General features: G+C 62.5%; 48 protein-coding genes (1 of these 48 running past the window's edge). 29 read left to right on the top strand and 19 right to left on the bottom strand.

Features of this window, described 5'->3' with window-relative positions; translation table 11 throughout:
- Nucleotides 1-1,504, bottom strand: the 5' portion of a protein-coding gene (locus EYV96_RS11120; RefSeq protein ID WP_131151634.1) for a beta-N-acetylhexosaminidase. 815 nt of this gene lie to the left of the window's left edge; 1,504 of the gene's 2,319 nt are visible here — the first part of the coding sequence; its start codon is at nt 1,502-1,504; its stop codon lies beyond the left edge, outside the window.
- Nucleotides 1,501-2,550, bottom strand: coding sequence for a glucokinase (locus EYV96_RS11115; protein WP_240732461.1), 1,050 nt, complete (start codon nt 2,548-2,550; stop codon nt 1,501-1,503). Before EYV96_RS11115 ends, EYV96_RS11120 begins: the two co-directional genes overlap by 4 nt.
- A gap of 463 nt (nt 2,551-3,013) precedes the next feature.
- Here EYV96_RS11115 and EYV96_RS18790 point away from each other — a divergent pair, with 463 nt between their 5' ends.
- The 3 genes from EYV96_RS18790 (at nt 3,014) to EYV96_RS11085 (ending at nt 10,600) form a co-directional block, all read left to right on the top strand.
- The gene (locus tag EYV96_RS18790) at nt 3,014-9,562 is read left to right on the top strand and encodes an ESPR-type extended signal peptide-containing protein (protein WP_165488666.1); all 6,549 of its coding nucleotides are present in this window, start codon (nt 3,014-3,016) and stop codon (nt 9,560-9,562) included.
- Nucleotides 9,563-9,710: 148 nt separating this feature from the next.
- Nucleotides 9,711-10,148, top strand: a complete 438-nt coding sequence (locus EYV96_RS11090) for a hypothetical protein (RefSeq protein ID WP_131151633.1) — start codon at nt 9,711-9,713, stop codon at nt 10,146-10,148.
- Nucleotides 10,149-10,165: 17 nt separating this feature from the next.
- Nucleotides 10,166-10,600 (top strand): hypothetical protein, encoded by a 435-nt coding sequence (locus EYV96_RS11085; RefSeq protein ID WP_131151632.1) that lies wholly within the window; start codon nt 10,166-10,168, stop codon nt 10,598-10,600.
- Nucleotides 10,601-10,682: 82 nt separating this feature from the next.
- Here the strand turns inward: EYV96_RS11085 and EYV96_RS11080 are convergent, their stop codons facing one another.
- Nucleotides 10,683-11,120: a VOC family protein gene (locus EYV96_RS11080; RefSeq protein ID WP_131151631.1), complete on the bottom strand. Its 438-nt coding sequence runs from the start codon at nt 11,118-11,120 to the stop codon at nt 10,683-10,685.
- A gap of 661 nt (nt 11,121-11,781) precedes the next feature.
- Here EYV96_RS11080 and EYV96_RS11075 point away from each other — a divergent pair.
- On the top strand, nt 11,782-12,459 hold the full coding sequence (locus EYV96_RS11075; RefSeq protein WP_131151630.1) for a hypothetical protein: 678 nt from the start codon (nt 11,782-11,784) through the stop codon (nt 12,457-12,459).
- 3 nt (nt 12,460-12,462) lie between these two features.
- Nucleotides 12,463-13,812, top strand: coding sequence for an XVIPCD domain-containing protein (locus tag EYV96_RS11070; protein ID WP_131151629.1), 1,350 nt, complete (start codon nt 12,463-12,465; stop codon nt 13,810-13,812).
- Nucleotides 13,813-14,681: 869 nt separating this feature from the next.
- On the opposite strand, the gene EYV96_RS11065 is transcribed toward EYV96_RS11070, so the two are convergent.
- The 3 genes from EYV96_RS11065 to EYV96_RS11055 all read right to left on the bottom strand — a co-directional run bounded on the left by EYV96_RS11065 (nt 14,682) and on the right by EYV96_RS11055 (nt 18,557).
- Nucleotides 14,682-16,688, bottom strand: a complete 2,007-nt coding sequence (locus EYV96_RS11065) for an alkyl/aryl-sulfatase (protein ID WP_205746155.1) — start codon at nt 16,686-16,688, stop codon at nt 14,682-14,684.
- Between the two features lie 269 nt (nt 16,689-16,957).
- On the bottom strand, nt 16,958-17,884 hold the full coding sequence (locus EYV96_RS11060; RefSeq protein ID WP_131151628.1) for a SphA family protein: 927 nt from the start codon (nt 17,882-17,884) through the stop codon (nt 16,958-16,960).
- Nucleotides 17,885-18,305: 421 nt separating this feature from the next.
- On the bottom strand, nt 18,306-18,557 hold the full coding sequence (locus EYV96_RS11055) for a hypothetical protein (RefSeq protein WP_131151627.1): 252 nt from the start codon (nt 18,555-18,557) through the stop codon (nt 18,306-18,308).
- A 288-nt stretch (nt 18,558-18,845) separates the two neighbouring features.
- On the opposite strand from EYV96_RS11055, the gene EYV96_RS11050 reads away from it, so the two are divergent.
- The gene (locus tag EYV96_RS11050; protein ID WP_131151626.1) at nt 18,846-20,333 is read left to right on the top strand and encodes a hypothetical protein; all 1,488 of its coding nucleotides are present in this window, start codon (nt 18,846-18,848) and stop codon (nt 20,331-20,333) included.
- An 8-nt stretch (nt 20,334-20,341) separates the two neighbouring features.
- Nucleotides 20,342-21,124, top strand: coding sequence for a C1 family peptidase (locus tag EYV96_RS19090; RefSeq protein WP_131151625.1), 783 nt, complete (start codon nt 20,342-20,344; stop codon nt 21,122-21,124).
- A 173-nt stretch (nt 21,125-21,297) separates the two neighbouring features.
- Here the strand turns inward: EYV96_RS19090 and EYV96_RS11040 are convergent, their stop codons facing one another.
- The 3 genes from EYV96_RS11040 to EYV96_RS11030 all read right to left on the bottom strand — a co-directional run bounded on the left by EYV96_RS11040 (nt 21,298) and on the right by EYV96_RS11030 (nt 24,715).
- Nucleotides 21,298-22,107 (bottom strand): GSU2403 family nucleotidyltransferase fold protein, encoded by an 810-nt coding sequence (locus EYV96_RS11040; protein WP_131151624.1) that lies wholly within the window; start codon nt 22,105-22,107, stop codon nt 21,298-21,300.
- A complete protein-coding gene (locus EYV96_RS11035; RefSeq protein WP_131151623.1) occupies nt 22,104-23,237 on the bottom strand; it encodes a hypothetical protein in 1,134 nt (377 codons plus the stop codon). Before EYV96_RS11035 ends, EYV96_RS11040 begins: the two co-directional genes overlap by 4 nt.
- A 326-nt stretch (nt 23,238-23,563) precedes the next feature.
- Entirely contained in the window at nt 23,564-24,715 is a 1,152-nt protein-coding gene (locus EYV96_RS11030) for a calcium:cation antiporter (RefSeq protein ID WP_131151622.1), read from the bottom strand.
- Nucleotides 24,716-24,932: 217 nt separating this feature from the next.
- Here EYV96_RS11030 and EYV96_RS11025 point away from each other — a divergent pair, with 217 nt between their 5' ends.
- The 9 genes from EYV96_RS11025 to EYV96_RS10985 all read left to right on the top strand — a co-directional run bounded on the left by EYV96_RS11025 (nt 24,933) and on the right by EYV96_RS10985 (nt 34,516).
- Nucleotides 24,933-25,415 (top strand): hypothetical protein, encoded by a 483-nt coding sequence (locus EYV96_RS11025; protein ID WP_131151621.1) that lies wholly within the window; start codon nt 24,933-24,935, stop codon nt 25,413-25,415.
- An 836-nt stretch (nt 25,416-26,251) separates the two neighbouring features.
- The gene (locus EYV96_RS11020; RefSeq protein ID WP_131151620.1) at nt 26,252-27,124 is read left to right on the top strand and encodes a DNA-methyltransferase; all 873 of its coding nucleotides are present in this window, start codon (nt 26,252-26,254) and stop codon (nt 27,122-27,124) included.
- Nucleotides 27,114-27,575 (top strand): BglII/BstYI family type II restriction endonuclease, encoded by a 462-nt coding sequence (locus tag EYV96_RS11015; protein WP_131151619.1) that lies wholly within the window; start codon nt 27,114-27,116, stop codon nt 27,573-27,575. Before EYV96_RS11020 ends, EYV96_RS11015 begins: the two co-directional genes overlap by 11 nt.
- A 239-nt stretch (nt 27,576-27,814) precedes the next feature.
- On the top strand, nt 27,815-28,873 hold the full coding sequence (locus EYV96_RS11010) for a ParB/RepB/Spo0J family partition protein (RefSeq protein WP_165488665.1): 1,059 nt from the start codon (nt 27,815-27,817) through the stop codon (nt 28,871-28,873).
- 8 nt (nt 28,874-28,881) lie between these two features.
- On the top strand, nt 28,882-30,789 hold the full coding sequence (locus EYV96_RS11005; RefSeq protein WP_131151617.1) for an SNF2-related protein: 1,908 nt from the start codon (nt 28,882-28,884) through the stop codon (nt 30,787-30,789).
- Between the two features lie 29 nt (nt 30,790-30,818).
- A complete protein-coding gene (locus EYV96_RS11000; protein WP_131151616.1) occupies nt 30,819-31,670 on the top strand; it encodes a protein NO VEIN domain-containing protein in 852 nt (283 codons plus the stop codon).
- 1,378 nt (nt 31,671-33,048) lie between these two features.
- Nucleotides 33,049-33,330 (top strand): hypothetical protein, encoded by a 282-nt coding sequence (locus EYV96_RS10995; RefSeq protein WP_131151615.1) that lies wholly within the window; start codon nt 33,049-33,051, stop codon nt 33,328-33,330.
- An 18-nt stretch (nt 33,331-33,348) separates the two neighbouring features.
- On the top strand, nt 33,349-33,975 hold the full coding sequence (locus EYV96_RS10990) for a hypothetical protein (RefSeq protein WP_131151614.1): 627 nt from the start codon (nt 33,349-33,351) through the stop codon (nt 33,973-33,975).
- A 94-nt stretch (nt 33,976-34,069) separates the two neighbouring features.
- Complete coding sequence (locus EYV96_RS10985) at nt 34,070-34,516, top strand: SRPBCC family protein (protein ID WP_131151613.1); 447 nt, start codon at nt 34,070-34,072, stop codon at nt 34,514-34,516.
- 1,558 nt (nt 34,517-36,074) lie between these two features.
- On the opposite strand, the gene EYV96_RS10980 is transcribed toward EYV96_RS10985, so the two are convergent.
- Nucleotides 36,075-36,635: a hypothetical protein gene (locus EYV96_RS10980; protein ID WP_131151612.1), complete on the bottom strand. Its 561-nt coding sequence runs from the start codon at nt 36,633-36,635 to the stop codon at nt 36,075-36,077.
- A 144-nt stretch (nt 36,636-36,779) separates the two neighbouring features.
- On the opposite strand from EYV96_RS10980, the gene EYV96_RS10975 reads away from it, so the two are divergent.
- From EYV96_RS10975 to EYV96_RS10965, 3 genes are all read left to right on the top strand, one after another.
- Nucleotides 36,780-38,690: an alpha/beta hydrolase family protein gene (locus EYV96_RS10975; RefSeq protein WP_131151611.1), complete on the top strand. Its 1,911-nt coding sequence runs from the start codon at nt 36,780-36,782 to the stop codon at nt 38,688-38,690.
- Entirely contained in the window at nt 38,687-38,986 is a 300-nt protein-coding gene (locus EYV96_RS10970) for a hypothetical protein (protein WP_131151610.1), read from the top strand. Before EYV96_RS10975 ends, EYV96_RS10970 begins: the two co-directional genes overlap by 4 nt.
- Nucleotides 38,987-39,131: 145 nt before the next feature.
- Entirely contained in the window at nt 39,132-39,938 is an 807-nt protein-coding gene (locus EYV96_RS10965; protein ID WP_425478733.1) for an SPFH domain-containing protein, read from the top strand.
- On the opposite strand, the gene EYV96_RS10960 is transcribed toward EYV96_RS10965, so the two are convergent.
- On the bottom strand, nt 39,935-40,339 hold the full coding sequence (locus tag EYV96_RS10960; RefSeq protein WP_131151608.1) for a DUF6165 family protein: 405 nt from the start codon (nt 40,337-40,339) through the stop codon (nt 39,935-39,937). The two genes, EYV96_RS10965 and EYV96_RS10960, sit on opposite strands and share 4 nt — an antisense overlap.
- Before the next feature lie 122 nt (nt 40,340-40,461).
- Here EYV96_RS10960 and EYV96_RS10955 point away from each other — a divergent pair, with 122 nt between their 5' ends.
- The gene (locus EYV96_RS10955; protein WP_131151607.1) at nt 40,462-40,965 is read left to right on the top strand and encodes a hypothetical protein; all 504 of its coding nucleotides are present in this window, start codon (nt 40,462-40,464) and stop codon (nt 40,963-40,965) included.
- 42 nt (nt 40,966-41,007) lie between these two features.
- On the top strand, nt 41,008-41,349 hold the full coding sequence (locus EYV96_RS10950) for a hypothetical protein (protein ID WP_131151606.1): 342 nt from the start codon (nt 41,008-41,010) through the stop codon (nt 41,347-41,349).
- Between the two features lie 29 nt (nt 41,350-41,378).
- Here the strand turns inward: EYV96_RS10950 and EYV96_RS10945 are convergent, their stop codons facing one another.
- Nucleotides 41,379-42,305, bottom strand: a complete 927-nt coding sequence (locus EYV96_RS10945; protein ID WP_131151605.1) for a Dyp-type peroxidase — start codon at nt 42,303-42,305, stop codon at nt 41,379-41,381.
- Nucleotides 42,306-42,469: 164 nt separating this feature from the next.
- Between EYV96_RS10945 and EYV96_RS10940 the strand changes: the two genes are divergently transcribed.
- The 4 genes from EYV96_RS10940 to EYV96_RS10925 all read left to right on the top strand — a co-directional run bounded on the left by EYV96_RS10940 (nt 42,470) and on the right by EYV96_RS10925 (nt 48,912).
- The gene (locus EYV96_RS10940; RefSeq protein WP_131151604.1) at nt 42,470-44,377 is read left to right on the top strand and encodes a S9 family peptidase; all 1,908 of its coding nucleotides are present in this window, start codon (nt 42,470-42,472) and stop codon (nt 44,375-44,377) included.
- Between the two features lie 305 nt (nt 44,378-44,682).
- Complete coding sequence (locus tag EYV96_RS10935) at nt 44,683-45,195, top strand: hypothetical protein (RefSeq protein WP_131151603.1); 513 nt, start codon at nt 44,683-44,685, stop codon at nt 45,193-45,195.
- Nucleotides 45,192-46,031: a hypothetical protein gene (locus tag EYV96_RS10930; RefSeq protein WP_131151602.1), complete on the top strand. Its 840-nt coding sequence runs from the start codon at nt 45,192-45,194 to the stop codon at nt 46,029-46,031. The genes EYV96_RS10935 and EYV96_RS10930 overlap by 4 nt, the downstream gene beginning before the upstream one ends.
- A 28-nt stretch (nt 46,032-46,059) precedes the next feature.
- Nucleotides 46,060-48,912, top strand: coding sequence for a C1 family peptidase (locus EYV96_RS10925; RefSeq protein ID WP_131151601.1), 2,853 nt, complete (start codon nt 46,060-46,062; stop codon nt 48,910-48,912).
- A gap of 51 nt (nt 48,913-48,963) precedes the next feature.
- Here the strand turns inward: EYV96_RS10925 and EYV96_RS10920 are convergent, their stop codons facing one another.
- On the bottom strand, nt 48,964-49,170 hold the full coding sequence (locus tag EYV96_RS10920; RefSeq protein ID WP_131151600.1) for a hypothetical protein: 207 nt from the start codon (nt 49,168-49,170) through the stop codon (nt 48,964-48,966).
- Nucleotides 49,171-49,281: 111 nt separating this feature from the next.
- On the opposite strand from EYV96_RS10920, the gene EYV96_RS10915 reads away from it, so the two are divergent.
- The 3 genes from EYV96_RS10915 to EYV96_RS10905 all read left to right on the top strand — a co-directional run bounded on the left by EYV96_RS10915 (nt 49,282) and on the right by EYV96_RS10905 (nt 51,888).
- Entirely contained in the window at nt 49,282-50,004 is a 723-nt protein-coding gene (locus EYV96_RS10915; RefSeq protein ID WP_131151599.1) for a hypothetical protein, read from the top strand.
- Nucleotides 50,005-50,207: 203 nt separating this feature from the next.
- Nucleotides 50,208-50,873, top strand: a complete 666-nt coding sequence (locus EYV96_RS10910; RefSeq protein WP_131151598.1) for a hypothetical protein — start codon at nt 50,208-50,210, stop codon at nt 50,871-50,873.
- Nucleotides 50,874-51,117: 244 nt separating this feature from the next.
- On the top strand, nt 51,118-51,888 hold the full coding sequence (locus EYV96_RS10905) for a M48 family metallopeptidase (RefSeq protein ID WP_131152422.1): 771 nt from the start codon (nt 51,118-51,120) through the stop codon (nt 51,886-51,888).
- A gap of 6 nt (nt 51,889-51,894) precedes the next feature.
- Here EYV96_RS10905 and EYV96_RS10900 read toward each other — a convergent pair whose 3' ends face one another.
- From EYV96_RS10900 to EYV96_RS10880, 5 genes are all read right to left on the bottom strand, one after another.
- A complete protein-coding gene (locus tag EYV96_RS10900; protein ID WP_131411399.1) occupies nt 51,895-52,425 on the bottom strand; it encodes a hypothetical protein in 531 nt (176 codons plus the stop codon).
- A gap of 66 nt (nt 52,426-52,491) precedes the next feature.
- Nucleotides 52,492-52,857 (bottom strand): hypothetical protein, encoded by a 366-nt coding sequence (locus tag EYV96_RS10895; RefSeq protein WP_131151596.1) that lies wholly within the window; start codon nt 52,855-52,857, stop codon nt 52,492-52,494.
- Nucleotides 52,858-53,006: 149 nt separating this feature from the next.
- Nucleotides 53,007-53,375, bottom strand: a complete 369-nt coding sequence (locus tag EYV96_RS10890) for a hypothetical protein (protein WP_131151595.1) — start codon at nt 53,373-53,375, stop codon at nt 53,007-53,009.
- Nucleotides 53,376-53,573: 198 nt separating this feature from the next.
- Nucleotides 53,574-54,563, bottom strand: a complete 990-nt coding sequence (locus EYV96_RS10885) for an alpha/beta fold hydrolase (protein ID WP_131151594.1) — start codon at nt 54,561-54,563, stop codon at nt 53,574-53,576.
- An 82-nt stretch (nt 54,564-54,645) separates the two neighbouring features.
- Nucleotides 54,646-56,511 (bottom strand): M1 family metallopeptidase, encoded by a 1,866-nt coding sequence (locus tag EYV96_RS10880; protein WP_131151593.1) that lies wholly within the window; start codon nt 56,509-56,511, stop codon nt 54,646-54,648.
- A gap of 189 nt (nt 56,512-56,700) precedes the next feature.
- Here EYV96_RS10880 and EYV96_RS10875 point away from each other — a divergent pair, with 189 nt between their 5' ends.
- The gene (locus EYV96_RS10875) at nt 56,701-57,396 is read left to right on the top strand and encodes a hypothetical protein (RefSeq protein WP_131151592.1); all 696 of its coding nucleotides are present in this window, start codon (nt 56,701-56,703) and stop codon (nt 57,394-57,396) included.
- A 21-nt stretch (nt 57,397-57,417) separates the two neighbouring features.
- Here EYV96_RS10875 and EYV96_RS18855 read toward each other — a convergent pair.
- On the bottom strand, nt 57,418-57,671 hold a 254-nt coding region (locus EYV96_RS18855), incomplete at its 5' end, for a hypothetical protein (protein ID WP_205746154.1).

The following is a 57,671-nucleotide window of genomic DNA, read 5'->3' as shown; positions in this document are numbered from 1 at the left end:
GGCGTGGGTAAAGCGCGTGCTGCACATGCGCAAACGTAAGCATGTGTTCGGCCCACAGACCGGCCTGCACGCCCACCACGTGCTTCGCTTCGGCCGCTGTCGCGCCGGGCGGAATCACCGCCGTTCCGTACGCCATCTGCAAGGTCACCGCGAGCGGCGGCCCCGGCCATTCATCGGGAAGATCGGACTGCAGGTGATCGAAGTACAGCGTTTCCTGCGGCGTCATCACGACATCGTGGCCCTGGCGAATGGCGGTCAGCGCGATGCGCTCGTCGTCATTGCCATGCCAGGACATCACCCGTTCCGACGCGGGCAGCGCCACGCCCGCCTCGATCGAATCGTCCCAGCCCACCGGCGTGCGCCCGTGCTTCACCAGATGCGCGGCCACCTGCTGCGTGAACCAGCCCTGCAACTGCTCCATGTTGGCCAGGCCCAGCGTGTGCATCTGGGCGCGCACTTCCGGCGACGCATTCCACTGCTGCTTGTCCGCTTCATCGCCACCGATCGAGACATAGCGCGACGGGAAGATCCGCATCACTTCATCGAGCACGTCGTACACGAAGCCCAGCGTCTTCGCGTCCGGCTTGAGCAGCCACGGGCTGACGCCCCAGTCGGTCCACACGTCCGGACGCTTGCCGGTGACGCCCAGCCACGGATATGTCGCCACTGCCGCCTGCGAATGCCCCGGCAGGTCAATGTCCGGCACCACGTCGACGTAACGCTCGGCGGCATAGCGCACGATCTCGCGTGCGTCGTCCTCGGTGTAGAAACCGCAGTACGGCGTGCCGGGCGAACCGGTGAGCTCCGCGTCCAGGCCTGCCGCCCTGCGGCACGCGCCGATCTTCGTGAGCTCGGGATACTTCGGGATAGCGAGGCGCCAGCCCTGGTCCTCGGTGAGATGCCAGACCAGCACGTTCAACTTGCTGAGCGCCATCCCGTCGATCAGCTGCTTGATGTCGGCCACGCTCTGGACATGCCGCCCCGAGTCCAGCAACACGGCGCGCCAGGCGAAGCGCGGGTGATCATCGACGCTGCCGTACGACACCTGCGCCGGCGCGCCATGCACCCAACCCGGCTGCGTGAGCAACTGCCACAACGTGACGCTGCCGTAGAACGCGCCCCGTGCGCTGCGCGACGTCACGACGATGCCCTTGTCGTTCACCGTGATGCGATAGCCCGCGTCGTCGGCGATATCCGCCTTCGCATCAACGTCGAAGGTGATCGTACCGCTCTCGCCCAAATGCAGATGCAAGCCGCGCGTGCTGGCCACGCGTTGAACGAACTGTTCGGCGACGGCCTGCACTTCGTTGGTCTTGGTACCGCGAACCGTTACCACCGCGCCATCGGCGATCTGCACCGCTCCGGACGTCGCCTGCGTGACCTTCGCCGGCTGCGGCATCAGGGACCAGGGTGCATGGGCAGGCACCGCCACGGCCACGCCCGTCGTCACCAGCCACAGCAGGGCCAGTCGACAAAGGCTCGCGGCGGCGGTCAGGGGCTTCATGGCGTTGCCCCGGCCACGCGCGGCACCACGGTTTCCAGCGCGCCATGGCGCAGATACCACCGCGCGGCGCCTTGCACGCCATGCAAGCCGTGCTCGGTCACCCACACCGGCACCTGCGACAACAACGGCCGCGCACTGCGCCCGTGCAGGAACCGCTGCTCGAACGCGCTGCGCTCGAGCAACCCGAAAATCGACGACAGAAAGCCGCCGGCGAGATAGATGCCGCCGGTGGCCATGAACGCCATGGCGAGATTGCCGGTGAAGCTCCCCAGCGATGCGCAGAAAATCTCCACCGCTTCCACGGCGCGCGCATCGGCCAGCGCCATCGCCGCCGTGGTCACCGCTTCAGGCGTCGTCAGCTGCGGCGCTTCACCGCCGAGCGCGCACAACGCGGCGTAGATCGTCAGCAGCCCCGGGCCCGAGACGATGTGCTCGAAGGCCACGTAACCACCTTCCGGCGCGATGTGCGCCAGGATCTCGCGCTCGCGCAGCGAGTTCGGCGCGTAGTCCATCTGCCCCGCCTCGGTGGTCAGCACGAAGCCGCCATCGACGCCCGGCACATGCACCGAGGCACCCAGCCCCGTGCCCGGGCCGATCACCAGCGTCGGGCCGCCCGAGGGCGCCAGCGGCCCGCAAAGATGACGGCCGCCTTCGGCAAGCGGCCCATCCAGCGCATAACCCAGCGCCTCGAAATCGTTCAGCACCGCCACTTCGTCCAGCCCCAGCGCATCGCGCAGCGTGCTCAGGTGGATCGGCCACGGCAGGTTGTCGTTCAACACCTCGTCGCCCAGCACCTGCCCGGCGCAGGCCAGCACGCAGTGCTTCACCGGCACGCGTACCTCGGCATCGACAAAGGCCTCCAGCAATTTGGTGAGCGTCGGGAACGCTGCGCAGGCAAACACGCGATAAGCCAGCGTATCGACATGACCGGCGTCTTTCGCCGACGCGCACATCAGCGCCACGCGCCCATGCGTGCCGCCGATATCGGCCGCAAGAAACGGCGCCGTCGGTAAGCCCTTCAGTCGATCCGAATCGTCGATAGACACGTCCAGCGCGCTCCCCCGCATTGGATTCGCCATCAGCCTGAAACCGAATTGACACCGGTGTCAAGCGGTGGCGCAACACGGCCGGATGAAGGCACCGGCCCGGGCAGCGAGAGGCGAAGGATGGGGGTTTTGCGGCCAGATGCGTGCTGAAGCATCAGTCAAAACAATGCGTTGCACGTACGCAGCGCGCCGCCACTCGGGGGCCCAAACCACGTCGAATCCCCATCACCCATGACCGCTGGCCTATCGATACAGACCGTCGGGTACGGGCGCCGGAAAACGTCGTATGCTGCGCAGGATTTTGTGTCTCAATTCACAAATCCGCTCACCAGATTGGGGAATCCAGGGGCGCCACGAAACACCTCGATGGCCGGCCTCAGGGCGCGGTAACGGTGGCGTGTGCGCATGACGAAACCTTCGACGGCCGGGCGGAGAACCCCGCTACCCATCGAAGGGAATCTGTATGAATCGCATCTACCGCCTTGTCTGGAACCGCGCCTTCGGCGTGGTGCAGGTCGCCTCTGAATTTGCCCGCGGGGCACAAGGCGGCGCTGCCGCAGATACCGGCTCGGTAGCGCGCCCGCAACGCAAACGCCTCGCGATCGCCTGCCTGGCCTTGCTTGGCGTCGCCCTGATGCCGATGTCAGCGCAGGCCTATCCGAGATGGTCGCTCAACATCTTCGGCGGCAGTGGCGGCAGCACCGGGTCCGGCACTTACTACGGCGGCCGAGGCGGCGCAGGTGGCAATGTCAACGACGGTTTGCCCACAGATGGCGATGCCAGCCAGAGCGGCGCCTGGACGGATAGCGTCTCGGGCATCACCTACTACAGCACGGCCGCGATGGGCGGTGCGGCCGGCACGGAGCAGCATCCCGATGGCCTTACCGGTCAGAACGGTTATGTGAGCACCATGCCCGATGGTGCCGGCGTGGTTATTGGCAGCGGTGGCGGTGGCGGCGGCGGCGGTTATTTCGGCCAGTGGTGGCATGCAGCCGGCACGGTCGCCGCAGGCGTCACCATCAATGGCGGCAACGGTGGACACGGTGGCGCCGGTGGCGGCATATCCCTTCCCGATGCGCTTCCCATGGCTGCGGGCGGTGGCGGTGGCGGCGGTGCGGGCGGCATTGGCCTGGGCGTCGACGATCTCTCGCTTGTCACCATCGACGGCACGGTGAGCGCCGGTAACGGTGGCAACGGCGGCGACGCCGGCGCGTCCAACAAATCGCTGCCTGCCCAGGGTGGTGACGGCGGTGACGGCGGCATCGGCGTGGGTACGACGGCCAGCGTCATCGTGGGCGCGTCCGGCGTCATTCGTGGCGGCCACGGCGGCTTCGCCGGCCAGGGCGGCAACATGGCGTGGGTGGACTCGACCGACGCCGCAGGTGTGGGCGGCTACGGCGGCCGGGGTGGCATCGGCCTTGGCGTGGATGGTCAGCGCGACGCCGATGACAACATCCTGACGACGGTGACGAACCATGGCCTGGTCATGGGCGGCAATGGCGGTAATGGCGGCATCGGCGGCTGGAATGAGGGATACGGCCTGACCGCCGGCTCGGGCGGCCAGGCCTCCGAGGCGGGCAACGGCCTCATGGTGCGCAACGTCGCCGTGGACAACGACGGCTACATTTACGGCGGCCAGGGTGGCGCGGGCGGAAACGGTGGCGCGGGGTTGAACGACCTCACCACCGGCGGCTCGGGTGGCTCGGGCAACAGCGGCGGCGCGGGTGTCTCCGGCGACGCGTCGACCATCCACAACGCCGGCACCATCGCAGGCGGCGCGGCCAGCCAGGGCGGACGCGGCGGCAACGCCACGTTGACCGGTGGCAATGGTGGATACGGCGGACGCGGCGGCGCGGGCGTCGAGCTCCTCAACGGCTCCGGCCTGATCAACGACAGCAGCATCGTTGGCGGTGCCGGCGGCCTGGGCGGCACCGGCGGCGATGCGTCCAGCGGCCTTCCGAATGCACGGGCCGGGTACGGCGGCGGCGGCGGTTACGGTGGCTTCGGCGTTACGGCCGGCTACGACACGTCGCTCGTGAACCACGGCAACATCACCGGCGGCGCGGGCGGTGCGGGTGGTGCCGGAGGCGGGACACCGATGGGTGGCGCCAGCAACGGTGGCCACGGCGGCGGTGGCGGTTACGGCATGGGCACCTACGGAAACGTCACCAACACCGGCACCATCACCGGTGGCAACGGCGGCGCAGGCGGTGCGGCAGGGAGTGCTGCCATGGCCGGTTACGGCGGTCGCGGCGGCAACGGCGGCGCAGGCGCGTACGGTGCCGAGGGCATCCTGACCAACACCGGCACCATCCAGGGTGGTAACGGCGGCGTCGGCGGCGCGGGTTCTGGCAGCGGCACCGACGGCGCAGGCGGCTTCGGCGGCAATGGCATCAACGCCTACGGCCACCAGACCGTCATCAACGGCGGCACCATCAGCGGTGGCCTGGGTGCCGACGGCGTGCGCGCAGCGGCCATCGTGTTCTACAACGGCAACAATCGTCTGGAGCTGTGGAACGGCTACCACTTCGACGGCCAGGTCAGAGGCACTTCCGGCACCGACACACTCGCGCTCGGCGGCACGGAAGACGGCACGTTCGATCTCGCGCAGCTGGATAACGACATCGTCGGCTTTGGTCTGTACGAAAAGAGCGGCACCAGCACCTGGACGCTCACCGGCAACAGCACCAGCCGCACCGCGTGGACGGTGACCGAAGGCGGCCTCGCACTGCGCGGCGGCGCCATGCTCAGCGGCGTCGCGCTTGGCGATGGCTCGTCGCTCGACGTCGCCAGCGGCACCGGCGTCATCGGCAGCACCGGCACCGATGGCAACGACGTGATCAACCCGCTGCCGCTGCCCATCGCGATCGCCGGCGCAGGCGAAGCCGGTGCGCATGCCGTCGAGGCAGGCGCCGGCGCGGTCATCACCAACGACGGTGCACTCACCGGCGGCAACGGTGGCAACGGTGGTTCGAGCAACGGCATCACGGGCGTGGACGGCGGGAACGGTGCCAATGGCACGCCCGGTGACCATGGCAGCCCGGGTAGCTTCGGTGGCTCCGGCGGCATGGCCGGCGCGGGTGGCCAGGGCGGTGACGGCGTCCACGGCAGCACCGGATTCCTGCTCACCAACACCGGCACCATCACCGGCGGTAACGGCGGCTTCGGTGGCAACGCCAACGGCGGTAACGGCGGCAACGGCGGCAAGGGTGGCAACGGCAACAATACCGGCACCTACTCCGGCGGCGACGGCGGCAATGGCGGCGCGGGCGGCACCGGCGGCATGGGCGGCATGGCCGGCAGCGGCGGCGCCGGAGGCAACGGCGTATCCGGTGCGAACTTCGCCGTGATCAATCACGGCTCGATCTCCGGCGGCAACGGTGGCCTTGGCGGCGTCGCCACGGGCGGCCTCGCTGGCCTGGGTGGAGCGGGCGGCGAGCCCGGACAGGGTTACATGCCGGGCTATGCGGGTCTCCGCGGCACCGACGGCCCCAATGGTGGTAGCGGCATCAGTGGCGCCGTGGGCATCGGCGGTGCCGGTGGCGCAGGCATCCGCAGCATGGGCGGCAGCTCGGTATTCACCGACGGCATCATTGCTGGCGGCCTCGGTGGCAATGGCACGCGCGCCAACGCCATCGACTTCACGGGCGGCAACAACCTTCTGACCGTCGGGTCCGGCTATAGCTTCATCGGCAACGTGGTCAGCGCCGGCGGCGATACGTTCGCGCTGGGTGGCACGTTGAACGGCACGTTCAACCAGGATGCCCTCGGCGTCAGCATCCTCGGCTTCGACACCTTCGTGAAGTCGGGCAGCAGCAACTGGACGCTCACCCATGGTCAATCGGCGAACCAGCGCTGGACGCTGGCCGAAGGCACGCTGACGATCGATGCCACCGCGCAGGTATCGCGCATCACCATGGCGTCCGACACCACGCTCGACGTGGACTCCGGCGCCGGGATCCAGGGCGACGCAGGTACGAAAGGCACGTCGGCGATTACCGTCATCGTGGCGGGCGGTCACGGTGGACAGGGCATCGATGCGGTCACTGCGCTCACCGGCGGCGCCATCCACAACAGCGGCCTGCTGCTCGGCGGCACCGGCGGCGAGGGTGGTTCTGCCAATGGCGTGAACGGCGGCCTCGGCACGGGTCTCGTGGGCAGCCCCGGCGGCATCGGTGATAACGGCGGCACGGGTGGCGTGGGTGGAACGGGCGGACACGCCGTGGCGGGCACCGGCTTCACCCTCACCAACGATGGCCAGATCTGGGGCGGACATGGTGGCGACGGTGGCACCGCCCGGGGTGGCACCGGTGGCCGGGGCAACGCGGGCAGCATTGGCTCGCTGACCCCCCCCGGAGGGGGAGCGGGTGGCAAGGGTGGCACCGGTGGCGTAGGAGGCCAGGGCGGAAACGGCGGCACGGGCGGCGTGGGGGGCACCGGCGGCTCTGCGGTGCAAGGTTCGGATTTCACGCTCGTCAACACCGGGTCGATTCACGGCGGTACGGGGGGCATGGGCGGCCTCGCGCTGGCGGGCTTCGGCGGCGCCGGTGGCCAGGGTGGTCCGGGTGGCATGGGCACGCCAGCCGGGCCTGCCGGTGACACGGGCGCCGCCGGTGCCATGGGTTCCGACGGCGTGGCAGGTGCCGTCGGTGCCGGTGGCGCGGGCGTGGTGTCGACCGGCAACGCACACATCCTCAACCAGGGTTTGATCGCCGGCGGCATGTCGGGCGACGGCAACGTGCGCGCGGACGCCGTGCAGTTCTCGGGCGGCGGCAACGACCTCACGCTGGCCACCGGTTACAGCTTCGACGGCAACGTCGTCAGCACCAGTGGCAACACCCACGGCGGCGACACGCTGGCGCTCGGCGGCGACACCAGCGCGTCGTTCGATCTCTCGCAGATCGTCGACACCATCGGCACCAGCAGCTCGACGCAATACGCCGGCTTCGCGCATTTCATGAAGTCCGGCAACAGTACCTGGACGGTCACCGGTGCCGTCGGATCCACCGGCGTGTGGAACATCGCGCAGGGCACGCTTGCGCTGTCGGGCGACGGCAGTCTGGCCGCGTCCAGCGGCGTCATCGTTGACGGCACGCTCGATGTCTCCGGCATCAGCGGCGGCGCGACGCAGCTGGCCACGCTGGCCGGCGGCGGCAACGTCGTGCTCGGCACGAAGAACCTCGACATCACCCACGGCCAGGACACCTTCGCCGGCGTGATCTCCGGTGACGGCAGCCTGACCATCAGCGGCGGCGTGCAGACGCTCACCGGCGCCAACACGTACACCGGCAACACCATCATCAACGGTGGCACGCTGGTGCTCACCGCGGGCGGCAGCCTCGCCTCGCAGCACGTGCAGTCGACCGGCACGCTGGAGTTTGATCGCGACGACACGGTGATCTACACCGGCGTGCTCGCCGGCACCGGCGGCGTCGTGCAGAGCGGCGCGGGCATGACCATCCTCAACGGCGCCAGCAACAGCACCGGCGAAGCGCACGTCACCAACGGCACGCTGGAAATCGGCGATGCCGATCACGAAGGCGCAGCCTGGGGTGGCGATGCGTTGGTGGATGCGGGCGGCACGCTGCGCGGCCACGGCACCCTCTTCGGCAACCTGGTCAACAACGGCATCGTGCGTCCGGGCGGCTCGGTCGGCGTGCTGACCGTGAACGGCGACTACATCCAGTCGGCCAACGGCACGCTCGCCATCGACGTCACGCCGACGGCGGCCTCGCAGCTGCACGTGCTGGGCAACGCGAGCCTCGCCGGCACGCTGAACCTGATCTACGCACCGGGCACCTACACCGCCACGAACTACACCATCCTCACCGCCAACAAGGTCACCGGCACCTTCGGCAGCGTGACCTCCACCGGCGCACCGACGGGCATCAACTCGACCGTCAACTACACCGGCACCAACGTGACACTGGGCCTCACCGGCTCGGGTACGGGCACAGGCCCGACGGATCCGGGCACGCCCACCAACCCGACCAACCCGACCGGCCCGACGAACCCCACCGATCCAGTGGTGGTAGCACCGGCCGACGGCGCGCTGTTCGGCAACATGCAGCGTCTCGTTTCACTGCAGGGCCAGCGCAACCTGACCACCGTGCTCGATGCATCGCTGCTCGCCCCGACCGCCGACTGCGGCGCGTCGCCGACCACGACGCAGGGCGTGACGCGCGACGGCTGCAAGCCGGGCCTGTGGGTGCAGGCGAGCGGTTCGGCCTATCAGCTCGATGGCAGCAACCACCTCAACTCGAGTGGCTTCGGCATCAACGGTGGCTTCGATGCCGCCGTGGGTGACGCGGCGCACCTGGGCGTGGAAGCCGGCGTGTCGCGCATCAACGCCACCGACGCCGCACACGGCAAGGGTCGCGTCGATACCGCACACGTGGGCATGTACGGCTTCGCCAACGTCGGCGCCGTGGTGCTCTCGGGCGTGGTCGATGCCTCGTTCGGCGACTACCGCATCCAGCGCGCCACCGGCATCGGCTTCGCCGAATCCAAGCCCGGCGGCGATGCGTACTCCGCCGCACTGCAGGCCGCATGGCCGCTGCAGGCCGGTACGTGGGCAGTCACGCCGAAGCTCGGCGCGCTGTACCAGCACCAGTCGCTCGACAGCTTCCATGAGACGGTAAAGAGCGGCAGCGAACTGGCGTCGGCTTATGGCGTCAGCGGCAAGAGCAGCACGCTCAACACGCTGCAGCCCTACGCCTCCGTCGCCTTCGGACACGCCTTCACCTCCGGCAACGTCACCTACGTGCCGCAGTTCGAAGTCGGCTACCGCTACAACACGCGCAGCGGCACGCCGGCCGTCACCGTGGCCGCCGAAGACGGCACCGTGTTCACCCTGCCGGGCAATCGCCTCGGCAAGGGCACGGCCACGGTCGGCGCTCGCGTCACCGCCACCTCCGGCGCGTCATGGAACCTGTACCTGGATTACCAGGGCCAGTTCTCCGGCGACCTGAAGGACAACGCCTTGACGGTGGGCTTCACCAAGCACTTCTGAGTCATGTGATCGGCACCGGACCCTGCGAAAGCGGGGTCCGGTTTTTTTTGCCCGGGCGGCGGGGCATGGCCAAGCCAACGTGCCTATTTCGCCCGACTGGACAACCGGGCAGGATGGAAGCCTCAAAGGGGGCTCCATGGAAAAATGGATGGGCTCTGTCGCCACTACGCTGCTCGCGATGTCGCTCGGCGTCGCGGCAAGCGATGCGCCCGTTGCATGGAAGGACTACTCGCTTACGCCGGTAGAAACGCTGTCGGCACTACCTGCCACGGTTCGTCAAAGGCTTCGTGGCGACGCCTCGGGCGTAGGCGGCATCGCCGAACGCGGTGCGCCGTTCAATGCAACGGACATCATCATGAGCCGCGACCCCATGCGCCGCTTCATCGTGGCCGGACATGACGGCCATGTGTGGGTCGTCGCTCTGGAACACGGGGGCTTTGCGTACCGGAAGGTCGCGCACGTACTCAAACCGGACGGTACGCATCGTGAGTACCTACTGGCCGGCAAAATTGATTCGCTTAAAGACGTGGTCGACCAGATGAAGGGCGAAGGCGACGCGGCACCATTCGATACGCCTTATCGGTAGACATGGGGAGAGATCGCATGCGCGGATGGCAACTCTGGCTGGCGACCAGCTTGCTGGCAGCCTCCTTCGGACTCTCGGCAGCTGACCCTCAGGTGCCGTGGAGAGGTCTGCAGCTCACACCCGTGGCAACACTCGCCACACTGCCGATCGACATCCAGCACCGGCTTCGCGCCGATGCGCCGGGCACTGGTGGCATTGCGGAGCGCGGCGCAGAGTTCAACAGCACAGACGTCATCGACAAACCCTGGCCGATGCGCCGATTTGTCGTCGCCGGTCATGATGGCGACACCTGGGTGGTCGTGCTGGAACAGGGTGGGCGCGGTTATAACAGGTCGGCACATGTGCTCATGGCGGACGGCAGCCATCGCGAGTACGCCGTCACACGCGATACGCAGACACTCGCCGAGGCAACCGCACAGATGCAGGGCGACGGCAAGCCATCACGCGAGTGACGTTTCAATGGATCGTGTGCCGTGACGCGCGTTGCACTCATCACCACTTCGATCCCGCAACCCACCGAATCCGCATCGCCTGTCAGCCCAGCTCCTGCGCCAGCCCGATAAGAATCCCCTCCGGCCCACGGATGTAGCACAGCCGGTAGATGTCGCGGTAATTGACGATGTCCCCGACCACCTCCGCACCTTGCTTGCTCAACTTCTCAAGCGTCTCGTCGAGGTCATCCACCGCAAACATCACGCGCAGATACCCCAGCGCGTTCACCGGCGCGTTGCGGTGATCGGCGACAACGGCCGGCGAGATGAAACGCGAAATCTCGAGCCTGCTGTGACCATCCGGCGTGCGCATCATCGCGATCTCGACGCACTGATCGGTCAGCCCCGTCACGCGACCGGCCCACTCGCCTTCGATCGTGGCGCGCCCTTCCAGCTCAAGGCCGAGCTCGCTGAAGAAAGTGATCGCCGCCGTCAGGTCCTCGACGACGATACCTACGTTGTCCATGCGTTTGAGTGCCATGGCTGGGGAATCTAGGGGATGGCGACAGGGGGTGGCAAATGCCAAAGCATTGGCTGCCGACCTCAACAACGTCATCAGGCACCAGCAAACGCTCGCGCAGGGAAGAACGTCATGCTTGTGCAGGCAGGCACCCAGTGGCGACCACACCTGGCATCGCATCCCATCCCATGTCGTCATGCCCTCCATAGCGGGGATCCAGCCGCGACTACCTCCACCTATCGCACCACACCCCCACCGTCGTCATGCCTGCGCAGGCAGGCACCCAGTGGCGATCACGACCAGCAATCACATCACACCCCAAGGCGTCATGCCGGCGAACGCCGGCATCCATGCGCGACCACGCCGAGGTAATCGATAGCACCCAGGGACCATCTTGAACACTTCAAGAGCACGACTTGGCGCGGCCTTTGTCACCGCATCGCCAGTGGATGCCGGCGTTCGCCGGCATGACGACGTGGATAGAAAGGCGACAACCATGCGAGGTCGCTACGCGTAAGAGACCGCGATGCATGCGCGCCAAACCAAAATGTTGCCACGTTGCCGCCACCGACTACCACCACACCCTACACTCCCCTACCCCACAGTCAGCCCATCCCGATACCGCTACGCAGACACCTCCACGACGCTAGGCAGTTTTCACAGCGTCACCAAGGAGGAAGTCATGAAACGTTTTTTGGCCGAGAAGGGTTGGTTTGATTGGATTAGAAAGGGGAGGCCTTCGGCCGTCGTTGCGGCCTACGCCGTAGGTACGGCATCGGCTACAGGGACCGCACCTCCACAAAACGTTCCCGCAAATGTTCGCGCACTGATGGAGGAAAACGACACGATTCTTGCGTTCCGAGAACAATCGAACCTCTTCGGCGACGAAGCACTTGGTGCGATTGCAGCGATCCGGCACGGAACAGAACGCGGTCGCTCCTGGGAAGAGAATCCTTGTGACTTGGTAATCCTTCGCCGGCAAGGTGATCATTGGATCGAAACTGCGCGCAGCAACCGAATCGTTGACTGCGTTTACAACCATTACAGCTACCACGCCCCTGAAATGGCCCTCAATGCGCAGCTAACATCGGCGCCACTCACCGTTGAGTTCTATTCTCAGAAGGTTCGTGGTTACGACGCCTATTCGCTGACCTACTTGCCGGAGCGATCGAACTGGCGTCTGGGCTCCGCTACGTCGACGTATCGTGAGTTCGATCGGGATGGCCTACCTAATTTCGTGAAGGAACAAGTCTCCTTCCCTGAAACCCTGCCATTGACCCTGCTGAAAGATATTGACCAGGAGAGCATCTCCGATCTCCTGAGTGAGCACCGGGTCCCGCTCGGCAACGAGGAGACCTGATCGATGCTTAACATCAACGACTCGTCTATTCACCTTCTACGCTCCGCCATTGCATCAGGAATGACGTCACCGGATGAGCTTGCCGCGTTTATGGGAAATGCCTCCGTAGAGACCGGGAGTTTTACGGTTATGCGAGAGAAGCTCATCTACTCGTCCAAGGAGAGATTGCTCGCGTCGGTGAAAAGTATTCCCGATCGGTTTTCCGATAGCGAGATTGATGATGCGATCGCGACCAAGGACCCCGTCAAGATCGCAACCGTCATGTACGACGGTCACGCCGATCTGGGAAACACTGAACCGGGTGACGGCTATCGATATCACGGCCGCGGTTACATGCAACTCACGGGTAGGTACAACTACCAAACTTATGGCGATCGCATTGGCGTCGACCTGATCTCTAACCCCGAGCGCGCCGCGGATCCGGATACGGCCGCGAAACTCGCTTTGGCGTATTGGGAGCACGGCGTGCCAGCCTCGGCCAAATTGGACGCCAGAAAAGCAGGGCGTGCTATTAACGGCGGAGGTAATGGCAAGTCAGATCGGGCAATGGACGCCAGTGCATGGCGATCTGTACTTGATGATGAGTTGATAAAAGCCATTCAACAGGGAGATCCGGGAATTGACGAACTTCGACGGCGAGGAAATTTGGCGAAGCGACCAACCGAGATGGAGAGCTCCCCACTCCGCCTCCGCAGCCAAGGCGACCGCGTCGAACAACTCCAACGCGACCTCACCGAACTCGGTTACACCTCCCCCGAAGGTCACCCGCTAACACCTGACGGCCGCTTCGGCCCTGCTACTCGCCTCGCCGTCCTCCAGTTCCAATCCGACCACTCCCTCACCGCCGACGGCATCGCTGGGGCAGCCACCCAGCGCACACTCACCCAAAGCCTCACCGACTTGCGCGAACACAACCTCAGCCAAACCTGCGAAACCCAACTCGACCACCCCTCCCACCCCGCCTACACCATGTACCTCCAGGCTCGCGACCAGGTTTACCGACTCGACGCCAAGTTCGATCGCGAACCCGACCAGCGCAGCGACAACCTTGCCGCCGCGCTCACGGCCGCATCGATGGAGGCGGGCCTTGTCCGCATTGATCAGGTCATACCCAGCGACAACGCGGCGAAGATGTGGGCGACGCAGCGCAACACGCCGGGCAAGGATCATTTCTACGACCAGCACGCGTGCGTCAACACCGTGGAGGCACTCGATACGCCGATGGCCAGGAGCACCCAGGCGATTGACTGGCTGCAGACGCAGGCCCAATCCATGACCCCGTCACTTACAGAATCCCTCACCAAGGAAATCACTCCCGAGCAAACCCAGCGGCAACCCGCCATGCGCTTGTAGCGAAGCGCACTCCCCGCAGCTCCGTCTCCCTCACCGTCATGCCTGCGCAGGCAGGCACCCAGTGGCGACCACACCGATCAGCACCTCTCCCTCCATGTCGTCATGCCGGCGAAAGCCGGCATCCAGTGGCGACCACACCAATCAGCGCCTCTCCCTCCATGCCGTCATGCCGGCGAAAGCCGGCATCCAGCGGCGACCACACCGATCAGCACCTCTCCATCCATGTCGTCATGCCGGCGAAAGCCGGCATCCAGAGGCGACCACACCGATCAGCACCTCTCCATCCATGTCGTCATGCCGGCGAAAGCCGGCATCCAGGGGCGACCACACCGATCAGCACCTCTCCCTCCATGTCGTCATGGCGGCGAAAGCCGGCATCCAGAGGCGACCACACCGATCACCATCTCTCCCTCCATGTCGTCATGCCGGCGAATGCCGGCATCCAGCGGCGACCACACCGATCAGCACCTCTCCCTCCATGTCGTCATGCCGGCGAAAGCCGGCATCCAGCTGCGACAACATTCATTTCCACCTCACCATCAAACTCCGTCATGCCTGCGCAGGCAGGCACCCAGTGACGACGTGGCCGTATGTACCTCTGCCTGTCCGAACGCGTTCTTGTGTCCACGCATGGGCTCCAGTCGCTGCGCTCCGAATGCCCGTGGTCGCAACTAGATGCCGGCTTTCGCCGGCATGACGACGTGATGGGGTGAGGCGTTGGTGAATGTGGTCGCCACGGGGTGCCTGCCTGCGCAGGCATGACGGATTTTTCCGTTTGATGGGAGCGACAGGTCCGGCCAAAAAACAGGGCCGCCGTGATCACCCACAGCGGCCCTGCCCTTTGAAGCCCATCTACCCCGCAACGCCTTTTACGGCGTCACGATGTTGAACCAGAAGTCGAAGTTATCCGTGTACGACAGCAACTGGTTCAACTTATCCCCACTCCCGGTGACCTTTACCTTTCCGGCCTTCTCGGCGTCGGCGAGCGTCGTCTGCTTGAGAATGATGCTGTTGAGCGTGTCACGCGACAGCGCGATAGACGCATCGGCATGGGCCGACGTTGCGCCAGCCGTGTGATTGAGCACGCCGTTTTCCAGCTCCAGCAGATACTTCCCTTCCTTGCCGCCGAAATCGACATTCAGCGCCATCTTCGCGTCGCCCGCCTTCTGCGCGTTCAGACGCACGGCAAGGAAGTCGAAGAACATCTCCGGCGACATCGCGCGCACCGTGTCGGGACTGGCCGTGTTCGGCGTCGGGCCCTTGGTGACACCCTCGCGAAGTTCCTTGGCGCCGGTCAGGTAGAAGTTGCGCCATGGGCCCGACTCGGCCTGGTAACCCAGCTGCTCCAGTGCATCGGCTTCAAGATTCCGCGCGGCCTTGTTGTTCGGGTCGGCGAACACAACGTGCTTCACCACCTGCGCCACCCAGCGGTACTCGCCCTTGTCGTACGAGTCCTTGGCCTTCTTCAGCACCGCATCCGCGCCGCCCATGTACTCGACGTACTTCTTCGCCGCATCCACCGGCACCAGCTCGTTCAGGGTGGCCGGGTTGCCGTCGAACCAACCCAGGTACAGCACGTAAGTGGCCTTCACGTCATGGCTGATCGAGCCGTAATAGCCGCGGCTCGACCACAGATGCGCCAGGCTGTCCGGCAGCTTGAACTGCTCGGCGATCTCGTCGCGCGTGTAACCCTCGTTCGCCAGCCGCAGCGTTTCATCGTTGATGAAGCGATACAGATCGCGCTGGCTCTTGAGCAGCGCCGTGACGTTGTCATTGCCCCAGGTCGGCCAGTGATGCTGGGCGAAGATCACCTGCGCATCCTTGCCCCACATCTCGATCGCCTGGTTGAGGTACTTCGACCACGGCAGCGGTTCACGGATTTTCGCGCCGCGCAGCGAGTAAGTGTTGTGCAGCGTATGCGTGCAATCCTCCGCCGCCTCGATCGCCTTCTTCTCCTTGATGTACCAGAGCATCTCCGACGGCGCTTCCGAGCCCGGCGCCATCAGGAATTCATAGGTCAAGCCGTCGATGACATGCGTCTCGCCGGTCTTGTGAATGGTCATGGTCGGCGCGATCAGCGTTACCGTGCCGGCCGAGGTGGTGGTGCCCAGGCCCGCGCCCACCTGCCCCTTTGCATCGGGAGGCAACAGGTTGCCGTACATGTACGACGCGCGGCGGCTCATGGCATTGCCCGCCATCACGTTCTCGGCCACGGCCGCTTCCAGGAATCCATCCGGCGCGATGATCTGCACCTTCCCCGCCTTGACGTCCGCCTCGTTGGTGACGCCCTTGACGCCGCCGTAGTGGTCGACATGGCTATGCGTATAGATCACCGCCTTGACCGGCTTCTTGCCGCGATTGGAGTAGTACAGCGCCAGCGCGTTCTTTGCGGTTTCCTCGGAGATCAGCGGGTCGACGATGGTGATGCCGTCCTTGCCCTCGATGATCGTCATGTTCGACAGGTCGTAGTTGCGCACCTGATAAATGCCGTCCGTCACCTCGAACAGACCGCTGATGTTGATCAGCTGCGCATTGCGCCACAGGCTGGGATTAACGGTGTCCGGCGCAGAGTCACCTTCCTTGATGAAGCCGTACTTGTTCGGATCCCAGATCACGTTGCCGGCCTTGCCCTTCACCACCGCCTGCGGCAGCGGCGCGAGGAAGCCCTTGTGCGCGTTCTCGAAGTCCGTCTTGTCGGAGAACGGCAAGGTATTGAGCAGCTCCGCATTGGCGGCCTTGGTGGCTGCGGTTGCGTCATTGCGTTCGACAGGGCCCGCCATGGCCGGCGATGCGCCTGCCGCCAGCGCGATGCAGGTCGCGGTAATGGCGATGGTGAGGGCGCGATGAGTGATGCGATGCAGTGCCTGGACAGCCATGGACGTCTCCCGAATCGTTGCGAGTGCCTGGGGCCGGGCGCGCAAACGACAATCAGCAGCCAGCTGAGGGACGTTCATGGGGGCGGGCGGCCGTTCCCCGATCGGCGAATGGGCAGCCGCGATGCAGCCGCCTTCGTGAGAATTTACGGGGGCCGAGACTTGCGTGAATCCGTAGTTCTGGGCGGAAGTCCTAAGTACTTTTACGGGAAATCGCGTGCGTGAGAACGAAGTCGTGCACGCCATGTGAAACGAAACGTCGTGCGTAGCGATCACAACCGCAACGTCGTCGACACAATCACCACATCCCCATGAAAGTGATTCTTCGCATCAAACTCTTTGTAGTAACGCCCGCCGATCGCCAGCACATGCCCGCCGATCCGCGTCCCGAAATTCACCGCCGGCCCCGCGCCACTCACCCGCCCTTCCAGCCGCCCCAGCGTCGCGCCGCGCCCGGAATCCGACGTCACCTGCCGATACGTATACGCCGCCACGCCAATCACCCAATGCGGCGGCAGGCGCTTGCCCAACGCCAGCTCCAGATGTGCCTCATTGCCGCTCCGATAATGCGTGATCGGGTTGACGCCATTGATCCCGTAACCCACGGCCGCCGACCACTCCAGGCGCGACTTCGTCGCATACGTCATCGCCCACAAGAAGTCGCCCGCCCAGCGGTTATGTCCCAGTGATGCATTGAAGCCTTTGGCGTATTCACCGGTCGGCGCCCACGCGGTTACCGTCACGGCATGGGCGAAGTGATCGCCTACTTTCCACCCGAGCCGGCCAGTGATGGCCGTGTCGCCAAAGTCCTTGTTGCTCACCGTGCGGGAGAACGAACGCACGCCCGTCACCGCGCCACTCAGTTGCAGATAGGCGTATGGCACCGTTATCGCGATTGCAGCTTGCGCCCCGAAGATCTTTGTCTTCGGTGCATAGAGCAGATTAAGTCCGACGCTGTCGACGCGCTTCTTCATGTAAAGCAACGTCACGCCACCCACCGTCGCACTTCCCACCCGCCCGCTGTACTGCGCCACCGCTGCCGTCGCATACCACCCCGGCGCCGGTGAATTGCCCGCCCCCAGCGCCTGACTCCCCAGCAGGTAGAGCCCGCCAGCGCCTTCAGTAGCCTGCGCGGTCACCGCGACGCTGCCGCCAAGCATGGCCAGCACGATGGCGACGGTCCGAGCAGTACAACGCATGCCTGTCCCCCGTTCGTGGATACAGCGGGCATGCCGGGGCGATGAACGCGGTACGAAACACGCGCAGCAAACGACACTCCTGGCGCTTGAGAGGCTACACCGGGGTCGTGTGGCGCCGAATCGGTAGTTTTGGTTAGCGAGCTTAGGTAGTCCTACCTAAGACGAGCGCTGTCGTACGCGAAGGCGCGGGTATCTGGGGACTCCACGTGCTCCCTACAAGACCGCAGCGCGCACTACTGAAACTAATCGGCACCTCGGCGACGCCTCGCCTGGCCTCAAGAAGCCTCTGCCGGAAAATCCCAAACGAAGAGCCCGCTCGATTTCCAGCTGTAGACGCCCGCTTCGGTGCGCGACAGCGGCGCGGGATCATTGACGTCTATCAACTGGATACGGACCGGTTAGATGGGTGCGGCGCATCATCTCAAGCCCCCATCCTTTTAGGCTTACGCGCGGCTTCGCGGCGCCTGGTTTCGGGCTCAAAGAGCCTGGAGAAGAACCACCACATCAGCCCCGCCGCCAGCACCGCGGGCGCATGCTGGATCAACCACCATCCATGCGCTCGCATCAGCAGCGTCAGGCGATATTCCAGGTAGATCACCACCACGGCGACCGGCACAAAGACAAATAGCAACTTTCCGGCCGACCGCAGTCCCTGCCTGGTCTTCTCCTGCATACCGATGGCCCCTGGGTCGCAGCCCCCCGTGGCTGTGAGGCCGAGGATAGCAGTGAGGCTTGTAAGGACAATCCGCGCCGCTGTCGACCGTGTCTGTCCCGTGCAGTGGGCTGACGATGCGTCGCTCGGGAAACTTTGATTCTCAAGTCTAGTGGCTGAAGCCGACTTCCATGCATATTTTGAACGACCAAGCGTGTTTCACCGCCGATACATAGGAATTGTGGCTATTGGACTTTGAAAGTATCGGCCCTATAAGCGCGACAGAATATCGGCGCGAGGCGGCTAGCCATGCAAGCAGCGAATCGATTCAAGTTTCCGTCGATAGTGATCGCGGCTTGCCTGAGCGCGTCATGCAGCGGCATCTCGGTTACGAAATTGAACGACATGGATCCGAAGACCGCGATCGGCGTTCCATACAACCTGCCGAAGACCACCTTCTCCATCGCCGTCACTCGCAGAGTTATAAGTTGTAATGGTCCGTTGAAAGGCCAAGTTGTTGCCGTTGTGAAGGCTGGGACTTCGGTCGATGCAGACGCCAGATACACACTAAGGTCCAATGGCTGGCTAAACACCAGTAGCGTCAAGAGTACCTACGGCACTGATGGCCGCTCGCTCTCGTTATCAACAACTGTGACCAATCAAGCCGGGCCGATGATTGCCGACACTGTTAGCACGGTTGCCTCAATCGCTGCGCTTTTCGCAGCTGGCGCCGGATATTCACCGGCGTGCTCGGGAAAATCCGATAGCGATCCGGATGGAATTCCGTATGCGCTTAGCCAGATCAAGTTGCTGCAAGAGTCTTTGAAAAAGGAGAGCGACCAGCTTGTTGTCGCCACCAGAACGGTAACTTTAATGACCAGCCAACTTACGGTTTGGGGACGCGATGCCGACAAACAGTTCAAGTCGAGGCTAACCGAGGCGATCAAGCAGCAACAAGATATAGCCACCAAAATGTCAGCTGATGAGAAGTCACTTGCCGACTATCTGGAACGGACATCCGACACACAGACTTATGAGTTTCCTTTAGATAGACACATTGCAAGTGGCGCCAAAGAGATTCCCGCCGACTTGGTCTCCGCAACTGGAAGTCCAAAATGGGGTACGGTCAAGGCGGGCGATAAATCGGACCCTCGAGACCAGTTTCGAGTTTATTTTTTGATTGAGCCGTCGGACCTACATGGGATTGTCAGCGCCCCGCTGCCCGAAACGACCGCCTGCGGTACCAATGACTCGCTCGACCATGGTTGCGCACCATCTCTCGATATACAAAGCGGAGTTCCGGTGCGATTCCCACGACAGTCAAAGCTCCTCATGTGTATCGCCAAGCCGTGCGGCACAGGTTCAAATGAGGTCGTGATCTGGGAGGGCCCAGTTCTGCAAATTGGGCGGGTCTATCCAGTACCTGCGAAAGGCGGTCTGTTCAAGTCATCCACCATGGACATGACGGCGGACGGAAACGGCGTGCCCACGATGGTGGCACTCGCAGATACCTCGGCAGCCGCGGCGTCCGTTGCGAGCGGCGCGAAGCAAGTAGCCGCGTCATTGGCGGGTATCCCCGCCGCGATAGACAGCGCCAAATTGGCCGAAGTAACGGCCCAATCCAACCTACTTCAAGCAAAGAACACGCTTGCCACTGCGAAGGCGAATAACGCAAATCAGAATGAGCTTGCGCCGCTTCAGGCTGAAACCACCCTGGCGCAGGCCAAGCTCACAAATTTGCAAGCTGAAGAGGCGCTCCAGAAGGCGCTGTCCGTTCAGAACGGCGCGGGATTTTGAGGCTGGCCATGGAATCGAAAGCCGAGTTGACGGCAAGAATTTCTCGCACCCTGAGTGCACTGCCAAAAGCAACAAGACGAACTACTGATGCGCGGGTATTCGCGCTTCGACGGGACGCCCCTGCGCCACCCCGCGTATCGTCTTTCAGCTGGAGAGATCAACCTGGAGCACTAGGAATCTCAAAAGATCAAGGAAAGTGTGCTGCTTGCTCAGCATTTGCGTTTAGTGCAGCACTCGAAGCGAAACTGCGAATTTCCGGACAGGCAGCGTCAATGGTTGACGCAGGCTTTCTGCATACGTGCGTTGGACACAGAGGAGAATCCGACCCAGACGAAATATGCAGGCAGGGGGTAGACCTTCAAGATCTAATCGATGGCATTCGTTTGAGGGGATATCTCGAAGGAAACCCCGCGCCAATCTATCCTTTCCCCTCGACCTCATGCAGCCTGGGCGGTACGCGAGCGTATTCTGGAGGAGTTGATTTGCCTGGGCCCAACGTTGCCCGGGCTGCCATACTTGAGCACCCGATTGTCGCCGAGATGCTCATTTGGAAAGATTTTAGCGATGCGTCAGCGCAAGCCGTGTACGTACCCGACCCCCGCACCGACGGGCCTTGGGTTCACTCGGTCTGCCTCGTGGGATACACCGAGACGACTTGGATTGTCCAGAACAGCTTTGGGCCAAACTGGCGAGATGATCAAGGCTTCTTCCAAGTTGCCTTGGGATCTTGTGGCATTCTGTCCCGGTGTACCCTCTGTCCCGATTTCCAGGGACAGACGTTCTCCGTTTAGTTTGTACTCACGAGCGACGCCTCAATGGCCTTCACGCTTAGCCTCATTCGCGGACGCAATCGAAGGCGAGTTCTTCTGCAGCTCATCTGGCTCGCTTCGTTTGGTTCGCCTGCTCGACTAATCACCAATACCAAACCCACCACAAACATCGACAGGCGCCCCCACCGCAACTGTCAGGCCAGCACTTCTTTCAGCACCGCATGACACATAGCGCGCATCCGGCCTGGGTCAATCTCGCGGCCCTGGGGGATGGCTGCGGCATCACGAATCCGATCATTGGTCTGACCGAATACGTCGTCCATGGCACGCAACAGGTTCTGGACCCAATTGTCATGCATGGCAACACGCACTTCATCTCTCCAGATGGCGGAAAGGCGATCCATATCGGCGGCAAAGAGTTCCAGCGTGTCGTGGATGTACAGGATGTCCTGTGCTTTCTTGTCGCGAGCCCGATCGTCATGAATAAGCAGTTTCTGGACGATGAAACTGACGGGATTGGGAATGCTTAGTGTCAGCGGGGATGACGTTCCCCAGTCTTCTCCCATGGTGACCCTCCAGGGAGCATTGAGCAGCAGTTCCAGATACCTAAGGCGTTGTGCCGTGATACCAGCAAGACCGAGCGTGGCGATGGGCCTCCCCTCTCGGTCTGTGGCGCGGCCAATCAAGGGTGTGAGGAACTCCGCGTAGAAGCCGGTTGGCGCGTCTTCACCCAGCACGTACTGCGATACTGGAGGCCGATGATTGCCCGTGAGCTGCTCATGGAAACCCGCCTCCTGCAGGCGCGCCTTGATGTTGCCTTCCAGCTTCTCACGCTCGGCAAAGGCGACGTCGGCATCCAACGTTGCCAACGGCTGGTAAGCCGGTATATCCGCGCTGGGATGCAGTCGATACAAGCGGTGCGCCCAACCACCGACGAACACGAACTGGTGTATCCACGGAGACAGGGTGTCGACCAGCTTGGCAAAAGCGAAGCGATCGTTCACTCGCTTCCCTCCAGGACTTGCGATAGAACGCCGTGCTTCAAAAAGTCGGCCTGCTCCATGCCGCGAGCGGGATTAGCCGACGCGTCGAGCCAGATTTGAATCACGTCTGACACCATGACTTCGTCGATACGCACGGCCGCGCGAAACAGTGATTGAGGCGCCGGCGCCTGCTTGAGAATGAGCTGCGCTTCTTCGCCAGGCTTGCTTGGTACCAGGCCCGTCCAGTAACTGGGAGGCGCTTGAAGTCTTTGCATATAAAGCACCGGAGGCGCTCCACTTACGTGGCCGAGTTTCAGCATGTCAGCGGCCGCGAACACACCGACGCAGGCACCAAGACTCTCCGCCGCCTGGTGCAGTTTGCGGATTCCTGCTGGCACCAGAAAGGACATGCGCCACTCGGGCGATGACCGCATCGCCGCCGATTGCCAACGTCGAAAGAGTTCGCGTCGACGGACCAATCGAAAGAGGCCGCCGGATTCGTCGAGAAACCCCTCTTCCCGCAAACGCTGGATGAAGCGCGAAGCACTCATGGCAGACACATCGGCAGCGTCGGCCAGTTCTTTCACCGATCCATAGTCATTACGCGGCGCTCGCAGCAGATGCTCGGGCACTTCAGGGGCCAGCATGACTTTAAGCATCCACTGATTCAGATCCGAGAAGAGCTCGGATGCCCTGCGTGGCTTGATGCCCTTTTCCCTGATCTCGTTACGGGGTGGCTTGCTGTTGAACGCATCCAGGCCGGGCGCGATGAAGTAGCTTCCGTCCGTGTCGGATACCAAGGCGATGGCAGACTGCGATGCATAGTCCCGATGAAACTGTTCCACTTTCTGGCGGAGCAAGGGCGAAAGCTGCTTCACGTGGATAACTGCCAACGGATGTCCATTCCAGTCTTCGGCGTATCGCCTGGATTGAAGAATGGCCTGCGAAAGCAGGGCAATGACCCGATCTGATCGCGCTTCCGGAGCAGACTTGAGTTCCACGACGTAGCGCAGTGCCCCTTTGGCGGCAATGAGGTCCGGCCGAGGGTGTCCATCACCGGGTTCTTCATCAACGGACCAGCCAAACGCCCGGAATTGCTTCGCGAGGTTTTCAACGGCGACGGCACTTGGATGGGAAAGCGATGGGGGCATGGTGGCAATCTATCATGGCCAAGGTAGCTAACGTGGCCATGATAGCTAACATGGCCACGGTACGCCACTGGTCACCCGGTGCAGGACGAACCATCGTAAGCCGCTGATTATAGGTGTATATGGGGTTTCATCCGAAGGTTAGAGGAAACCCCAGCGAGCGATTACACGCCGCGAAAAGCTCAGCCATCGACCCCGATGCAGCCTTCTCGCCCTCCACCGAGGGCGTCAATCCCGGCAAGGCAGAGCAGTGAGCACTAGCTCGCGCTACGTCGCCATCCCTCACGTCTCGCGACCCAGGCGAGTTCACCGCTGGTCATCGGGCTCCCCTACGGGCTAAACACCAACACCAAAAACACCACAAACATCGACAGATGCACCGCCCCCTCCAGCATCGTCGTTCGCCATCCTGAAAACGTCAGCGTGCTCAGCATGAGCGTCGACGCCAGCAACACGATGCTCGCCGCCGGCAAGCCCAGCACCACCGGCTTGCCGGTGATCAAACCAATCAGCAATACCGCCGGCACCGTCAGCCCCACCGTCGACGCCGCCGCGCCCAGGCAGAGATTGATCGCGCGTGTGAGCTCATCGCGACGGATCGCGCTCACCGCAGCAATGCCCTCTGGCGTAAACACCAGCATCGCGATGATCACGCCACCCAGCGCCACCGGCGCACCCGTCGCGGCGATGCCGTAATCGAGCACCTTCGCCAGGCTCTTGGACAGAATCACGATGGGCAGGATGTTCACCAGCAGCAGCACCAGGTGCAGCGCGAACTCGCCCTTCTTTGGCGTGCGCGGGGGCGGCGGGGGTTCGGCGGGGATGTTCTCGTCGGTGTCCGAGCGCAGGGCCACGAAATAGCCCTTGTGGCGCCCCGTCTGCAGCCAGAGGAACAGGCCATACAGCGCTACGGTGAGAATGGAGAACGCCACCGCCTGCACCGCCGTCAGCGTACCGTCCGACGTCGACTCGACAAACTTGGGTAACACCAGCGCAATCGTCGCCAACGGAATGATCACCGCCAGGAAAGCCGATGCCCCGTGCAGATTGAACGCCTGCTCGTGATGGCGCATCCCCCCGATCAACAACCCCAACCCCACCACCCCGTTCAACACGATCATCAACACCGCATACATCGTGTCGCGCGCCAACGTCGCCGTATCCCCCGCCCCCAGCATCACCGCCGAGATCAGCACCACCTCGATGATCACGATGGAGAGCGTCAGCACCAGGGTGCCCAGGGGTTCACCGAGGAGGCTGGCCAGCTCCTCCGCCTCGTGGACAACGCCAAAGGCCACCCAGACGATGATGCAGAACAGCCAGGCGAACAGAGATAGGCCGATCTCGTGGCGGCTCAGCTGGGCCATCCAGTCGGAGCCGAAGATGAGGAAGAGGGTGACGGTCGCCCAGGCGATGGCGGGGCGGATGAGGAGTTTGGGGGTGAAGGTGGGTGGGGTGGGAGCGACGGCTTCGGGGGACATGAGGTTGGGCGTCCCGGGCTGAGGGTTGGAGCCAGTCTGTTGGCTGGCCTGTGGATGGGACGTCACGTGGGACCGGATCGGACGAGATGTGGTGACTCAGTTTTGAGCCAAGTGCCGCCGGGCGGCTGCGGTAGGCCGATGCTCGTTTTGACCGCTCATGGTGCATGGGCCATCCGCAGGGCTACGATGGCTGAAGTTACGCCAGCGGAAGTCGTACATGGGAAAGGACACCATGATCCAATCTCACGCGTTCAAGCCCGCGCTCGTCGCCGCGCTCTTTGCGGTAAGTAGCTCGGCGCTCGCCCAGCAGGCTCCATTGCATCCAAGCCAGATCAATGATCAGCCTTCGCTCTACGAAGGCCGGACCGTGACGGTCATCGGCTATGTCACGCTGGTTCCCGCGGGTCATAACCTCTACGAGTCCAAAGAGCTCAACGACCAGCTACGACGACGCATCAAAGAAAACGATCGCTCGCTGAACATCCGCGACTACTTGAAGTACTGCCTGACAATTGCGAATCCAGAGCTGCTGTATCGAAATCAGAAAGCGATTGCGGGGAAGACGTTGGTCGCCACGGGGAAACTTATTACCGATTGCCGAAAGCCTGGCTTCATCGATCTTGGAGCCTGTCCGTTGTCGACGGCTATTGATATGGGCGAGTTGAAAAGGCGGTATCCGGAGTTGCTGCGCAATAAGTAGTGGATACAAGATAAGCGCCCTTAGAGCGCTCGCACCGGGGCTGAGAGATAGCTGAGCTGGTCCAATCACGGCGGTACTCAGAGCATAGGGTACGCGTCTCGCGTGCGCGAAACTTTGCGTATGAGAAGTGAACCTGCCCCCGTTGTTTGAACCTGCCCCCGTTGTTTGTCCCCGTTGTTCGCGAATGGCATCGCTGAGTGGGTTTGGGTTGTCGATATCCGGGATTGCTGCGGTGGTTTCGATTGTGTCGCCGATTGTGCAGTCGTTTAGGCGGTGAGGTGGTATAGCGGCATGGCTCGCGGAGCCAATTCTCTCCTCGCTTTGGGCGGGGAGGTGTCAATCTCGCTCCCTTCTTGAGCTGGGGCCACGGCAAGTGGGCCTTGATTTGCTCGATCTGCTGAACTCAGGCAACCATGTTATAGGCCCTCTAGTGGCCCAGTTGGTAATATTGAGGAGACAGAACCGCGGTGGAGACACACCGAATCCAGCGGGCTTGAGCATTGCCGGTCCCGAGGAAACAACCTCAGTCCCGCTTCCAAACAGACTTGGCCCATACATACAACTGGCGTTCGCACTCGTCGCGCTGAGGGTCTTCCGATCCCACCGGGTGATACGAGCCGCATCTAATCTGGTAGATGGCTCGCCCTCAGCGCACCACCGCTTTGGCGAATTGCGTAATTATCGGTTTCACAACAATATTCTGTGTATCTCTGGACATTCGAAGCTACATCCCGAACTCCAGGCCAATTCGCATACACTGTGCCGCGCGGCACCAATACTGCGTGATTCTTTACCCCTTGCTGCTTCTACAGAAGTCGCGCACCGGACATTTCTGCATGACTCGACAAACAGCCAAAGTAGTTCCATTTAAGCGACCACTCGTAGCGTCGATTGAATGCCGCGACAACCTTGAATACATGCGCAGCCTTCCGAAGGAGAGCATGCACTTGGTAGTCACGTCGCCGCCATACAACATTGGCAAGAAATACGAAAAGCGCACGTCTCGCGAAACCTATATCGAGGAACAGGCAGCCACGATTGCTGAGGCGGTCCGGCTTTTGCACCCGAATGGATCCATTTGCTGGCAAGTAGGTAATCACGTTGACGATGGAGAGATATTTCCTCTCGACATCATACTTTACGGCATTTTTAAGAACCACGGCCTCAAACTACGGAATCGAATCGTCTGGACATTTGGACACGGACTCCACTGCCAGAAGAGATTTTCTGGTCGCCATGAGACGATTCTCTGGTTTACGAAGGAGGACGAATATACCTTCAACCTCGATCCGGTCAGGATCCCTTCCAAGTATCCCAACAAGAAGCACTTCAAGGGCCCCAATCGAGGCAAAATCTCGAGCAATCCACTAGGAAAGAATCCAACCGACATTTGGGACATACCAAACGTCAAAGCGAACCATGTAGAAAAAACTCTCCATCCGTGCCAGTTTCCCGTGGGCCTGATTGAGCGACTGATACTGGCGCTAACGAATCCTGGAGATTCTGTCCTTGACCCTTATCTCGGGGTTGGATCAAGCGCCATCGCCGCACTGAAAAATGGTCGCCATGCTTACGGGTGTGACGTCATGCGCGAATATGTTGATATTGCATTGGATCGAATTGAGCAGCTTCATGCAGGCTCGCTTCGCGTTCGCCCTATGAACCAGCCAGTTTACGACCCTCAAGGACCTTTCACGGATGAAACTTAACCATATATATTCACACAATAATGGGGACACGGAATGGCGTAAGCGCGGCTTGTATGACTGGGTAACGGGCCTCTTTGATCTACCCGCGATCAGGGTTGCCTCAAGGTGCACAAGCGACATAAGGCAACACGTCTCGAAGGAATTTCAAGCACAAACGTGGGCCATCGACGTCAAGATCGACCAGGAGCTTAACCTGACCACGTTTGCGATGAAGGACGACCTTGCGTTCCAATTGCAGACTGGGAACATCAGCCGTGCGCCGTACGATCTTCTTAAGCTTCAGTACTTGCATCAAAGCAAGAAGATTCGAGCTGCCGCACTTGCCGTCCCTACAAAAGCCGCTGCGGCAAAAATTGGCAGCAATATCGCTAACGCTGAGCGAATCTCAAAAGAGCTGGCGGTATTCGACAGGGTCATAACTGTGCCGATTCTATTGATCGCATTTGATTAGACTAGGAAACGGGGGAAAGTATGTCATACGCAGTTCGACTAACCTCACCGCTCGATCGACAGATTCAGATCGAGAACGCCGTCAAATGCGCTTCTCGCGCGGAGTCGTTCTATGACTTCAGAAATACAAAGATTGAACTTCCCGTAATACGGATACCAATCGACATCCCCGTCTACCGGATGGAGAATTTCCGGACATACACCGATCAGCACGAGTACCTTGCGAGGGAAAGCGTCTCGATGGATTTCTTTTCCTCGGGCCAAGAAGTTGAGAGCGTGCAGCAGATTCAGCATGGCCTGCTGGAGAGACTAGCAAAGAAGGCTGTTTCCGACTCAGTTGTACCCGTGATCAAAGTCCTAGAACGTGACGGCCAACGAGAACCGCTTCTTGTTACCTCCTCTGGCGTTGTTGTAAACGGCAATCGGCGGCTCGCAGCAATGCGGGAGCTGGGCATGCCGTACGTAGATGTAATGGTTCTTCCTGCCGACGCGACTACCGATGAAATCGTCGATATCGAGGCTAGCTTACAAGGCCGCCCTGAAACCAAACTCGATTACGACTGGATAGGTCAAGGCCAGCTCATCAACCGCCTTGTTCAAATGGGTCGCTCGACGAGGGAAGTTGCCATCCGGCTCCATCGATCCGAGAAGGAAATTAAGAATTCACTTCAGGCACTCATCGAGGTGGACCTATACCTGAAGGAATGGGCGAAAGCCGAGGGTCAGTACGGTCGCGTAGCTGATGATGCAGAACAGCTCTTCAAGGATTTGCCAAAGCTACTTGAGGGCAAAGACGCCCACTTAACTCAAGCGAGCCGAGTTATGGCCTGGTCGCTATTTGAGAATCGCGAGAAGCTGGGCGATCGCCTTTACAACATGAATCCGGCCATCGGCAAGTATGCAAGCGATGTCCTGGACAGAGTGGCCGTCGATCTTGGACTACCCACTGACTCCGAATCGAGAGATAACCATGATCAAAGCCAAGACTTTGAAATCGATGTCGAACTTGACGATGAGATTCCGTCTTACGAGTCAATCGTCGATGCACTCACGGACGGAGAAACTCGCGATGAGGCTGTCGAAGCGTTGATCGAGGCAGCTCGCAGCACCATTGAAATGCACAAAGGGCAGAAGTCTGGAGAGGCAGCACTTAAACTTCTGTCGCAAGCACACGGCAAATTGATCTCAGTGGACATGTCACGCGCAGCCCCGGACACATATCCAAAGATTGGGAAGCAGCTGGATGCCATTGAGAATCAATGCGCTAGTATCCGCTCGAAACTTTCAGCTCTCGATTAGTGGATAGCATGACTTCCATTCCCCAAGAGCTCGAAATTGAGTACGACGCAATCCGACTTGTTGGAAAGATCACTCGGCAAGAGGGAGACAACAACTCTCCAATTTGGGAGCGCTTGCACGCTCAGATTGTCGGACGGACTGACATTAGAGTCACTGCGACGACAATCGAGATGTCTTGGCCTGACGTCCTTGGAGTTGTTCGCGACTTTGGTAGCCGATCAATGCAACAGTCGCTTGGATTCAGATTTCGCCCCATGGGAGCTGCAGTGGGGAAGCTATCTGAGTTCGTTCGCGAACTGAAAGCTACTCGAGATTGCCGAAATAGGCTTCAGCTCGAGCTTAGCGAAGGAGAGGTCCAAGGCCGACTCGTAGAATTGGGCTTCGTAAAGAGATCGTTGAAGCCATTTCAGATTCGCGACATTACTCATTTGCTTTCCCTCCCACATGGCGCGAACTTCTCTGTGCCTGGAGCTGGAAAGACAACTGTTACCTTCGCACTTCACTTACTTGCAGCAAAAAGTGGCGAACATCTGATAGTGATCTGCCCGAAATCCGCGTTCTTGGCATGGATGTCTGTCGTAGATGAGTGCATGGCCTCGGACGCACCCGGACTGGGCGCGGAACCATTTGTCAAGCTCGATGGCAGCGAGAGTGATACCGACCGACTTCTGCGCAGTGGCGCAACACGCTTCCTTATGTCGTATGACTTGCTCATACGTCAGCAAGCAACTGTTGCGTCATATTTGTCGAGGCAACCCGTCCATATGGTCCTGGACGAGTCGCATCGCATGAAAGCAGGAACGGCATCTCAGAGGGGAGCGTTTCTGCTTAGCGCGTCCTCGCTTCCCGTGCGCCGCGACATTCTTTCTGGCACCCCAATGCCTCAAGGACCAAATGACATTGCCTCTCAACTTGCATTTCTATGGCCCGGCCAGGGCTTGGACCTTCGCCTAGAGAGAGGGGAGTCTCCTCGTGATGTACTTGGCCGACTCTATGTGAGGACGACCAAGCATGAGCTTGGACTGCCGCGCGCGACCCGACACTTCTACTCGGTGAAGATGAGCGAGGGACAACTTGCTCTCTACTCGATCGTCCGCAGCGAAGCCCTTCGCCAAATGACTAAGGCGGTACGCGAAAGAGGGGGTCCTGATTACGTCAAGGCACGCAAATCCATAATGCGTCTCCTCCAGCTTTCGTCCAATCCCACTCTAGCGCTTCAGTCAATGGTAGCTGATGACGCGAAGTTTGAATCTGGAATTGTTGACAAGGTTATCGAAGAAGGTGCATCCGCGAAGATGCGCGCAGTGGCAGACCACGCCCGAAATCTCGCACGGGACGGGCGAAAATCGGTCATCTGGACAATGTTCACGGGAAACATCCTTGATTTGGAAAGGTTGATTGCCGACCTCAACCCAGTATGCATTTATGGAAGTGTTCCCACAGGCGCCACAACGGATCCGGATTCTAGGGAAGGAAGGCTAACTCGCTTCCACGTGGACCCGGAGTGTAAGGTATTAATTGCTAATCCCGCTGCGGCGGGTGAGGGCATTAGCCTCCATACTGTGTGCCATGATGCGATTTACTTGGATCGCAGCTACGTTTCGACGCACTATTTGCAGTCTATCGATCGAATTCACAGATTGGGTCTCGCCCCGAACACTGAAACAAATATCCATATCTACCAATCAAAGGCGCCAAGGCTGTTGGGTAGCGTTGACCTATCGGTTTCTCGGCGTCTCGCGTCAAAGATTCGGAGCCTTCAGGAACTTCTGGACGATCCCGACCTTCACAGCCTCGCATTAGATGAGGAGACGGCTGACGATCCGATTGATCTGGACGTAGATCTGCAAGATTTGGTGGACTTGATTTCCGAGCTTGAAGGACACGGCGCCCCCGCCGATGCGGAGGACGAGTGACATCTATCCCGTTCTCGCGACGATGCTCAATGCCAGCGTTTGAAGGATTGCGCGTTCTACGCATCCATGTACAACGCTGGCCTGATTCCTCCATCCCTGAGATCGTGAATACGATATGCAGAACTAACCCGAGCGCGGCTAGCTATGACTTTGAGGCTGCGGTCGAGTTGCACGAATTCGTTCCAAGTGATGCACCATCAAGCGGCATGGATTTCTACCGAACGTGCCTTGCCGCGATCCTACTGAGAGAGCTGCCCGAGTGGGCAAAGCTGATCACACTCGGCCGCGGACGATTCATTAAGCGACTGAGCTCAGACGAGTATCGGGATATTAGAAGCATCTTTAGACAAGCACATCTTCTTGACGATCCACCCTCATCGAATGACGTCGATTGGTGGGACGGCGTTCAGACGCACGTGCGTCGAAAGGGAGATGATGAAAGGATGCGCAGGGCCCGCTTGGCAGAGCAGCTATCGATTGCTCACGAGGCCAGCCGTCTTTGCGGATTAGGTATCGACAAGGCACCTCAATGGATGGCCATTGAAGACAATACGGCCGGGTACGACGTTTTATCCTTTAATCCAGGCGAATTCGGTCCGCTGAACCGATTGATCGAGGTCAAGTCAACAGTTGCTTCACCCTTGCGGTTCTATCTCACCAGGAACGAATGGGACAACGCTGTGAAGTTCGGAGATGCGTACATCTTTCATGTTTGGGATCTGCAGCAGGATCCAGCGGTGCTCTACGAGATGAAGGTTGCGGAGGTTGCACCGCACGTACCTCAAGACAAGGAAAGGGGGCAGTGGAAAACCGCACAGATACCTGTGGGAAAGCCGTCAGCTGCAGCAAAAACGTTACCGGCGTTGACAGTCAATCCCTGATCTAACGGTCCGATCACCGCCCTTGTTTCCGACCTCTGTGGCATCCACCTCTTTCGCGCCGCATTTGCTCTCGTAAGGATGGAAAGCAGATGGGGACCCCGGCTATAGCCACTAGATTTGCTGGTCAGGTTCAGATCGAGGAAGCAGATTGAGATCGCCTCAATCGAGCAGACTGTTCAGTTGGCGCTATCGTAATCCTCGATCGAACTTGCTGAAATCTACTCGGATAATTTGGGTGATGGTCAGGCCAAAATCGTCTTGATGACAGGTTCTCAACCTTGGAGCACGGATGGATTGATCGAGGCTATTGGCTCGACCGCGACCTGACGATTGCGTCGAAAGGCAGCACCCTTGCGCGCCATAGGAATGCCCATCCTCGTCGCGCTATTAGTTTCCTGCGCTACAAGCACCATTCCGCCCGCCCCACCTCCATCAGGCGACGTAGCATGGGAGCTGGCGAACAGCGAGACGACAGAGCGATATCAAGCCAAGCCCGGCCAGACTTTTCGTGGGACGAAGAAGTTTTCCAAGGTTGCTCCGGCATATCCAGCCGACCGGCTCCTGGCTTGCGTTCCAACCATCGGCGTATCGGCCTCGCTCATCGTGAACACCAAAGGCGAAGTCACCGAACTTCGCGTCGACGGCGAAAATGCCGATACTGCACCCTTCAACGGTTCAGTCCGCCGAGCCGCCATGCAATGGAAGTTCTACCCACTCCGCTCCAAATCGACGCCTACGGGATCCACAAACGCAAAGACCGCCCCCTTTCAGCATGAAGTACAACTTCACCTTCCAATGCCATGGCGGGATCGGCGAAGCCGTCACGAAGTAGCTGAAATACAGGAAGGCAACTAAGCCATTTCCCAAGCGAACGTCCTAAAGACTTCGCCCTTCACATTTGCTACGTTTCCCCAGCTGCCGACGACTCATCAACACTCACGTCACACCGGCAGCACATTGCTCGTCCCACAAAGCAATGGAAGCGCGGATCTTGGGTGCGGCAAACACCACAAGACCCGCTAACCACCACAACTACACGAGAGTTGAAGATGGCTAAGCCGAATTCTACGGCATTCCCCTACGCGTCGCCCCCACCGAGCGACCACCTCACCGATCCCCGGAACGTCCGCACCCACCGCCGACGCGGTTGAAGACATGCGGCCGCTCGCCGCGCCCGGGTCGTTGAAGTGGCTTCGTGCACATCCGTCCTATTAGCGGAGGACGGGTGGCGGCTGGTCGCATCATCTCGACAACCAAACCTTCCGGTGCCTGGTCGCAGGCAGGCCGGTGAACCTTTGTGGTTCGAGTGATGTTTTTCGCTCATCGCGGTGTGTTTGTGCGCGCATGACGCATCGCGTCTTACAAGGAGTTTGACCCTATGGATAGCAAGAAGGCCCGGACCGGCCGCAAGAAGGTCGAAGCGCCCGTGACGGTGTTTACCGTCGACGAACTGCTGGACGACACGATGGGTTGGCTTTATCGCATCCGCATGTTGGTGACGGATATCAACGCGGGTGCGAAGGGTCGGCGCACGCTCAATGCCATCAACATGCGCGACAAGCTGGACACGTTGCGGATGTTTGCGGACATGGGTTTGGAGTGCGCGAAGACGGCGCGCCTGCAGTTGTCGTCGAAGCCGAAGGTTGCGCTTCGCGACTGAGGCAGGCGCTTCGAGGGAATGGACGTCACGCGCGGCATGTTCGCGCGTGGCGTGCCCGTACTGCACAGGGAGTGCATGGTGTTGTCACTGTTTTGGTTTTTTATGGATGGCGGCCGGATGCCTGGCCGCTCGCATGCACCGTGGCTGGCGGATGCGGTTGAGCTGGGTCTGATCGTGTTGATCTGCGCGCTGGTGCTGGCGATCGCTTACGTCCTGATCCAGCACTACTGGGATAAGCGGGCGTATTGGCCGGAGCATGCCGAGAAGAAAAGCTGGCTGTGGCGGTCGCGCCAGCCGACGGAGGTGATTCGATCGACTCGGGCGCTGTTGTTCCAGGACATGCGCAGGCATTGCCCGGTGTATCTGGTGGAGTGCGAGGACGGGCGGGTGTTGTGCCTGCGCGGCGAGTACCTGATCGACTTTGGTCTGGGCGGGGTGTTTCCCTCGACGGCGTTCAAGCTGGTGCGGTATGTGGGTTGCCAGTCGTGGTTTGTGATTCGGCCGATGGGAAAGGGTTACGAGGCGGAGGTGCTGGAGGTATCGGCGCGGCGGCTGAAGGGTTCGGGGTTGGTGTTGAAGGATGGGATGTTTGTGAAGGGATGGACGTTTGAGGCGGTGCGCCGGGCGTTGGTGGGCGGTGATTGAGCGCATACTCGGATGGGCGTGTGTCGATCCACCCTGCCCTCGTTCGTCGAACCATCAGAGGGCCACTCCTCTGCTCATCCACTGAGGTCACACCATGGGTACCGTCCGCCTGCACCGCGTCATCCGCACCACGCCCGCGAAGATCTACAAAGCCTTCACCGATCCCGACGCCCTGAGCAAATGGCTGCCGCCGCATGGTTTCGTGGGCAAGGTGCATCACATGAACGCGCGCGAGGGCGGGACGTTCAAGATGTCGTTCACCAACTTCTCGACCGGCAAGGTGGAGAGCTTTGGGGGTAAGTACCTGGAGCTGAAGCCGGGCGAGAAGCTGCGGTACACGGACGTGTTCGACGACCCGAATCTGCCCGGCGAGATGGTGACGACGGTGGCGTTGACGAAGGTGGCGTGCGGCACCGAAGTCAGCATCGTGCAGGAAGGCATTCCGGAGATGATCCCGGTGGAGTTTTGCTATCTGGGTTGGCAGGAATCGCTGTCGTTGCTGACGTTGTTGGTGGAACCGGAGATTCCGGATGGGGGTTGAGGGTGGGCCAAACGCGATGTCGTGAGCACCGCAGCAGGTCGGACGGCATCCGCCCCTGGCGCCCATTCAGCCATACGCCGCCGTGCCGGCGATGGCGGCACGCTGGGCGGGGTGCGTGGTGACAACCGAGTGTGCCCCCGGGTTGCCTGCCTGCATCTACGGCCCGGATGACGTCGACGGGAGAGCGTGCGAATCGAAAGAGCGGTGGGGCAGATAGCCAGCAGTCGGACGTTAGTTGGCCTCAGCGGTGATGACTTGAGCCTGCGCGTCCCGTGAGACACGTATCTAACGAAGCGCACCCCGGCTCTCAGGCCATTTTCTTTGGGTTACTTTTATTTTGGGCCAGCAAAAGAAAAGTGACTCGGCCGACGGCAGTCGGTCGAAACGCCCGCTGCGTAAGCGGCCCGGTCGCGGTATCGCACAGATGAGCCTGATCGCCCCTGGATGCCGGCTTTCGCCGGCATGACGACATGGGAGTGTGGGGTGGCAAGCGTGTGAGATCGCCACTGGGTGCCTGCCTGCGCAGGCATGACGGTGGTTTTTGATGTGCGGTGCAATCTGCGCGTGGTCGCCCGTGGATGCCGGCTTTCGCCGGCATGACGACGTGGGAGTGTGGGGCGACAACCGTGTATGGTCGCCCTTGGATTATTCGCTGCGCCCACTCCTTCCGGGCCGAGGTTGGGTCGTTCCCCACCCCGCTTTCGGCGGTGGGGCGGATAGCAAGCAGTCGGACGTTAGTTAGCCTCAGCGGTGATGACTTGAGCCTGCGTGTCCCGTGAGACACGTATCTAACGTGAGCGCGCACCCCGCTCTCAGGCCATTTTCTTTGGGTTACTTTTATTTTGGGCCAGCAAAAGAAAAGTGACTCGGCCGACGGCAGTCGGTCGAAACGCCCGCTGCGTAAGCGGCCCGGTCGCGGTATCGCACAGATGAGCGTGGCCGCCCGTGGATGCCGGCTTTCGCCGGCATGACGATGTGGGAGTGTGGGGCAATAACCATGTGCGGTCGCCACTGGGTGCCTGCCTGCGCAGGCATGACGGTGTTTTTTGATGTGCGGTGCAAACTGCGCGTGGTCGCCCGTGGATGCCGGCTTTCGCCGGCATGACGACGTGAGAGTGTGGGGCGACAACCGTGTGCGGTCGTCACTGGGTGCCTGCCTGCGCAGGCATGACGGTGTTTTTGGGGTGTGGTGTGCGAACCGCGCGTGGTCGCCCATGGATTATTCGCTGCGCTCACCCCTTCGAGGCCGACGTTCGGTCGTTCCCCACCCCGGCGGTGGGGCAGATAGCCAACAGTCGGACGCTAGTTAGCCTCACCCGCGATCACTTGAACCTGCGCGTCCCGTGAGACACGCATCTAACGTAAGCATGCACTCCGGCTCTCAGGCCATTTTCTTTGGGTTACTTTTATTTTGGGCCTCGGCCGGCGGCAGCCAGTTCGAAACGCCCGCTGCGCAAGCGGCCCGATTACAGCGGCGCCCAGACGAGCCTGCGCGCAAGCAACACCTCGTCCGCCACAGCAACACCATCCACCGTCAACGCGACATCGCAGCCCATTCCTAGAAGGCAGACTCCTCCCCCACCGCCTCATACGACACCACCAGCTCCAGCTCATTACTCTCCACCGCGTGCGGTATCCGCGGATCACCAGGCTGCAGGGTCGAGAGGTCCTCCGGATACGCCGCTCGTGGATAGTCACCGAGTCGCTGGATGTACTTCACCCGATACGTCTCGGGCCCGACGACGATGCCGTCGTAGTCGCGGCGCAGGTACACGGTGGCGGTCTGCGATTGGCCCGGCTTGAGGGTGAAAAACATGGTCGGCGTTTCGGGGCCGGGATGAGCCATGCCTCCCGTGAACCGGATCGGTCGGTTCCCGCTGTACACCTCGAAAAGCTTGTTCGCGGTGCGGCCGTTCGCCGGATTCGGCGTATGGAACTTGTGGAAAACAATGTCCGTGTCGCCATCGTTGAGCAAGGTGACCACGACATAGCCACGCATCGTTTTGGATGGCTCGGTGGGATGGGAGAGCGTTACCGTGAGGTGCTCGGTGGCCATGACCGGCGCCACCGACACTGTCAGCGCAGTGAAGCAAAGCAAGCGGGCAAGCGACGTCGACATGGACCACTCCCTGGCGGCACCCGACATGGGTCCCGGGTGTATCGCCGAACCCCCGTCGCCGCCGGGTGAACCCCCACCCGCCGGCCCTTGCGAAAACCCAAACCACGCCTCAAAGTCCCCCCAGCAACACAGGGGAAATCAGGGATGCTGAGTATCGTAATGGGACTGGCCCTCGCGGCCGGTGGCGAAAGCGCGCCTGTCGGCCTGGATGAGGCGTCGAAAGGCATATTGAAGCGGCCGGCGATCGAAGACGTGCGGATTTCGCCCAACGGCGATCTCGTGGCCCTCGCGCACCACTACGAGACCGGAACCATCGTGGAGATCGTGCGCCGCGACGACTGGTCGACGGTCGCCTCCATCGACCCGGGCAAGAACGGTGAAGTGGGCGCCTTGCGCTGGCTGGGCAACGACCGGGTGCTGGTGGCGGCGGCGCGCAGTATCGGGCCGTTCGCGGTGCCGGTGGTCACGCCCTGGCTTTACCTGCTGAAGGTCGGCGACAAACACGCCAAGAACATGCCGGGCAATTTCGTCGCGACCATCGATGGCGACGATACGCATTTCATGGTGCAGGACTCCGCGGACAAAGTGTCGGTGATTCGGAAGCTCGATATCGAGCGCGTCACCGCCACCGGCGAGCTCGTCGCCAAGGGGCCGGCCGACGGCGTGAGCTTTACGCTCGATCGCTTCGGCATGCCGCGGTTTGCCCAGAAGTTCGATGACGAGGCGAACCAGAAGCTCTGGGCACGCGATGCTGCCAATAACTGGAAGCTGATCAACGACAGCAAGGACAGCGGGATCTATATCTCGCCCGAAAGCATCGCGCGCGACGGCTTGTCGGCGATCGTTTCCACCGAGCAGAAGACCGGCCCGGATCTTCTGCAGCGCTACGACTTTGCCACCGGTGCGCGTACGACGCTGCTGGAGGATTCGGTGTCGGACCCGCTGAGCGGCGTCTATGCCCTCGACTCGAAGGAGCAGGTCGGTGCGTGGTTCGGCGCGGGCAAGCCGGAGGCGCGCTACTGGAACCCGGACGACGAGCAGAGCCGTTGGCGCCGCGCGATTGCGGCGAAGTTTCCGGACGCCGCCATCACGATGGTCAGCACCAGCAAGGACGGCCAGTACGTGGTGATGCTGGCGATCAGCGACCGGGACCCGGGCACGTATTACCTCTTCGACCGCCAGAAGCAGAGCCTGCAGAAGATGTTCCAGGCCAGCCCCTGGATCGACGTGTCGAAGCAATTGCCGACCGAGCCGCTGACGTTCAAGGCGCGGGACGGCCTCATCCTGACGGGCTTCATCACCCTGCCCGGCCACACCGATGCACCGCCGCCGATGGTGGTGATGGTGCATGGCGGGCCGTTCTACGTGCGCGACAACTGGCAGTACGACGAGGAGACGCAGTTGCTGGCGCAACGCGGCTATGCCGTGCTGCGCGTGAACTTTCGTGGCTCGACGGGCTTTGGCCGCAGCTTTGTCGAAGCGGGCGCCAGGCAGTGGGGCGCCGCGATGCAGGACGACGTCACCGACGCCACGCGCATGGCCATTGCCAACGGCCTGGCTGACCCCAGGCGCATCTGCATCTACGGCACCAGTTACGGCGGGTATGCGGCATTGATGGGCGCGGCGCGCGAGCCGGAGCTGTATCGCTGCGCGGCGGGCATGGCGGGCGTGTATGACCTCAACCGCATGTATCGCTGGGGTGACATTCGTCGCAGCGATTACGGCCTGAACTACCTGCATCGCATGCTGGGCACGGACAAGGCGACACTGGCCGCGCATTCGCCCAGCGAGCTGGCGGCGCAGATCACCATTCCGGTGCTGTTGGCGCATGGCACGCTGGATGGCCGCGTGCCGATCGAACACGCCAAGCTGATGCGCAGCTCGCTGAAGAAGGCGGGGCATCCGCCCGAGTACGTGGAGTATGACTACGAGGGGCATGGCCTCTCGGGCTACGAGCACCAGGTGGATTTCTATGGGCGCCTGTTGAAGTTCCTGGAGGCGAATATCGGGCCGGGAGCGAAGACGGTGGCGCCGCCGGTGGCGGCTTCGCCATGATGGCCAAGGTCGGCACGTCGGGATTTGCGGTCACGTATGTCAGTTATGTCGACTTTGATTTTCTGGCGGCGGAGATTTCGTTCGGGGAACACACGCTCTGTCTGATCAAGACCGAGCGTCCGGACCGCATGCTGGAGGTCGAATTCTTCTCCATCATGCAAGCGCCAGGGGCGACGGCAGCGGTGCCGCTTCAGGAGCTCCTGGAGTTGCTCGAGGAGCTTGGCGAGGAATTGCAGGAGGCGCGTTTGCGGCTGGAAGCCGATGACGCTGCCGCGGGCGTGCCTGGCGAAGATTGATGGTTCAGGCGTGGTCGTCGGTGGGTGGCGGCAAGTCCGCAGGGCCAAGAGCCCGCTTTACGCCCAACGCAGGAACCTGCCCCATTCCGGCTACACTCCTTCGGGAACGGATTCGATCCACTTATCCCAACCAGGGGGCTGGTACGTGAAGCATGTTACGAAGGTGGCGCTGGCCGCCGCGGTGTGTCTCGGCCTGACGGGCTGCCATTTCATTTCGGTCGATCCGGGCACGGAAACCGTGCTGGTCGATAAGCCTTTCATCTTCGGCCACGGCGGCGTGCAGCCCACGGCGGTGACGCCCGGGCGCGTGATGGCGTGGGCCAGCACCACGGGCATCAGCATCGTGATGACGCCGCAGACGGTGCATGTCGCCTTCGACGATTTCAGCTCGAAGGACAACATCCTGCTCGATTTCGACACGGCCATTCAGTACCGCGTGACCGATTCGGTGAAGCTGGTGCAGAACTACGGCGCGGAGAACTGGTTCAAGAACAACGTGCAGAGCCAGTACGCCAGCATCGTGCGCGAGGCGGTGAAGGGCCAGACGATGGGTGACATGATGTCGAACCCGGCGACGGCCACGACAGTGGACAAGGAAGTGAGCGATGCGATTCGCGCGCTGATCAAGGAGCGCGGCTTGCCGGTGGAGGTGCTGGACGTGACGCTCGGCCGCGCCCGCCCGAATCCCGACGTGCTCAAGCAGATGAACGAAACGGCAGCGCAGCAGCAGCGCCAGAAGACGCTGGCGGCGGCGACGATTGCCGAAGAGCAGCGCGCCAAGGAACAGGATGCGCGCGCGATTGCCGATAACGCTTATCGCAACAAGCTGGGGCTGTCGGTGGAGCAGTATTCGGCCATCACGATTGCCACGATCAATGCGGATGCGTGCAAGGCGGCGAAGGAATGCTATGTGACGCCCGTAGGTGCGAACGTACTCGTGGGTGGACGTTAACCGTCCACCTGGTACTGCTTCACTTCCTGGATGCTTGAGCCGGATCGCTGGTTGATCTGGTTCTTCACCTGCATGCGGTCGCCATTGTGGCGGCCGACGTCGCGGGCCAGCTGGATGAATTGGGCGTCGAAGGTCTGCGCCGACTCCTTGGCCCGCAAGGCGTCCTGCACGTCCCACATGCGCTCGTTGATCACCTTCAGCTCGACGCGAAGGGCATCGAGGTCGGCATGGGTCTTTAGCACGTCCAGCCACAGCGGCTCGAGGCTGGCGATTTCCGTGCGGATGTTGGCGAGCTTGGCCGGCTCGGCGATGCGCTCGGACTTGATCTGCAGGATGGTCAGCTTGTCGGCCAGTTCGCCCACGGAAACCGGGGTGAGGACGTAGGCGGCGTTCTGGGACATGATGGTGGCCGTGGGCGTGGGGGCAGAATTATACAAGGGGGCGCCGGCGTGGGATGGCCACCGCATGGCGCATGGGGGCACGCGATCGCCTGGCGCTCGCCCTGCCGCGATGAGGGAGTTCCATGCAAGGTCATCCCGATCAAGGGCTCCGCTGGACTGAACCGCGGGCGGTGACACGCCTCAAGGCCCGCGCCATGACCCTTAGGCAAAGACTGGGCCTGTTGGCCATCCTGACGGTGGTGTCCGCCGTGTGGCTGGTCTGCGAGATCCTGCCGTCGTCACTCTTCGGCTGGGAGGCTCTGGCGGCGATCGCCCTGGTGATTGGCTGGTTATGGGCTTATCCGGTCATGTGGCTCAATCGGAACATTCACAACATGGTGTCGCTTACACCCGACGCGATCCTTGGCCCACTGGGAAACCATAATTACCTGTTTATCGCCTGGGGCTATGTCGGCACGGTCGAGATTGACGGCAAGCCGTTCCAGGTCATGGTTTACAAGGTTCACCATCTGGATGAGGTGCTGTACGGCATTGGCGAAGAGGTCGACGCGAACGCGGTGGCTGCATTTCTGAAACGCAAGGGCGTGCGCGAGCCCGACGGTGGGACGGCGCCGCCACGGGTGTGATGCGCCGTCGCGTTCATGGATCCAATCACAGGGGGAAAGACCATGGAAGAGGAACAGCTTCAGGCGCGGCGCGAACGCGCTCAACTTCGCGCGACGCTTCACAGCATGCGCCGCAAGCGCGACCTGGCCGGCTTCGGGTTCATGATTGCACTCGCGCTGTTCTGGCTGCCGCTGTTGCTCCCCGAGCTCTCGGGGGTGCGCATGGCAATGAGCGTAATTGCGGCGGTGGTGTTGATCGGGACGGCGCTTCCGTCGCTGCTGGCGCGTTGCCCCAAATGCCTGGGGCGTTACCGCGATGTCAGTCGACTGGTGTCCGACCCGAAGCTGGAAACGCCGTGCAAGTCATGCGGTTTCGACATGGACAAGCACATCGCCATGTATTGACCGGGCGGCGTTCAACTCCGGAACGTGGATCAGTCGCCTTCGAGCATGGCCACGGGCGGCACGAAGAAAAGCGTGCCCGTCACGGCCGTGCTGAAATCCAGCAGTCGGTCATAGTTGCCCTCGGGCAGGCCGACGAACATGTTCGTGAGCATGCGCTCGATGCGCGCCGGTGAGCAGGCGTAGCCGATGAAGTACGTGCCGAACTCGCCCTTGCCGATGTCGCCGAAGGGCATGTTGTCGCGGACGATCTTGAGCTCTTCCCCGTTCTCTTCGATGTTGGTCAGCACGTTGTGCGCGTACGACGCTTTCGCATCGTCGGCGAACTCGACATCGGAGAGTTTCTTGCGCCCGATGATGCGCTCCTGCGTTTCGACCGGGATGGCGTTCCAGGCTTTGAGGTTGTGCAGGTACTTCTGCACGATCACGTAGCTGCCGCCGGTGAAGGCGGGATCTTCCGCGCCGACAATGGCAGCCTTGATGGCGTCGCTGTCGACGGGGTTTTCGGTACCGTCGACAAAGCCAAGCAGATCGCGTTCGTCGAAGTATTTGAAACCATGGACTTCGTCCTGCACCGTGGCGACGTCACCGATCCGTTCCATGACCTGTGCGGCCAGTTCGAAGCACAGGTCCATGTGCGTTGCGCGGATGTGGAACAGCAGGTCACCCGGCGTCGCGGGCGCATGATGCGCGCCCTTGATCTCCTTGAACGGATGCAGCTCCGCCGGACGCGGCGCGCCATAGAGGCGATCCCACGCGCCGGAGCCGAAACCCATCACGCAGGACAGGCGACGGTCCGGATGCCGGAAGCTGATGGCACGCACCAGACCTGCCAGATCGGCACCCAGGTCGCGCACGGCGCTGACATCGTCCACGCCGGGCTTGAGCACCACCACGAGGAAGATGGCCGAATGGGTGAGCTGGGCGGTGACGGGCTGTGCCTTGATGGGAGCGGACATGAATTTCCTGCGGGCGCGTGCGTGAAGTTGCGGCCATGAGGCACGCAAGCGACGCAACATGCAATCCCCATTAGGTGTGATGGCCACCCACCCGCCCTCGCCTCTTGCACCCGTCGGCGAACGGTCCACAATCGGAACGATGGCGGTCTCATGGAAGGTGACGCATGTTCGGTGGCGTACTGCTTGCGTGGTGGTTGGCCGGGAGCTCGACGGCACCCGCACCGGCGCCGGATGCCACGACGATGGCGCTGCTGCGCCCCGTCGAGTACGAGAACGTCACCATCTCGCCCGACGGCATGTACCTGGCCATCGCCCACCGGCAAGGTGAGGGCACGACGGTCGAGGTCATTCGTCGCAGCGACGGCCAGCTCGCCACCCGTTTTGTGCCGTCCTCGCGCGGCCTGATCGCCGGCATGTCGTGGCTGGGGCCCGATAAGCTCCTGGTGTCGGCATCGCGCACGGTCGGTCCTTACCCCATGCCGCTGGCCCAGCCGACGATGTACATCGTCACCATCGGCGACAAGCATTCCGTGGCACTCCCCCGGTACGTGGCGGGCACCATTGACGGCGACGACGAGCACCTGATCGTGCGCCGATGCAAGTCATGGAAGATGGATCCCTGCCGGCTGGATGTCCGCGTCGTGCCACTGGGCCACGTGTCGGGCAATGGCGAGTTCATTTCCGACGTGCCCGCCCGCAATGCCGACCTGACGTTCGATCACGCCGGGCAGCCCCGCTTCGCCCTTAGCGTGGCGGACGATGCCGCCCAGCAGTTCTATGTACGCCCCAAGGACACCTGGCTGCTGCTCAATGACAGCAACCAAAGCGGCGTGTTCGTCAATGCGATGGGCGTGTCCCGCGACAATCGCTTTGGCTACCTGATTCGCGAGAACCGCCAGGGCACGAACAGCATCGTGCGTTACGAGTTCGCCACGGGCATGCAGACCGAGTTGCTGCGCGACCCGGCCGGCGACCCGCTGACCGCCGTGTTCTCGCTCGATGGCAAGGAACCCGTTGGCGCGGTGTTTGGCCCGGGCCGGCCGGTCGAACGCTACTGGGATGAAAACAGCGACGAAGCGCGCTGGCGTCGCGCACTGTCGGCCGCTTTTCCCGACGACCTCACCACCGTGGTCAGCGCCACGAGTGATGGCGAGCTGGCGGTGGTCAAGGTGAGCAGCGACCGGGATCCGGGCAAGTTCTACCTGTTTGACCGAAGCCACGCCAAGGCGACGTTGCTCTACAACAGCGCATCGTGGATCGATCCGGACGCACAACGGGCGTCGCAAGCAATCACGCTGACGGCGCGTGACGGGCTGACACTGCACGGCTTCGTGACCTTGCCGCACACGGCCGAGGGCGTACTGCCGCCGATGGTGGTGGTGGTCCATGGTGGGCCCTTCTATGCGCGTGCGGACTGGTCGTTCGATCCGGTCGCCCAGTTGCTGGCACAACACGGCTATGCGGTGCTGCGCATCAATTTTCGCGGCTCGTCGGGATCGGGCCGCGCCTTCGTCGATGCGGGCATGCGCCAGTGGGGCGCCACCATGCAGGACGACGTGACGGATGCCACGCGCTGGGCCATCGCCCAGCACATGGCCGACCCGGGACGCATCTGCATTTTCGGCGCCAGCTACGGCGCGTATTCGGCGCTGATGGGTGTGGCGCGCGAGCCGTCGCTTTATCGCTGCGCCATCGGCCTGTCCGGCGTCTACGATCTCAATCGCCTTTATCGCTGGGGCGATACGCATCGCACCGACCTGGGCATCAACTATCTGCGCCTGATGGTGGGCAATGACCCCGCAGCACTCGCTCGCGTGTCGCCGCTGGCGCTGGCCAGCCAGATCACCGCGCCGGTGTTGTTGGGTCATGGAGCGGATGACGGGCGTGCACCGATTCTGCATGCGACGGCGATGCGCGATGCCCTGACCGCGGCGGGCCACCCCACCGAGCTGATCACGTATGACTACGAAGCCCATGGGCTGGCAAGCTATGGGGATAACCTGGATTTCTACACGCGCATGCTGCGTTTTCTGGACGCGCATACCGGCGTGAGTGGGTCGCCGCCTAAGTAAACGGGCCTACCGCTTTCGTAGGATGGTGCGCGCCTTCATCCGGCGTAGACTTCGGTGCGTTTTCTTTCGACGCATGGTGTGCGGGGGGCGCATGCGCATGCGGGTTGGGCGTCCTTGATGGGAGCAACGCGCATCGGCCGGCGCCGGTGAGCGCACGCCCGTGTGGATGATCGCGGATGACGTCGTGGGACGCGACGTTGGCGCGACTTTCTCGTCCACACTTCTCCGCCCGAGGCTCCTTAACCACGACGACGACTGACGGCACGCGCGTGGCGCGTGACGAACCGGCGCGGTGGAGGCATGCCATGACGTATGCAGTGCAAGCCCGTGTGCGACGCATGTTGATGGGCCTGGTGTTTGTTTTCGCCGCCCTGCTGGCGGGCGGCGCAGTGCACGGGCAAAGTGCACCCGCGAACGCTGCACCGCCGGACGCCACCGTGCCGGCCACGGCACCCGCTGCCACGCCCAACGCGCCACGTTCGCCGCAGGCCATGAGCGACCAGGCACGGCGCGAGCACTCGTTCACCACGGATCGCGAGCAGTTTCTGTCCATCGTGATCCTGTGCTTCGGGACGCTGGTGCTGATCGTGCAGTACCTGTTGCTGCGCACCCCGCGACGCAGCTCGTTCGAGATCCTGCAATTGCTCGGCATCAACCTGATCGTCACCGGCACGCTGTTCCTGATTTCCGCCGGATACGACGCGCAATCCATCGCACCGGGCCTGGGTTTGTTCGGCACGATCGCCGGTTACGTGCTGGGGCGCCGCTCCAGCCCCGAACCCGGGCCAGCGGCGAGTGGTACAGGAGAAGCCTCATGAAACACGCATGGCTGGTCGTCATGGCGGTTGGGATCGCGGCATGCTCGCACCAGGATGCGGGTGAGACCACGCAGGCGACGCCGGCGCCGGCAGAGCCGGTGGCAGCGGCCACGGCAGCGGCGCCGGATAAGGCGCCGCCGCCGGCACCCCTGCCCGTCGCCGTTGCCCCCGCGGCAACGGTGGCCCAGGCGGAACCGGCACCGACAGCGCCGCCCGCACCGCAACCACCACCACCCGACGAAGCGCCCGCACCACCGCCCGCACGGGACCAAAGCATGCCGTCGGACCAGGCGCAGCTGGCCGGCGCGGGCGAGGCCGCTTTGTTACCCGCGCAGGCGCCGCCAGGGACGCCATCGTCGGCAAAGAAGCCCAACAAGTTCGCCGCCATGCCGTACGTGGCCCATCCCACCGCCACTGCGGCGACACACCTCTCGGCGACCACTGCGATCCAGCACGCCGCCGCACAACCGACGCACTTCGCCCAGCTCGCCGCGAAGTTCAGGGAACCCGCCGCCATGTCACTGCCGCCCGGGACGCAGCACACCATGAGCCTGCGGATCGGTGACGTAGGCATTTCCAATCTCGATAGCGCGATGCGTGTCAGCTTCGCGATGAAGTCGCCCGACCAGGCGTGGACCAATCAGGCGCTCGACGCCAACGACACGCGCGAGTTCGGCTGCGGCGGACTTTCGGCGGATCAACTGGACATGGAGTGCCTGTTCTGGATGCAGACCGGCAACAAACCGGCGGTGTACTACCGCATCAAGAGCAATGCGCGTTACGCGATTTTCTGGGACGACTCGCAGGCGCTGTGGGACCTGCAAGCCGCACATTAGCCACGGTTTTGGGTGAGGAGGGAGCGTCATGGCTTTGACGATTCTGATGAAGGACATGCAACACGCGATGGTGCCGGCCTTGCGCCAGGCATTGGCAGGCAAGCTCGGTGCCGTCGCGGAAAGTTTTCCCGGCCTGGCCAAAGGCGGTGATCTGTTCGACGCCGACGTCGATGCCGCGGCGCGGCGCTGGCAGTCGGGTGTCGGCATCCAGGCCGACGGCGTGATCGGACCGTACTGCATGAGCCTGCTCGGCCTGGTGAGCCTGCCCGCGCCATCCGTGCCGCTCACGGTCGATGCCGTGCGCCAGCTGTTCCCGGAGACGAAGCCGTCCAACATCGCACGCTTCCTGCCCTATGTGGCGGCGGCGCTATGCGGCGCGAAGCTCACGGATCGCCCGATGATCGTCGCGGCCATGGGCACCATCCGCGCCGAGACCGAAGGCTTCGTGCCGATCCCGGAGTTTCCCTCGAAGTACAACACCAAGCCCGGCATGGCGCCGTTCAGCGCGTATGACGGGCGACTGGGCAACAAGGCGCTGGGCGAGGGGGCGCGTTACCGCGGTCGCGGTTTCGTGCAGCTCACGGGACGCGACAACTACCACACGTACAGCGCGACGATCGGCATCGATATCGAAGCAAACCCCGACCTGGCGCTGGGGGCCGAGGTGGCCGCCGTCCTGCTGGCGGTGTTCCTTGCCGATCACGCCGACGCGATGCGCAAGGCGCTCGCAGCCGGCAACTATGCGAAGGCGCGCAGCCTCGTCAACGGCGGCTCCTACGGCCTGGACAAGTTCCGCGATGTCTTCCGTCGCGCCGACACCGTATGGCCGCAGGCCAGCGTGGGCGCCGGCGGTACGCGCCGGCGTGGCGCGGCGGCCAAGGCGGCCTTTGCCACCGCAGGGGCCACCGCGGCGCGGCAGTTCACGGCGGGCAAGGATCCGGTGGACTTGCGCGACCGCGCTTACATGCCGCCTCCGGCCAGCCTCAACTTCGAGTGGCCGACAGATGAGAAAGTAAAGTTGCACCTTACCGGGTACTGCACGGCGGGCCTCGTACTCGACCAGGGGCAGGAAGGCGCGTGCACCGGTTTTGGCCTTGCCTGCGTCATCAACTTCCTGCGCTGGGTGCGCGGCGGCTGCCCCAAGAAGATGGCGTCGGTGAGCCCGCGCATGCTGTACAACTTCGCGCGGCGCTATGACGAGTACGCGGGCGAGAACTACGAAGGTTCCAGCTGTCGTGGCGCACTGAAAGGCTGGTACTACAACGGCGTCTGCATGGAAGACGACTGGCCGTACACCGCCAACGACAGCGAGCCGCCGAAATTCGGCTACATCCAGAACGCGACGCGTACGACGCTTGGCGTGTACTACCGCATCGACCTGCAAAGCATCACGGATATCCAGGCGGCGATCCAGGAAGTGGGCGCGGTCTATGTCTCGGCCAACACCCACGAGGGATGGCAGAACGTGGCGACGGTGCGCAGGGTCACGGGGCACGCGTCGGTACCGCAGATCGCTTTCGACGGCCGGGCGTCGCACACAGATGGCCATGCCTTTGCGCTGGTCGGCTTCAACGAGCATGGCTTCGTGGTGCAGAACTCCTGGGGCCAGGACTGGGGCGCGCGCGGCTTCGCGATCCTCACTTACGCCGACTGGCTCGCTAATGCGATGGATGCGTGGGTATTCGCCATGGGCGTGCCCGGCGTGTTGTTCGGCGCGCATGCGGCAGGACGCAAGGCCGTGGCGAGGGCCGGCATCGACAAGTCGCGCTGGTGGGATGTCACGGCGGCTTACGAGCATGGCGTAGTGCTGGGCAATGACGCGCGCGTCAATCGGTATTTGCCGCAGGACGCCCTGACGCGAAGCCTGCAGTACCAGGCGTGCACCTTGCCGGACGCCTGGTTCCGCGCACAACCGGGCGACAAGAAGCGACTGGTGATCTACGCGCACGGCGGACTCAACAGCGAAGACGATGCCATCACGCGCACGCGCGCCATGGGGCCGTATTTCCTGGGCAACGGGTGCTATCCGCTGTTCATGATCTGGAAAACCGGCATGCTCGAATCCATTGGCGACATCATCGTCGACAAGTTCCGGCGGGGTGGCCCGGCGTCGGGTATTCGCGAGGCCATTACCGATGCGACGGATGCCCTGATCGAATCCACGATCGGTCGCCCCTTCGCACGGCCGGTGTGGACCGAGATGAAGGAGAACGCGCAATGGGTGGGCCAGCCGACGCGTGGTGGCGATCTGCTGGTGACAGCGCTGCAGAACCTCTACAAGACCTGGGGCGACCAGCTCGAAGTGCATCTGGTCGGTCACTCGGCCGGCTCGATCTTCCTCGGCTGGCTGCTGGATCTGCTCGCCTTCCGTGGGCTGGAGAAACTGGCGACGTCGCTGCACCTTTACGCACCCGCGTGCACGGTGCAGTTCGCCAATCAGCACTTCGCACCGCATGACGCGTTGCTGGAGAACACCTACATGGACATCCTGTCGGACAAGAACGAGCGCGATGACCAGGTGGCGGAGATCTATCGCAAATCGCTGCTGTACATGGTGTCCGACGCACTGGAGATGGACGTGCGCACGCCCATCCTTGGCATGGACAACACCACCAAGCCGGCCTTCACTAACTGGGATGGTTCGGCGAGCACCGGCGAAGCGCTGGCGAACTGGCGCCAGACCGTGAAGGAAGCAGGCCTTGGCAAGCGCACGCTGGTCGTCGACACCGACAAGGTGCCCATGACCAGCGACGGCAAGAACCCCATCAACGCCAGCCACGGCAGTTTCGACAACAACGTCGAGGTGGTGTCGCGGACGCTGCAACGGATCACGGGAAAGAGCCGACTCGCGATGCCCGTGGATGACTTGCGCGGATTCTAGGGTGCATCAGGGCGCGGGAGCACAACGCTCCCGCGTCAGCCCGCGGCGCCTTCAGGCCACCAGCACGCCATCACCCTGCACGGTCTGTCGACCCGCCGCGGTGAGTTCCCAATGCTGATTGGCCCCCGGCCGCACCAGACCATGCGCTTGCAGGTCGTGGCACAGCGCCTGATCCGATGTCTCCACGGCGATACCCGGCAGCCAGTAGAGCTGATCAAGCAGGAAGTAGTGGCCCGGCGTCAAAGTTGGCGCGCTCATAGTGACCCCCTTGCGTTCGGTTGGGATCATTTCAGGGGGGTGTTGATGGGTGCGTGAAGGCGGGGCGGAAGGTTGGCGTATGCTGGCGCCGGGACTTCAGGGGGAACGGCTATGGACGGACGGGAGCTTACGTTTGCGTTGTTGAATGAGCGGATTGAGGGGTTGCCGGAACATCCGAGCGTCAGCACAAAGACTTCCAGACGCGAAATACTCGCTTATGTCATTGGCGGCGTCAGTGCCGTACTGGCTATTGGTCTGCTGAACTGGCCAATCTTTGGTAAGCGATGGAGTATCGGAATAAGCGCCGTGTTGGTGGTTATCGAAATCGTTTCGCTTGGTATCGCCTTGTTTCCCATCGTCAGGCGACCGCGTTTGCCCAGCTTTTCTGCCGAACGCCGCGATCTGGCCGATCAAATGGATTTTGATCGCATTCACCACGAAGCGTTGATTTCGTGGCTATGCAGTTACCCATCTGAAACGCTCTCTACATTAGCCAGCTATGCGCGCGGACGGCATGAGCGAATGAAAGATCGCATGCCAATCATGCTGGGTGCCATCGAGAAGCTGGGCGTACTTCCGCTGGTTGGTGCACTTCTGATCCAGGTGAAGAGCTACGTGCATGAAGCTAAGTACGGCTGGCTTGATCTCCTCGTCGTCGCTGCTTTGTTTATTGGCTACTGGATGGCGCTGGCGCTGGTGTTCCAGCGAATTCGACTCGAACAGATGGCCATCTACCTCGCAGACGCTGCGAATCGCTCGGCGGTGATCGAGGGCGCATCCAGGCCCGGCACAGCGGCCCACGACACCCTGGTTCATCCAGCCACTGCACATTGACCATCCCACCCAACCCACCGACAATGCGCCCACTTTCCGCACCCCCGAGCCACCGCATGGACGACGACCCTAGCCCGAGCCTTTTCCGCCGCTAGCAGGTTGTCGTGCCGTCATGGTGCATCGATAGCCTTGCTGGCTATCGGCATTTCACATTCGTGAGTTGCCTTCCTTGTTTTCCTCGCGCTTGCGCGTTGGGAGGAAGCATGACGCTGAAGTTTTTTCCTATTGCCGTTTGTCTTGCGGCAAGCTTGCTGATGGCATTCGATGCGCAGGCATCGGGTGGTAGTTATGTCGTGGACGACGCCACGATCACGCCCGCCGGGCGTTGCCAGCTCGAGAGCTGGTTGCAGTCGTTCAAGGGTGGGGCGCTGGCGGGCTGGACGGTGCCGGCGTGCAGCATCGGTACGGTCGAGTTTTCGCTGGGCCTGGGTCGGCAGGTTCGCCCCAACCGGAATGGACTGAGCCCGGGCGTGAAGTGGCTCATCCACGATGGCGGCGATACCGGCATCAGTGCGGCCTGGGCAACCACGGCGACGCTCGACGACGGCAGGCGCAAGCTCGCTGATTCGTACGTCGCTTTCAGTGGCCCGCTGGACCGCGCGCAGCGTTGGCAGGCCAACGTGAACGTGGGCCTGGCCTGGACGCGGTCCGATCACGTGCGTCCGTTGATCGGCGCGGGTGTCGAGTACATCGCCAGTTCGCAGGTGGGCCTGCTCGCCGAATACCTGCGCCCGGTCGGACATGGGTACGTCGCGCAGACCGGCGTGCGCATCTATTTCAAGGACAACAGCGTCGATGTCCTGGTGGGGCAGAGTCGCGATGGCGAGCTTTCGCGCTGGATCAACGTGGGCCTCAACCTGGCGTTCTGAGCGGACCCATGCGTCTCCGCCGGGTTGCGACAGCCGCTGCCTGAACGGGCGCGAGCCTGAACCCACCTCGAAACGTTCGAGGTCTGGCCCGCCAGCCCGCATGGCTGGCGGGCACGGGACGCAAATCACTGAATATCCGGGTATTTCACCGTCACCTGTCCGACTTGCGAAGCCTGCATGATCCCCCCACATTGGGCAGCGGAGAATGGCGACGTACGGACGTCGCACCGATCAGGGCAAGAGCATGGCGCAGCACCTCGAAGGCGATTGGCTGGAATTGGCGACAGCAAGCGGCAACACGATCCGCGTGCTGAAGTCAGCGCACCCGCGTGCGCGTCGCCTGCGTTTGACCGTGACGCCCAAGGGCGCGCGCGTGACGTATCCGCATGGCACGCATCCGGCGCAGGTCAGTGCGTTCCTGCGCAGCCATGCCGACTGGCTGGAAAAGAAACTCGACGAACTGAACCTGGTGTCGCAACCCTTGCCGCCGTTGCGGCTGGGCATTGACACTGAGTTTCCGTTGCGCGGCGAACCGACGACGCTCACCTGGGCCGAAGGCGCGTATCCGAAAGTCGAACCATTCGAAGGCGGCCTCACGCTGGTGATCCCGCGTCCGCATACGCGTGCCTTGCCGGTGGCGCGTGGCTTGCTCGCCTCGTATTTCGAAAACCTGATGCGTCGCGACGTGGCGCGCTGGATGGCGACGTTCGTGCCGCAACTCGGGCTCGCACCTACCGCGCTCAAGATCCGCTCCATGAAAAGCCTGTGGGGCAGCCTGGACACGCGCGATCGCATCAACCTCGATCTCGCCCTGGCGCTCGCCCCGCCGGCAGCACTGCGTTACGTGCTGGCGCACGAGTTGTGCCATCTGCGCGTACGCAGCCATGCGCCGCGTTTCTGGGCGCAGGTGGCATCGATTTATCCGGACTGGAAAGAACAGCGCGACTGGCTGCGGCAGAACGGTTCGATGCTTAAAGCCGAACTCGATCGCCTGGTCGCCGACGTCGCCGACTGACGCGGCTTACTCGCGCCCGGCCGCGTCGACCAGCCCTCGGACGTACTTCGCCAGCGACGGCAGATGCGCCGCATAGGCGTGCAGGCTGTTGAACATGGACTGGCGCACGCGATCACGGCCGCCCATGCGCTCGTAGATGATCATCATGTCTTCGGCTTCGCCGCCCCACACGGTCACTTCATTCGTGCTCCAGCAGGCCCAGCGCCCCAGCGGATCGAGCATGCGGAATTCGGCCGTGCTGTTCTCGCCTGTCACCACCGATTCGTACGCCGACCATTCCAGCGGAACGTCGTGGCGCCACCAGGCGGGCTCGGTGCCGTCGGGGTTGCGCGCGTAGATGCTGATGGGTGCGCGCGTGGGCGTATAGGTCTGCACCAGCAGGTCGAAGAACCAGCGCGGCATGCGCGAGGGAAACGCCTGGCGATCGAACGCCACCGCCAGCCAGTGGCGATTGCGGAAGGGGAAGTTTGGAAAGATGTCGCGCGCGAAATAACGATCCAGCTGCGTTGCGCCGATGGATGCCGATTGCGCCACCATGTCCTTATGCCGCCACATCAGCGCTTGGGACGCGGGGCACGCGCGATGGCGATGTCACGCATCGCATCAGGCGTGCGCGGCATCGTTGGCCTCGATCGCGGCTTCCAGCGTGTCATGCCAACTGCAGTGTTCACTGGCCGAGGTATGTCCGGCGAGCGTGACGAAGTGATGCGCCAGGTGCGCGACACGGCCACCGCCTTCCGGCGTGTACACACGCTCCCGGCCCTGCACGGCGTAATGGCCGCTCTGACGGTTTTTCAGGCACCGGTAAAGCCACATGCGATGTGCATCGAGTTTTCGCCATACGCGAATCTCCTCGAACAACTCATGGCTGCCATCCGCGTCTTGCACGCGTTCGGCCATGGTTGCCCATGGCTGCCGCGACGACCCAGCCAGCGGCGTCGCATTGGACTCCGATTCAACCCACGACATGTTGTCCCCTGTTGCCTCCCCTGTTGAGGCAAGCACGTAGGGAAGCAGAAAGTGTCGTGGCATGCAATGGGGCATTGGGGCCAATACGCGGCGGCCCTGGCGCGAGGCGGTTTAGACGTCCAGGCGGATGCGCCAACCGATAACCGTTCTCAGGAACGGCGCCAGCCGTAACGTTTCGCCCGGGCCTCATGCACCGGCCGGTCGTCGCGCGTGTCGTAGCGACGCACGCCCATGCCGTAGACGCCCCAGTGCGTGAAGAGCGCGGCCAGCGCCAGCAAAAGAACGGTTCCGATGATGAGCATCATGTCGACATCCGTCAGGATGCCGTGCGCGATCAGCGACAACGCGCCGAGCAAGGCCACCGCGGCGGCGAAGAAGCACGTGATGCGGCGCACCCACAGCCATCCGGTAGCGAGTCCGCGCTCGACGGCGCTGACCGGTTTATCGGCGCGCGTACGGAAATACCAGTGCACGCCCACCAACAGGGCAACAAAGGCGATCACCACCAGCTGTTTCATAGCCTCGCATTCCTTAGGTGGTAAGGCCGGGCGCTACGCGCCCTGTGAAGCCGCTCGCTGCGCTTCGCTGTAAACGGTGAACAGGTAAGAGCGTGCCGGAGCGAACTTGCACTCTGCTTTTCCCGTTCACTGTTCACAGGCGGCGTCAGCCGCCGGATTCACAGCGAGCAACGCGAGCGGTCCCACCAAGCGCAACACTCAGTGCGACAAAGCGAACTGCGTGAGGATGCGCGCCGTTTCTTCGGGCTTTTCCAGGATGGGCATGTGGTTGCAGCCGCTCAGCGTGGTGCTGGCGATGGCGGCGGAATGGGTGAGCCCGTTGCGCAGGTTATCCATCGCCGACACGTCGATGATCTTGTCATCGCGGCACCACAGGCCCATCACCGGCATCTCCAGTTGATCCAGGCGATGCTGCAGCGAGAGGTACTGCGAGGGATCGCGCAGTTCGTTGAAGGTGCGGTTGAGGAACTCACGATCACGCTGGTTGCGCTCGATCAGCACGTCGATGAAGCGACCGGGAATCTTCGGCACATGCGTGAAGGCCAGCGCGGTGGCGCGGGCGAATTCCTCGCGGTTGTCGAAGATGAAAGGGTTCTTGCCGGACAGGGCTTCGCGCGAGAAGTCGTTCTCATTGGCCTTGAGGCCGAAGGAATCGATCAGCGCCAGCTCGGCGACGTGTTCGGGATGATCGGCGGCATACACGCCGGCGATCGCACCGCCCATCGAATGACCGATCAGCACGAACTTCTGCAGGCGCAGCGCGTTGACGAATTCGCCGAAGCGCACGGCCTGCATGTCGATGTTGTAGCTCGCGCCGTCGATGCGGGTGGATTCACCCCAGCCCGGGAGATCCGGCGCGATCACGTGAAAATGCTGGCTGAGGATGCGCAGCTGTTCCAGCCAGACGGACTTGTCCGCGGCGAAACCGTGCAGCATCACCAGCGTCGGGCCTTGACCGCCTTCGTAGTACGACCACTTGGTATCGCCCACCTGCACCGAGTGCTTTTCCACGTGGGCGGCCATCGCCTTGCGCGCGACGTCGGCCTGGATCAGCCATTGCGGCGCCAGCAGGTAACTGCCGCCGAGCAGCAGGCCGATGATCACCACCACCACGGCAAGGAACTTGAGGCGGCGGAACAGCAGGCGTTGCCAGAGCGGGCGCGTGGAAGGCGTGGTCGGTGTCGGCATGGGCACGATTCGTCAGATGGGTCAGAGCATGTCGGGTCGATGGGCGCGGCGATCAAGGTCGCCGCGCCATCTGACAGGCATATTACTTCGCCGGCTTGTCGCCCTTGGCGGCCTTGGCGAACGTGCGCTCAACCGCTTCCTGGGTCATCGGGTGGTAGCCCGACTTGGCCTTCTCATACACCTGTTTGGCGAAAGCCAGGCCGTCCGGCGTGCGGGCGAAGGCCTTATACAGGGGCATGGTCAGGTACAGGCGACCGATGCGGGTCATGTGCTCGGCGGCGGCATTCCACACGTCCTTGTCACCGGCGGCGATGGCGTGGCTGTACCAGCGCATGCCGATCTCGGCGTTCGGGGTGCCGGTGAGGTGCCAGGCGGCATCGAGTGCCTTGAGCTTGTCCAGCGGGGCCACGTCGGGCATGCCGTCGAGGAAGTACATCCACTCCTGCGTGTTCCAGCCCTTGGCGTCGAGCTTGGTGGCGTCCAGCGAACCGGCAAGGAACGACTTGCGCGCGGCGTCGATGGCATCGAAGCGCGGCGAGGCCGGCAGCGGCGCGTTCTTGGGCACGCCCGGCTGGTACACCCAGGCCTTCACTTCGTCCCAGCTCATCTTGCCCGGGTTCTTGTCGAAGAGATTGGCCTTCAGGTAATCGAGCATCTGCTCGGTGGTGATGCTCTGGAAGGCGAAGTGCGCGAAATAGCCCTTCAGGTAGTTGTCGAAGGTTTCGCGACCGAAGCGCGTTTCCAGCGTGCGCAGGAACCACGAGCCCTTGTCGTAGGCGACGCTGGACAGCGCGTCGTCGGCGTCGATGCCGCGCGGCTCCGGCGCCAGGCGCTGGGCGTTCGGCGCCATGGTGGGCAGCTCCTTCAGCAGCGCGCGCGCCGACAGCAGGGCTTCTTCGTCAGCCAGCGCCTTGCCGTAGACGGCCTCGGTGATGCGGCCCTGCACGTAGGTGGTGAAACCTTCGTTGAGCCAGATGTCGCGCCACGCGGCGGACGTCACCAGGTTGCCCGACCACGAATGCGCCAGCTCATGCGACACCAGCGAGACCAGGCTCTTGTCGCCCACCAGCACGGTCGGCGTGGCGAAGGTCATGTTCGGGTTTTCCATGCCGCCGAACGGGAACGAGGGCGGCAGCACCAGGATGTCGTAGCGACCCCAGGCGTACGGGCCGTAGAGCTTTTCGGTGGCGGCGATCAGCTTTTCGGTGTCTTCGAACTCGTGCGCGGCCTTGCCGACCACGCTGGGCTCGGCATACACGGCCGAACGCGGGCCGGTTTCCTTCACCGCGATGTCGCCAGCGGCGATGGCCAGCAGGTACGACGGGATCGGATGCGGCTGCTCGAAGCTGAAATCGCCGTCGAGCGGATGCTTGGCATCATTGATCGCACTCATCGTCACGCGCACATCCTTCGGCGCGGTGACGTGGGCCTTGTAGGTGAAGCGAATGGCCGGCGAATCCTGCAGCGGCACCCAGGAGCGCGCGTGGATGGATTCGGACTGCGAGAACATGAAGGGCAGCTTCTTGTCCGCCGTCTGCTCCGGCGTGAGCCACTGCAAGCCCGACGCGGTGGGCGCGGTGGTGTAGGTGATGCGCACCTGCACCGGCTGTTTGGGCGTATCGATGGTGAGCTTGCTGCCCAGCTGCTTGTCGCGCTCGGCGAGCGTGAACTTCAGCGGCGAAGCCTTGCCGCTGGCGTCGAGGCCCTCGACCTTGCTGATGGTGAGATCACGCGTATCGAGCACCAGCGCCTGCGCCTTGGCGTTCTTCCAGTCCAGCTTCAGCGTGGCCAGGCCATCGAGCTGCTTGTGCGGGAAATCCACCTTCAGATCGAGATCGAGGTGGGTGACGCGCACCTGGTCAGGCTGGGCGTAGGAATGCGGATCGGCGGCAAAAGCGGCCAGCGGCAGCGCGAACGCACCGACGGCAAGGACAGAAAGCAGACGCATGGGGCGACTCCGGTTACACAGAAACCCGAGTATGCCATCGGGTCGAGGCGCCGACGCCTGACGATGGTCACTGCGACCCGGGTGGAATGTCTTGCGGGCAGGGTGTCAACCGCAGCGTCGCCGGCGCGTCATGAGATGGCATTCCCCTTCGTTTTTACGCGGGCCCGCGCCCGCCCAGGTCGATTTCCCATGAACAAGCTTCCCGTCCTCCTGCTCGCCCTTGCCCTGCCCTTCGCGCTCCACGCCCAGGACGCCAAACCCCTCAACATTGCCGGCGCCTGGCGTCTGGATGACCGCAACAGCGATAGCGCGGACGTGGTGCGCGCGAAGTTGCAGGCGGTGGCGCGTGGTGAAGAGGCCGCGCCGGCGCCAGCCTCCACGGCAGGCGGACCCGGCGATCATGGCCCGGGTGGGCATCACGGCGGCGGTCGCGGCATGGGTGGTGGTGGTGGCGGCATGGGCGGCCATGGCGGCGGTCATGGCGGCAAGGGCGGTGACCACGGCAGCGGCGACAAGGACAAAGACAAGGATGAGGCCAAGGACTTCCGCGGCAGCGCCCCGCTCCCTCCGACGCTCGCCAGCGATTCGGTGCTGCTGGTGACGCAGGACGACAAAAGCGTGCAGGTGCGCCTCAACAACGGTCAGCAGCTGGAAGTGAAGCTGGATGGGGTGAAGCGCCAGACGTTGAGCGGGAACGCGATGGCCAGTGCGCGGCGGGAAGGTGGGAGCGTGGTGGTGAGTATTCAGTACGCGGACGGGTCGCAGTTGAATGAGCGGTGGACGCCGTCCGCGGATGGGAAGCAGCTGGTGGTGGATGGGGAGTGGAAGCCGCAGGGGATGGCGGATGCGGTGGGGTTCAAGAGGACGTACGTGGGGTTGCAGTGAGGGATTAGTTGACCGCACCCCTCACATGTCGTCATTCCGGCGAAAGCCGGAATCCACGGCGACGACCCATTTGTCGCCGCATCGCCGCAGCCCTGAAACGTGGTCGCAGTGGATTCCGGCTTTCGCCGGAATGACGGCCCTTTGGAGGCTCAGTACGCCGATGGGTCGCAATTGAACGAGCGGCGGACACCGTCGGCGGATGGGAAGCAGCTCGTGGTGGATGGGGAGTGGAAGCCGCAGGGGATGGCGGATGCGGTGGGGTTCAAGAGGACGTA

It is taken from the genome of Dyella terrae, from assembly GCF_004322705.1.
Classification (GTDB): domain Bacteria; phylum Pseudomonadota; class Gammaproteobacteria; order Xanthomonadales; family Rhodanobacteraceae; genus Dyella_D; species Dyella_D terrae.
The sequence above is the reverse complement of the archived record's forward strand: the minus strand, read 5'-3'. Positions and strand labels throughout refer to the sequence as shown.

Excerpts from the sequence above, each read along its gene's own strand:
- EYV96_RS18790 (WP_165488666.1), top strand. The coding sequence starts at position 3,014 with ATGAATCGCATCTACCGCCTTGTCTGGAACCGCGCCTTCGGCGTGGTG.
- EYV96_RS11090 (WP_131151633.1), top strand. The coding sequence starts at position 9,711 with ATGGGCTCTGTCGCCACTACGCTGCTCGCGATGTCGCTCGGCGTCGCG.
- EYV96_RS11085 (WP_131151632.1), top strand. The coding sequence starts at position 10,166 with ATGCGCGGATGGCAACTCTGGCTGGCGACCAGCTTGCTGGCAGCCTCC.
- EYV96_RS11080 (WP_131151631.1), bottom strand. The coding sequence starts at position 11,120 with ATGGCACTCAAACGCATGGACAACGTAGGTATCGTCGTCGAGGACCTG.
- EYV96_RS11075 (WP_131151630.1), top strand. The coding sequence starts at position 11,782 with ATGAAACGTTTTTTGGCCGAGAAGGGTTGGTTTGATTGGATTAGAAAG.
- EYV96_RS11070 (WP_131151629.1), top strand. The coding sequence starts at position 12,463 with ATGCTTAACATCAACGACTCGTCTATTCACCTTCTACGCTCCGCCATT.
- EYV96_RS11065 (WP_205746155.1), bottom strand. The coding sequence starts at position 16,688 with ATGGCTGTCCAGGCACTGCATCGCATCACTCATCGCGCCCTCACCATC.
- EYV96_RS11060 (WP_131151628.1), bottom strand. The coding sequence starts at position 17,884 with ATGCGTTGTACTGCTCGGACCGTCGCCATCGTGCTGGCCATGCTTGGC.
- EYV96_RS11055 (WP_131151627.1), bottom strand. The coding sequence starts at position 18,557 with ATGCAGGAGAAGACCAGGCAGGGACTGCGGTCGGCCGGAAAGTTGCTA.
- EYV96_RS11050 (WP_131151626.1), top strand. The coding sequence starts at position 18,846 with ATGCAAGCAGCGAATCGATTCAAGTTTCCGTCGATAGTGATCGCGGCT.
- EYV96_RS19090 (WP_131151625.1), top strand. The coding sequence starts at position 20,342 with ATGGAATCGAAAGCCGAGTTGACGGCAAGAATTTCTCGCACCCTGAGT.
- EYV96_RS11035 (WP_131151623.1), bottom strand. The coding sequence starts at position 23,237 with ATGCCCCCATCGCTTTCCCATCCAAGTGCCGTCGCCGTTGAAAACCTC.
- EYV96_RS11030 (WP_131151622.1), bottom strand. The coding sequence starts at position 24,715 with ATGTCCCCCGAAGCCGTCGCTCCCACCCCACCCACCTTCACCCCCAAA.
- EYV96_RS11025 (WP_131151621.1), top strand. The coding sequence starts at position 24,933 with ATGGGAAAGGACACCATGATCCAATCTCACGCGTTCAAGCCCGCGCTC.
- EYV96_RS11020 (WP_131151620.1), top strand. The coding sequence starts at position 26,252 with ATGACTCGACAAACAGCCAAAGTAGTTCCATTTAAGCGACCACTCGTA.
- EYV96_RS11015 (WP_131151619.1), top strand. The coding sequence starts at position 27,114 with ATGAAACTTAACCATATATATTCACACAATAATGGGGACACGGAATGG.
- EYV96_RS11010 (WP_165488665.1), top strand. The coding sequence starts at position 27,815 with ATGGATTTCTTTTCCTCGGGCCAAGAAGTTGAGAGCGTGCAGCAGATT.
- EYV96_RS11005 (WP_131151617.1), top strand. The coding sequence starts at position 28,882 with ATGACTTCCATTCCCCAAGAGCTCGAAATTGAGTACGACGCAATCCGA.
- EYV96_RS11000 (WP_131151616.1), top strand. The coding sequence starts at position 30,819 with ATGCCAGCGTTTGAAGGATTGCGCGTTCTACGCATCCATGTACAACGC.
- EYV96_RS10995 (WP_131151615.1), top strand. The coding sequence starts at position 33,049 with ATGGATAGCAAGAAGGCCCGGACCGGCCGCAAGAAGGTCGAAGCGCCC.
- EYV96_RS10990 (WP_131151614.1), top strand. The coding sequence starts at position 33,349 with ATGGACGTCACGCGCGGCATGTTCGCGCGTGGCGTGCCCGTACTGCAC.
- EYV96_RS10985 (WP_131151613.1), top strand. The coding sequence starts at position 34,070 with ATGGGTACCGTCCGCCTGCACCGCGTCATCCGCACCACGCCCGCGAAG.
- EYV96_RS10980 (WP_131151612.1), bottom strand. The coding sequence starts at position 36,635 with ATGTCGACGTCGCTTGCCCGCTTGCTTTGCTTCACTGCGCTGACAGTG.
- EYV96_RS10975 (WP_131151611.1), top strand. The coding sequence starts at position 36,780 with ATGCTGAGTATCGTAATGGGACTGGCCCTCGCGGCCGGTGGCGAAAGC.
- EYV96_RS10970 (WP_131151610.1), top strand. The coding sequence starts at position 38,687 with ATGATGGCCAAGGTCGGCACGTCGGGATTTGCGGTCACGTATGTCAGT.
- EYV96_RS10960 (WP_131151608.1), bottom strand. The coding sequence starts at position 40,339 with ATGTCCCAGAACGCCGCCTACGTCCTCACCCCGGTTTCCGTGGGCGAA.
- EYV96_RS10955 (WP_131151607.1), top strand. The coding sequence starts at position 40,462 with ATGCAAGGTCATCCCGATCAAGGGCTCCGCTGGACTGAACCGCGGGCG.
- EYV96_RS10950 (WP_131151606.1), top strand. The coding sequence starts at position 41,008 with ATGGAAGAGGAACAGCTTCAGGCGCGGCGCGAACGCGCTCAACTTCGC.
- EYV96_RS10945 (WP_131151605.1), bottom strand. The coding sequence starts at position 42,305 with ATGTCCGCTCCCATCAAGGCACAGCCCGTCACCGCCCAGCTCACCCAT.
- EYV96_RS10940 (WP_131151604.1), top strand. The coding sequence starts at position 42,470 with ATGTTCGGTGGCGTACTGCTTGCGTGGTGGTTGGCCGGGAGCTCGACG.
- EYV96_RS10935 (WP_131151603.1), top strand. The coding sequence starts at position 44,683 with ATGACGTATGCAGTGCAAGCCCGTGTGCGACGCATGTTGATGGGCCTG.
- EYV96_RS10930 (WP_131151602.1), top strand. The coding sequence starts at position 45,192 with ATGAAACACGCATGGCTGGTCGTCATGGCGGTTGGGATCGCGGCATGC.
- EYV96_RS10925 (WP_131151601.1), top strand. The coding sequence starts at position 46,060 with ATGGCTTTGACGATTCTGATGAAGGACATGCAACACGCGATGGTGCCG.
- EYV96_RS10920 (WP_131151600.1), bottom strand. The coding sequence starts at position 49,170 with ATGAGCGCGCCAACTTTGACGCCGGGCCACTACTTCCTGCTTGATCAG.
- EYV96_RS10915 (WP_131151599.1), top strand. The coding sequence starts at position 49,282 with ATGGACGGACGGGAGCTTACGTTTGCGTTGTTGAATGAGCGGATTGAG.
- EYV96_RS10910 (WP_131151598.1), top strand. The coding sequence starts at position 50,208 with ATGACGCTGAAGTTTTTTCCTATTGCCGTTTGTCTTGCGGCAAGCTTG.
- EYV96_RS10905 (WP_131152422.1), top strand. The coding sequence starts at position 51,118 with ATGGCGCAGCACCTCGAAGGCGATTGGCTGGAATTGGCGACAGCAAGC.
- EYV96_RS10900 (WP_131411399.1), bottom strand. The coding sequence starts at position 52,425 with ATGGTGGCGCAATCGGCATCCATCGGCGCAACGCAGCTGGATCGTTAT.
- EYV96_RS10895 (WP_131151596.1), bottom strand. The coding sequence starts at position 52,857 with ATGTCGTGGGTTGAATCGGAGTCCAATGCGACGCCGCTGGCTGGGTCG.
- EYV96_RS10890 (WP_131151595.1), bottom strand. The coding sequence starts at position 53,375 with ATGAAACAGCTGGTGGTGATCGCCTTTGTTGCCCTGTTGGTGGGCGTG.
- EYV96_RS10885 (WP_131151594.1), bottom strand. The coding sequence starts at position 54,563 with ATGCCGACACCGACCACGCCTTCCACGCGCCCGCTCTGGCAACGCCTG.
- EYV96_RS10880 (WP_131151593.1), bottom strand. The coding sequence starts at position 56,511 with ATGCGTCTGCTTTCTGTCCTTGCCGTCGGTGCGTTCGCGCTGCCGCTG.
- EYV96_RS10875 (WP_131151592.1), top strand. The coding sequence starts at position 56,701 with ATGAACAAGCTTCCCGTCCTCCTGCTCGCCCTTGCCCTGCCCTTCGCG.